Annotated in this window: 57 protein-coding genes, 1 tRNA gene and 1 pseudogene (2 of these 59 cut by a window edge); 37 read left to right on the plus strand and 22 right to left on the minus strand. The window is 55.7% G+C overall.

All coding sequences use genetic code 11. The annotated features are described in order from the left end of the window. Window positions 1–308, minus strand: partial view of a DUF262 domain-containing protein gene (locus Hbl1158_RS16445; RefSeq protein ID WP_234299885.1) — the 5' end (the start) only. Its footprint begins 1,459 nt before the window's first position; only the first 308 of its 1,767 coding nucleotides appear in the window; it begins with the start codon at window positions 306–308; its stop codon lies beyond the left edge, outside the window. A 90-nt stretch (window positions 309–398) separates the two neighbouring features. On the opposite strand from Hbl1158_RS16445, the gene Hbl1158_RS16450 reads away from it, so the two are divergent. Continuing rightward, entirely contained in the window at window positions 399–1,454 is a 1,056-nt protein-coding gene (locus Hbl1158_RS16450) for a GNAT family N-acetyltransferase (RefSeq protein ID WP_099254181.1), read from the plus strand. 21 nt (window positions 1,455–1,475) lie between these two features. On the opposite strand, the gene Hbl1158_RS16455 is transcribed toward Hbl1158_RS16450, so the two are convergent. Further along, entirely contained in the window at window positions 1,476–1,913 is a 438-nt protein-coding gene (locus Hbl1158_RS16455; protein WP_099254180.1) for a TIR domain-containing protein, read from the minus strand. A gap of 128 nt (window positions 1,914–2,041) precedes the next feature. Between Hbl1158_RS16455 and Hbl1158_RS16460 the strand changes: the two genes are divergently transcribed. From Hbl1158_RS16460 to Hbl1158_RS16475, 4 genes are all read left to right on the plus strand, one after another. Next, window positions 2,042–2,983, plus strand: a complete 942-nt coding sequence (locus tag Hbl1158_RS16460) for a TIR domain-containing protein (RefSeq protein WP_234299886.1) — start codon at window positions 2,042–2,044, stop codon at window positions 2,981–2,983. Then, window positions 2,976–3,746: a hypothetical protein gene (locus tag Hbl1158_RS16465; protein ID WP_234299887.1), complete on the plus strand. Its 771-nt coding sequence runs from the start codon at window positions 2,976–2,978 to the stop codon at window positions 3,744–3,746. Before Hbl1158_RS16460 ends, Hbl1158_RS16465 begins: the two co-directional genes overlap by 8 nt. Before the next feature lie 7 nt (window positions 3,747–3,753). Then, window positions 3,754–3,975, plus strand: a complete 222-nt coding sequence (locus tag Hbl1158_RS16470) for a hypothetical protein (protein WP_234299888.1) — start codon at window positions 3,754–3,756, stop codon at window positions 3,973–3,975. Between the two features lie 79 nt (window positions 3,976–4,054). Next, the gene (locus Hbl1158_RS16475; RefSeq protein WP_234299889.1) at window positions 4,055–7,861 is read left to right on the plus strand and encodes a helicase-related protein; all 3,807 of its coding nucleotides are present in this window, start codon (window positions 4,055–4,057) and stop codon (window positions 7,859–7,861) included. An 8-nt stretch (window positions 7,862–7,869) separates the two neighbouring features. On the opposite strand, the gene Hbl1158_RS16480 is transcribed toward Hbl1158_RS16475, so the two are convergent. Then, window positions 7,870–11,481, minus strand: coding sequence for a DNA methyltransferase (locus tag Hbl1158_RS16480; protein WP_234299890.1), 3,612 nt, complete (start codon window positions 11,479–11,481; stop codon window positions 7,870–7,872). 162 nt (window positions 11,482–11,643) lie between these two features. Between Hbl1158_RS16480 and Hbl1158_RS16485 the strand changes: the two genes are divergently transcribed. Next, window positions 11,644–13,992, plus strand: coding sequence for a hypothetical protein (locus Hbl1158_RS16485; RefSeq protein ID WP_234299891.1), 2,349 nt, complete (start codon window positions 11,644–11,646; stop codon window positions 13,990–13,992). A 49-nt stretch (window positions 13,993–14,041) separates the two neighbouring features. Here Hbl1158_RS16485 and Hbl1158_RS16490 read toward each other — a convergent pair whose 3' ends face one another. Then, window positions 14,042–14,719, minus strand: coding sequence for a site-specific integrase (locus tag Hbl1158_RS16490; protein WP_321169957.1), 678 nt, complete (start codon window positions 14,717–14,719; stop codon window positions 14,042–14,044). Between the two features lie 125 nt (window positions 14,720–14,844). Between Hbl1158_RS16490 and Hbl1158_RS16495 the strand changes: the two genes are divergently transcribed. The 3 genes from Hbl1158_RS16495 (at window position 14,845) to Hbl1158_RS16505 (ending at window position 16,328) form a co-directional block, all read left to right on the plus strand. Next, window positions 14,845–15,411: a hypothetical protein gene (locus tag Hbl1158_RS16495; protein WP_234299797.1), complete on the plus strand. Its 567-nt coding sequence runs from the start codon at window positions 14,845–14,847 to the stop codon at window positions 15,409–15,411. Window positions 15,412–15,468: 57 nt separating this feature from the next. Beyond that, window positions 15,469–15,903: a TRAM domain-containing protein gene (locus Hbl1158_RS16500; protein ID WP_234299798.1), complete on the plus strand. Its 435-nt coding sequence runs from the start codon at window positions 15,469–15,471 to the stop codon at window positions 15,901–15,903. 152 nt (window positions 15,904–16,055) lie between these two features. Further along, window positions 16,056–16,328 (plus strand): hypothetical protein, encoded by a 273-nt coding sequence (locus Hbl1158_RS16505; RefSeq protein ID WP_220581122.1) that lies wholly within the window; start codon window positions 16,056–16,058, stop codon window positions 16,326–16,328. 84 nt (window positions 16,329–16,412) lie between these two features. Here Hbl1158_RS16505 and Hbl1158_RS16510 read toward each other — a convergent pair whose 3' ends face one another. Continuing rightward, entirely contained in the window at window positions 16,413–17,108 is a 696-nt protein-coding gene (locus tag Hbl1158_RS16510) for a hypothetical protein (protein ID WP_234299799.1), read from the minus strand. Further along, window positions 17,105–17,779, minus strand: coding sequence for a helix-turn-helix domain-containing protein (locus Hbl1158_RS16515; protein WP_230890760.1), 675 nt, complete (start codon window positions 17,777–17,779; stop codon window positions 17,105–17,107). Before Hbl1158_RS16515 ends, Hbl1158_RS16510 begins: the two co-directional genes overlap by 4 nt. 493 nt (window positions 17,780–18,272) lie before the next feature. Between Hbl1158_RS16515 and Hbl1158_RS16520 the strand changes: the two genes are divergently transcribed. From Hbl1158_RS16520 to Hbl1158_RS16545, 6 genes are all read left to right on the plus strand, one after another. Then, window positions 18,273–19,145: a ParA family protein gene (locus tag Hbl1158_RS16520; RefSeq protein ID WP_004594451.1), complete on the plus strand. Its 873-nt coding sequence runs from the start codon at window positions 18,273–18,275 to the stop codon at window positions 19,143–19,145. Beyond that, window positions 19,138–19,623, plus strand: a complete 486-nt coding sequence (locus Hbl1158_RS16525; protein ID WP_004594450.1) for a hypothetical protein — start codon at window positions 19,138–19,140, stop codon at window positions 19,621–19,623. Before Hbl1158_RS16520 ends, Hbl1158_RS16525 begins: the two co-directional genes overlap by 8 nt. A 468-nt stretch (window positions 19,624–20,091) precedes the next feature. After that, on the plus strand, window positions 20,092–20,631 hold the full coding sequence (locus Hbl1158_RS16530; RefSeq protein ID WP_229126506.1) for a hypothetical protein: 540 nt from the start codon (window positions 20,092–20,094) through the stop codon (window positions 20,629–20,631). Window positions 20,632–20,731: 100 nt separating this feature from the next. Continuing rightward, window positions 20,732–21,427, plus strand: coding sequence for a nucleotidyltransferase domain-containing protein (locus Hbl1158_RS16535; RefSeq protein ID WP_234299800.1), 696 nt, complete (start codon window positions 20,732–20,734; stop codon window positions 21,425–21,427). Further along, a complete protein-coding gene (locus Hbl1158_RS16540) occupies window positions 21,420–21,929 on the plus strand; it encodes a DNA-binding protein (RefSeq protein ID WP_234299801.1) in 510 nt (169 codons plus the stop codon). The genes Hbl1158_RS16535 and Hbl1158_RS16540 overlap by 8 nt, the downstream gene beginning before the upstream one ends. Before the next feature lie 27 nt (window positions 21,930–21,956). After that, window positions 21,957–23,210, plus strand: coding sequence for a phage integrase SAM-like domain-containing protein (locus Hbl1158_RS16545; RefSeq protein WP_234299802.1), 1,254 nt, complete (start codon window positions 21,957–21,959; stop codon window positions 23,208–23,210). A 17-nt stretch (window positions 23,211–23,227) separates the two neighbouring features. Here the strand turns inward: Hbl1158_RS16545 and Hbl1158_RS16550 are convergent, their stop codons facing one another. Next, window positions 23,228–23,860, minus strand: a complete 633-nt coding sequence (locus tag Hbl1158_RS16550; protein WP_234299803.1) for a hypothetical protein — start codon at window positions 23,858–23,860, stop codon at window positions 23,228–23,230. 23 nt (window positions 23,861–23,883) lie between these two features. Further along, entirely contained in the window at window positions 23,884–24,255 is a 372-nt protein-coding gene (locus tag Hbl1158_RS16555; RefSeq protein WP_123115135.1) for an SHOCT domain-containing protein, read from the minus strand. Between the two features lie 181 nt (window positions 24,256–24,436). On the opposite strand from Hbl1158_RS16555, the gene Hbl1158_RS16560 reads away from it, so the two are divergent. The 8 genes from Hbl1158_RS16560 (at window position 24,437) to Hbl1158_RS16595 (ending at window position 30,443) form a co-directional block, all read left to right on the plus strand. Beyond that, window positions 24,437–25,831, plus strand: a complete 1,395-nt coding sequence (locus Hbl1158_RS16560; protein WP_234299804.1) for a permease — start codon at window positions 24,437–24,439, stop codon at window positions 25,829–25,831. A gap of 131 nt (window positions 25,832–25,962) precedes the next feature. Beyond that, complete coding sequence (locus tag Hbl1158_RS16565) at window positions 25,963–26,556, plus strand: MarR family transcriptional regulator (RefSeq protein ID WP_234299898.1); 594 nt, start codon at window positions 25,963–25,965, stop codon at window positions 26,554–26,556. 123 nt (window positions 26,557–26,679) lie between these two features. Then, the gene (locus Hbl1158_RS16570) at window positions 26,680–28,095 is read left to right on the plus strand and encodes a multicopper oxidase family protein (RefSeq protein WP_234299805.1); all 1,416 of its coding nucleotides are present in this window, start codon (window positions 26,680–26,682) and stop codon (window positions 28,093–28,095) included. A 229-nt stretch (window positions 28,096–28,324) separates the two neighbouring features. Then, complete coding sequence (locus Hbl1158_RS16575) at window positions 28,325–28,621, plus strand: hypothetical protein (RefSeq protein WP_157687654.1); 297 nt, start codon at window positions 28,325–28,327, stop codon at window positions 28,619–28,621. 58 nt (window positions 28,622–28,679) lie between these two features. Next, entirely contained in the window at window positions 28,680–29,036 is a 357-nt protein-coding gene (locus tag Hbl1158_RS16580; RefSeq protein ID WP_157687655.1) for an SHOCT domain-containing protein, read from the plus strand. Between the two features lie 95 nt (window positions 29,037–29,131). Then, window positions 29,132–29,548, plus strand: coding sequence for a DUF302 domain-containing protein (locus tag Hbl1158_RS16585; protein ID WP_157687656.1), 417 nt, complete (start codon window positions 29,132–29,134; stop codon window positions 29,546–29,548). Between the two features lie 6 nt (window positions 29,549–29,554). Further along, complete coding sequence (locus tag Hbl1158_RS16590; protein ID WP_092565384.1) at window positions 29,555–29,908, plus strand: SHOCT domain-containing protein; 354 nt, start codon at window positions 29,555–29,557, stop codon at window positions 29,906–29,908. A 139-nt stretch (window positions 29,909–30,047) separates the two neighbouring features. After that, entirely contained in the window at window positions 30,048–30,443 is a 396-nt protein-coding gene (locus Hbl1158_RS16595; RefSeq protein ID WP_157687657.1) for a hypothetical protein, read from the plus strand. Window positions 30,444–30,473: 30 nt separating this feature from the next. Here Hbl1158_RS16595 and Hbl1158_RS16600 read toward each other — a convergent pair. Beyond that, a pseudogene (locus tag Hbl1158_RS16600) lies at window positions 30,474–31,220 on the minus strand (permease); the annotation flags it as partial. Window positions 31,221–31,226: 6 nt separating this feature from the next. On the opposite strand from Hbl1158_RS16600, the gene Hbl1158_RS16605 reads away from it, so the two are divergent. After that, window positions 31,227–31,601 carry a hypothetical protein gene (locus tag Hbl1158_RS16605; protein WP_234299806.1) on the plus strand — a complete coding sequence of 125 codons (375 nt, stop codon included), beginning with the start codon at window positions 31,227–31,229 and terminating at the stop codon, window positions 31,599–31,601. A 57-nt stretch (window positions 31,602–31,658) separates the two neighbouring features. Here Hbl1158_RS16605 and Hbl1158_RS16610 read toward each other — a convergent pair whose 3' ends face one another. After that, entirely contained in the window at window positions 31,659–32,258 is a 600-nt protein-coding gene (locus Hbl1158_RS16610; RefSeq protein ID WP_157687661.1) for an AsnC family transcriptional regulator, read from the minus strand. Window positions 32,259–32,389: 131 nt separating this feature from the next. On the opposite strand from Hbl1158_RS16610, the gene Hbl1158_RS16615 reads away from it, so the two are divergent. Together Hbl1158_RS16615 and Hbl1158_RS16620 are read left to right on the plus strand one after the other, a co-directional pair. Further along, window positions 32,390–32,587, plus strand: a complete 198-nt coding sequence (locus Hbl1158_RS16615) for a heavy metal-associated domain-containing protein (protein ID WP_179908285.1) — start codon at window positions 32,390–32,392, stop codon at window positions 32,585–32,587. Between the two features lie 149 nt (window positions 32,588–32,736). Continuing rightward, the gene (locus Hbl1158_RS16620) at window positions 32,737–35,019 is read left to right on the plus strand and encodes a copper-translocating P-type ATPase (RefSeq protein WP_234299807.1); all 2,283 of its coding nucleotides are present in this window, start codon (window positions 32,737–32,739) and stop codon (window positions 35,017–35,019) included. Window positions 35,020–35,340: 321 nt separating this feature from the next. Here the strand turns inward: Hbl1158_RS16620 and Hbl1158_RS16625 are convergent, their stop codons facing one another. Continuing rightward, window positions 35,341–36,228: a hypothetical protein gene (locus Hbl1158_RS16625; RefSeq protein WP_234299808.1), complete on the minus strand. Its 888-nt coding sequence runs from the start codon at window positions 36,226–36,228 to the stop codon at window positions 35,341–35,343. Window positions 36,229–36,281: 53 nt separating this feature from the next. Continuing rightward, a complete protein-coding gene (locus Hbl1158_RS16630) occupies window positions 36,282–36,578 on the minus strand; it encodes a helix-turn-helix transcriptional regulator (RefSeq protein WP_234299809.1) in 297 nt (98 codons plus the stop codon). Window positions 36,579–36,940: 362 nt separating this feature from the next. Between Hbl1158_RS16630 and Hbl1158_RS16635 the strand changes: the two genes are divergently transcribed. Next, the gene (locus Hbl1158_RS16635) at window positions 36,941–39,313 is read left to right on the plus strand and encodes a cation-translocating P-type ATPase (RefSeq protein ID WP_234299810.1); all 2,373 of its coding nucleotides are present in this window, start codon (window positions 36,941–36,943) and stop codon (window positions 39,311–39,313) included. Between the two features lie 63 nt (window positions 39,314–39,376). Here the strand turns inward: Hbl1158_RS16635 and Hbl1158_RS16640 are convergent, their stop codons facing one another. The 3 genes from Hbl1158_RS16640 to Hbl1158_RS16650 all read right to left on the minus strand — a co-directional run bounded on the left by Hbl1158_RS16640 (window position 39,377) and on the right by Hbl1158_RS16650 (window position 41,489). Further along, on the minus strand, window positions 39,377–39,559 hold the full coding sequence (locus tag Hbl1158_RS16640; RefSeq protein WP_234299811.1) for a hypothetical protein: 183 nt from the start codon (window positions 39,557–39,559) through the stop codon (window positions 39,377–39,379). 55 nt (window positions 39,560–39,614) lie between these two features. Beyond that, entirely contained in the window at window positions 39,615–40,826 is a 1,212-nt protein-coding gene (locus Hbl1158_RS16645) for a hypothetical protein (protein WP_234299812.1), read from the minus strand. 588 nt (window positions 40,827–41,414) lie between these two features. Continuing rightward, a tRNA-Glu gene (locus tag Hbl1158_RS16650) sits at window positions 41,415–41,489 on the minus strand. A gap of 98 nt (window positions 41,490–41,587) precedes the next feature. Between Hbl1158_RS16650 and Hbl1158_RS16655 the strand changes: the two genes are divergently transcribed. Continuing rightward, on the plus strand, window positions 41,588–42,151 hold the full coding sequence (locus Hbl1158_RS16655) for a plastocyanin/azurin family copper-binding protein (protein ID WP_092635597.1): 564 nt from the start codon (window positions 41,588–41,590) through the stop codon (window positions 42,149–42,151). A gap of 103 nt (window positions 42,152–42,254) precedes the next feature. Beyond that, the gene (locus Hbl1158_RS16660; RefSeq protein ID WP_234299813.1) at window positions 42,255–43,007 is read left to right on the plus strand and encodes a hypothetical protein; all 753 of its coding nucleotides are present in this window, start codon (window positions 42,255–42,257) and stop codon (window positions 43,005–43,007) included. A 106-nt stretch (window positions 43,008–43,113) separates the two neighbouring features. Here Hbl1158_RS16660 and tnpA read toward each other — a convergent pair whose 3' ends face one another. After that, window positions 43,114–43,512 (minus strand): IS200/IS605 family transposase, encoded by a 399-nt coding sequence (gene tnpA, locus Hbl1158_RS16665; RefSeq protein WP_234299814.1) that lies wholly within the window; start codon window positions 43,510–43,512, stop codon window positions 43,114–43,116. A gap of 53 nt (window positions 43,513–43,565) precedes the next feature. Here tnpA and Hbl1158_RS16670 point away from each other — a divergent pair, with 53 nt between their 5' ends. The 3 genes from Hbl1158_RS16670 to Hbl1158_RS16680 all read left to right on the plus strand — a co-directional run bounded on the left by Hbl1158_RS16670 (window position 43,566) and on the right by Hbl1158_RS16680 (window position 45,285). After that, complete coding sequence (locus Hbl1158_RS16670) at window positions 43,566–43,721, plus strand: DUF2080 family transposase-associated protein (RefSeq protein WP_234299815.1); 156 nt, start codon at window positions 43,566–43,568, stop codon at window positions 43,719–43,721. Then, entirely contained in the window at window positions 43,718–45,013 is a 1,296-nt protein-coding gene (locus Hbl1158_RS16675; RefSeq protein WP_234299816.1) for a transposase, read from the plus strand. Before Hbl1158_RS16670 ends, Hbl1158_RS16675 begins: the two co-directional genes overlap by 4 nt. Window positions 45,014–45,099: 86 nt before the next feature. Then, window positions 45,100–45,285, plus strand: coding sequence for a hypothetical protein (locus Hbl1158_RS16680; protein ID WP_092635601.1), 186 nt, complete (start codon window positions 45,100–45,102; stop codon window positions 45,283–45,285). 220 nt (window positions 45,286–45,505) lie between these two features. On the opposite strand, the gene Hbl1158_RS16685 is transcribed toward Hbl1158_RS16680, so the two are convergent. From Hbl1158_RS16685 to Hbl1158_RS16710, 6 genes are all read right to left on the minus strand, one after another. Next, the gene (locus Hbl1158_RS16685; protein WP_234299817.1) at window positions 45,506–46,159 is read right to left on the minus strand and encodes a hypothetical protein; all 654 of its coding nucleotides are present in this window, start codon (window positions 46,157–46,159) and stop codon (window positions 45,506–45,508) included. A 680-nt stretch (window positions 46,160–46,839) separates the two neighbouring features. Further along, entirely contained in the window at window positions 46,840–47,994 is a 1,155-nt protein-coding gene (locus tag Hbl1158_RS16690; protein ID WP_234299818.1) for a multicopper oxidase domain-containing protein, read from the minus strand. A gap of 168 nt (window positions 47,995–48,162) precedes the next feature. Further along, window positions 48,163–48,711, minus strand: coding sequence for a type II CAAX endopeptidase family protein (locus Hbl1158_RS16695; RefSeq protein ID WP_234299819.1), 549 nt, complete (start codon window positions 48,709–48,711; stop codon window positions 48,163–48,165). A gap of 275 nt (window positions 48,712–48,986) precedes the next feature. Then, entirely contained in the window at window positions 48,987–49,430 is a 444-nt protein-coding gene (locus Hbl1158_RS16700) for a disulfide bond formation protein B (RefSeq protein ID WP_234299820.1), read from the minus strand. Continuing rightward, the gene (locus Hbl1158_RS16705) at window positions 49,411–50,289 is read right to left on the minus strand and encodes a thioredoxin domain-containing protein (RefSeq protein ID WP_234299821.1); all 879 of its coding nucleotides are present in this window, start codon (window positions 50,287–50,289) and stop codon (window positions 49,411–49,413) included. The genes Hbl1158_RS16700 and Hbl1158_RS16705 overlap by 20 nt, the downstream gene beginning before the upstream one ends. 215 nt (window positions 50,290–50,504) lie before the next feature. Next, window positions 50,505–51,062 carry a COX15/CtaA family protein gene (locus Hbl1158_RS16710; protein ID WP_234299822.1) on the minus strand — a complete coding sequence of 186 codons (558 nt, stop codon included), beginning with the start codon at window positions 51,060–51,062 and terminating at the stop codon, window positions 50,505–50,507. Between the two features lie 136 nt (window positions 51,063–51,198). Here Hbl1158_RS16710 and Hbl1158_RS16715 point away from each other — a divergent pair, with 136 nt between their 5' ends. From Hbl1158_RS16715 to Hbl1158_RS16735, 5 genes are all read left to right on the plus strand, one after another. Continuing rightward, window positions 51,199–52,161 carry a TFIIB-type zinc ribbon-containing protein gene (locus Hbl1158_RS16715; protein WP_234299899.1) on the plus strand — a complete coding sequence of 321 codons (963 nt, stop codon included), beginning with the start codon at window positions 51,199–51,201 and terminating at the stop codon, window positions 52,159–52,161. A 448-nt stretch (window positions 52,162–52,609) separates the two neighbouring features. After that, window positions 52,610–52,987 carry a helix-turn-helix domain-containing protein gene (locus tag Hbl1158_RS16720; protein ID WP_234299823.1) on the plus strand — a complete coding sequence of 126 codons (378 nt, stop codon included), beginning with the start codon at window positions 52,610–52,612 and terminating at the stop codon, window positions 52,985–52,987. Then, a complete protein-coding gene (locus Hbl1158_RS16725; protein ID WP_234299824.1) occupies window positions 52,984–53,262 on the plus strand; it encodes a hypothetical protein in 279 nt (92 codons plus the stop codon). The genes Hbl1158_RS16720 and Hbl1158_RS16725 overlap by 4 nt, the downstream gene beginning before the upstream one ends. Window positions 53,263–53,518: 256 nt before the next feature. Then, window positions 53,519–54,868: an aryl-sulfate sulfotransferase gene (locus Hbl1158_RS16730; protein WP_321169958.1), complete on the plus strand. Its 1,350-nt coding sequence runs from the start codon at window positions 53,519–53,521 to the stop codon at window positions 54,866–54,868. Window positions 54,869–54,928: 60 nt separating this feature from the next. Next, on the plus strand, window positions 54,929–56,121 hold the 5' portion of the coding sequence (locus Hbl1158_RS16735; RefSeq protein ID WP_234299825.1) for an arylsulfotransferase family protein. 145 nt of this gene lie beyond the right edge of the window; only the first 1,193 of its 1,338 coding nucleotides appear in the window; it begins with the start codon at window positions 54,929–54,931; its stop codon lies off the right edge, out of view.

Genomic DNA, 56,121 nt, shown 5'->3' on the forward strand with positions numbered 1-56,121 from the left:
AGTTTCACCGGTGACGGGAGTGGGTCTTCAGAATTGTGCGGGGGGTTTCGATGGGTCGGTGTTGTGAGTGACTGGGGAAAATTTGGTTCGTCGACGTAGTGGGTGACGAAGCGATATTTGGGCTGAGCCTGTGCTTCCTCAGCCGAGAGGTTCCACTGAAGGAGCGCACCGATCGGATAGTCCCGTAACAGGGAATCAAACAGATCCACGATGTCACTCGTTTCCCAGACGAACTCCCGCTGAATCGCGGGTAAGAGATAAGAATAATTTATGTTTTCCACGACCTCAGCGATCCGCTTGGTTTCCATATTCCGTCTTGTGGTATGCTGGTTTTATATATCTACATAGTGGTGGTCGCCTATCATTTATAACGAAACAGAGCAATTTCTGATACGGAAATGAGCTTGAATATCCCACTTCCTGCGGGTCTCGGGGACTATGCTTGGCTCGAAACTCTTGTTCAACGTGAAGAAATTGATCAAACGATTCCTCTCTATATCGAAGCTGATGACGGGATTGAGGTCGTCGCTGTTTCCCTTCTCTGTGAAGATGATCTTCGGATGATCTACCGGGCACCTAATGGCTGGCAATTGCTCACAGAATATGAGTTGTCCGAGGACCCGATTATTCACGTAGACGACCTCCTTGATGCTGTCGTTGCATTTGTGGGAACAGACGCGAGAGTTGTTCAAAAACTCGCTCAGGAACTCGGTGAGAAGTTAGAGGAGCATTGGAAGATGGGATTTGTTCCGTATAGTCAATCTGGGAAGGGGGACAAATTTGAGGAACTTAGACAGGACTGCAATTGCTCAGGGATTGACGACCCGTCAATTGAGCGTGTTCCGGGAATGTCCGAAATCGAGGAATCAGCAGAATTTCGCTGCCATAACTGTATGAGCTTATATGGTATCGAGTATCAGGGTCGTAGAATCGATCTTGATGAGGTGTTCAGTGCTGAGTGGCTCTTCACGAATTCGACTCCGGATGACATCGTGGAGATCGGTGCCGAAGATTCATTTCTCGTGTATTCTGATGGTCGACCAATAGACAAAACAGAACGAGTCATCGGCGCGATGACTAGCTATGGTGGTGACACGAGTTCTTCTTTTGCCCGATATATCCCTGAGAACCACCAGGGATTGCTCTATATTCGAGATGACGACGCGGCTGGGTACGTCACTTGGGAAGAGCTGGATGGAATACAGGTTCTTCGACAGCTGTATGTCCGGGATCATTACCGGCGCCGGGGGATTGCTGAGGAATTGATTCAGACTTGGTGCCAGGAGTACTGCGAGGATGGTGTCTACTACATCGACGAACCGAACGACAAGAGCCGATCTCTGTTTTCAAAACTGGGTCATATTGACGGTGACGGTGAGTACGAAGCGATCGAACTATACCCGATTCGCGGAGTTGGAAATAGTCTCGACGGTAGCCAGACTCTCCCTCAATAGTTCATCCACGCTCTCATCAACTCAATCAGCCAGATCTCGAATTCCCTCTACCACACTCTTTCCTTGCCAACCCACGATCTGATCTGCGTGGTCTTCAACGAAATTGGGCATCTGCTCGTTTCCGCGCGGTGTAACACCCAGAATAGGCTTGCTCTCGATTTCAGCTAAAATAGTTTCTTTCTTGATCCATTTGCTGTGTGCTACGTACATTCCCCCGAGTATTATTACGACCGTAGCTGGCTTGATCTGGTCTTCCCGGAGCGCCTGTTCCAGCTCCTCTTCGGTGTCAGCATCGATCTCATCCACCTTCGGTACTGAGTAGTTCCGGAAACTGAAATTCGGGTAGTCGCGAAGTAGTTCTACCATCCGATTGTACTCGTCGCTGTACTCCCAAGAGTGCGAGATGAACAGTCGGTATTCGCTCCGACGGTTGCTTGAAGATCTGCTGTTGAAGCTCATAACTATATGCGAATTGTTGACGGCTTACCCGTTTAGTACTATGGTCCTCTCTGATGCGGAATCCAAATCTGCCGATATTCCAGGGGGGAAGAACTTATACTATTTAAAAACGGATTGTTCATACGGTTATGAGCCAAGACACCTCCTCCCCATTGAAAACCACCTGGGAGGCTGCGTTTGATGATATTCGTGGCAGTCCAAACCCCGAATCAGCTGTTCGATTCGTTCTGAAGTCAGCTGTTAACGATCTACCTACCGGATTCTATCGCGATGATGGAGACCGCCTACTGCCGACCTACAAAGGGAACGATCTCGGAAAGGAGTTCACCGTTCGAGAACTCGGCCCCGTTTATACAGTAACGCAATCTGGGGATAACAGTCTCCCTGAGTTCAGTTCCTCTCAATCGTCGCTCTTCGAGCCGAATGACCAACAGTCGGGCCTTGTCCCGACCGACAATTCCCTGAGCCGCAGTTCTACCGACACTCAGAACCAGCAGGGTCTCTCGTCTGGACAAAAAATCGCTGGCGGTGCTTTGCTCCTATATGCTGCCTACAAAGGGCTGGAAGCCTTGGCCTCTGCAGGCTCGTCGACTCAAGAGTCCTCTTCCTCCTCAGGCGGAAATACTGGGCAATCACTCCCTCGCTTAGCACGCGCTGCAACTCGACTTGAGGACAAGCAGTACAACGTTTTTGTCTCCCACTCGTGGGAGTACGACGAACACTACGAGCGTATCGTTGATTTCCTTGATGAGGTTCCGTCGCTCAAGTGGCAGAATCATAGTGTCCCTTCAACTGACCCCCTGCCCGTGGATACCGACTCTGCCCTTCGCTCTGAACTCCGGAACCAGATGAAAACGGCGTCGGTTGTCGTCGTAAGTAGTGGAATGTACGGTGCTCACAGCACTTGGATCCCGGAGGAGCTGGAACTCGCCGATGAACTGGACAAGCCGGTGATCGCAATCATTCCAGAGGGGCAATCGAAGGTCCCCGAGAAAATCCAAGAAGTCGCAGATACTCAGGTAGGATGGCGAAAGGCCTCGCTAGTCGACGCACTCGCTGAATATGCCTGATTCAACCGACGAAGCGGCGGTTGATCTCTCAGAGGATGGCGCCGATACTGACGATGGAGACACGCCCGAAACAGAACCTGAACACTCTGAAGAGGTCACTGGAGGGGACCCTGCTGAGCCATCTGAGGAGGAAGATGTTACAACTGGACCGCTGGCTAATCTAAGTGAGGACGAGAAGAATCGACTGATGGAGCAGTACATACATTACGGGGAGGTTGCGATCGAGACAGCCAATCAGCGAGTCCAGATGAACCGCTTTTTCGGTCTGATTTTAACCTCGATACTGGCCGGTCTCTTTGCTCTCGCCCGCGGCAACCTCACGACCACTAACGCTGCGATCGTTCTCTTCACATCAGGATTCGGCAGTCTGATTTGCTACTTCTGGTATCAGAGTCTTCAATCATACCGCCGGCTGAACAAAGCTCGATACGCCATCCTGAATGAGATCGAGTCGGTCCTGCCTGTTCGTATGTATCTCGATGAATGGCGATATTTGAAGCGAGAGAAGCCTGACCCGGAAATCGTTGATCCCCGTCCAGCTGAAGATGCTGACCACCGCTCACATACGATTGTGGAACAGTGGTTTGTTCGCCTATTGGCTGCTGGATACATATCTGTCGGAGGGTATGCCGGAGGATTCATTTTTACTCCCCAAGTGAAGAGGTTCATCCCATCACTGCCGGATCCATCGGTAGTTGGTTTTGGTGTTGGTGGCGTCCTCTTGCTCGGCTTAGCTATCCTCTTTAGGATTCAAACCCGCTGAGAATACTATGAGACGCTTCGAAACCGGTGATTCGGTCCGAATCGATATCCCGGACGAGACAGATCCAGATCACGAGCGCCTCCATGGACGTCGAGGAACAGTCGTTGAGATCATCTCAGACGATGCGGGGGCTGTGACTGATGATCAACGAGAGGGCTATCTTTTTCGGGTTAAAATCGCTAATGGTGACACCGTTGACGTCCGCTGGCGGGATCTTCGGCCAGTTTGATTGGCTATTGTCTGGTGCTATTTCTGTAGGGAGGTCACTAAACACTAAGTTCGCGTACTGAATACATCTCGGCATTACGATGCTCTCACTTCCTCCGCTTGTCGATAACGCCAACAGAACACTAGAAGACGCTTACAAGCGGATCATTCCTCAGATCGAGGAAGGCCGTATCGCAACTGGCTACTTTTATCTCTCAGGATTTGACCTCTACCGGGAAGACCTTGAAAACCTGGCTGACCCCGATGAGCTCGGCCACGCTCCGCTTCGGATTTTGATGGGCCGTCAGACGAATAGGGGAACTGCTGACGAAATCGGTGAGGGACAGAATCTCAAAGAGGAACTCAAAAGAGAGGTGAGAGAAAGCATCTCGGAGCTGAATAACGCTCAGATCGGCCGACTGGACCGGCTACGAGACTTTATCGCCGAAGGCGAGGTGAGCGTCCGTGTGCGAAATCCTGAAAATGGTTACTTCCACGCAAAGGGTGCATCATTTCGAGCGCCACTCGAAGATGACGAAGATTGGGGACACGACGGGGATGAAGACACCCGCCCATGTGCTACAGTTGTCGGCTCCTCGAACTTCACCAAGAGCGGCCACCAGAACAACATCGAGCTGAACCTCACGAGTCAGGATCGACACAAGGCCGAAGCGTTCGAGGAGTGGTACGACAACCAGTGGGCCAACGCCGAGGAGTTCAGTGAGGAGATCATCCGAATCATCGAGAACAGCGAGGAGTACCAGGACTGGAAGAAACAGCAGGAGGACGAGTCCGACCAGGAGACGTCATCCGAGGAGCTGGGCACGTATCTCCAACCGTTCGAACTCTACAAGCTGCTCGCCTACGACGAACTGAGTGGGAACGTCAACATCCGTGACAGCCCACTGTACTACTTCCAGAAGCTCGGGTACGAGAGTGCAAAGGAGAAGCTCTCCCAGTTCAACGGGTGCATAGTCTCCGACTCGGTCGGCCTGGGAAAATCATTTATTGGCGGTGAACTCCTCCACGACTACCGCCAACGTGGCGACCACTGTCTCCTCATTGTCCCGGCCAACCTGACTGATCAGTGGGAAGACCTACTCCAGAACGACACTGACGAAGACGGCAATCCGTACTTCGGGTTAGAGGTAGACGGCACGCACCTTGACGTGATGAGTATCAGCAAGTTCCAGAATCTCTCCTACGACGAGGTGCAGGACCTCAAAGACGAGTTCGACGTCCTGCTTATCGACGAGGCTCATCGGTTCCGGAATTACGGGAAGTGGCGACCGAATCCGGACCACGATGATGACTACAAGGGGACGCGACGACACGCGAATCTCAGGCAACTCCGCGGAAAGACGATGATTATGCTGACCGCGACCCCGATCAATAACAGCGCTACCGACCTAAAGAACCTCATCAGCTTGTTCACCAGCCCGGAGGAACTTCGGAACAAGGCGTCACTCGACTTTGATGCGTTCGACGAATATATCGAACTCTCGGAGACGCGAAAACGCATTGCATCCGGGAAAGAGGAGGTCGACGACGACGAACAGCAAGAAATCACCGAGCAGCTACAGCGACACTCCTCTGAGATTTCGAATATCTTGAACGAAGTGATGGTTCTCCGGACGCGTAAGCACGTCAAAGATCAGATTCAGGACAGCGAAGACTTCGAGATGAGCTTCAAGCCGCCGAAACTCAACAAGCAACAGTACTCCCTGCCGGCGGCCTACCAGCCAATATATCGGATGCTTCCCGACGTGATGGACGCCCTCCACCTTCCCCACATCACAGTCAAAAACCCGAAAGCGGGGAGCACGCTGAAAGCTCTCTACAAGCTGAACCTCCTCAAACGGCTCGAGTCCTCAACGTACGCGTTCGTCCAGTCGATCGAGACGCTGCATCAGAGCGAACGCCAGCTTCTCGGTCTTCTTGGTGAACTCCCCGAAGACGAAGACATCGATATGCTCCGAACTGTTCGGGAGGGGGATGACTCTGAACTCGGTGACTTTGTCGAAGGAGCCGACGCTGCTGAAGATCTCGAACAAACACTCGAAGAATTCGGCTTCGATACCACCGCTATTCAATCGGAAGAAGGAGCTGATACCGAGGGAGATGAACTCGCAGACGCCACCATCGGCGAGGTGAAGACGTACATCAGGGAGGACCTCACCCTTCTATCGTATTTCCTCTCGCAGTTCATCGGTGATGTCGCCCGTGATGCGGGTGATGTGAGTGATTATGCGGTTTCCACGCGGCAATGGCTCGCTGACCACGACGCTGGTGTCCTCCCAGATATTCCTGAAGAAGAGATGAATCCGATTCTCTACCCGAATAGTGATCTGAGCGAAGTCGACCCCGCCACACGCGACTTTTACGAGGCCGTCTTTTCACTCCGCGAGTTCCGCGATCCGAAGATCGACCGACTTGCAGATGTCCTCACTAATCACGATCAGAAGGTGCTCATCTTCACGCAGTATCGGGCAACTGCAGACTATGTCTATCGAACCCTCTGTGACAACGAGGATTCACCACTCACAGAGGCGAACAGTGCCGTCGTCAAGGGCGGTGACGAGAATAAGCAGGACATCATTCAACGCTTTGCACCCGAAGCGTCAGGCTACCAGCAAACGCTCGCCGAGTCGGGGGACTCAGAGCTACAGTACGTAGTGGCCACTGACACGCTGAGTGAAGGGGTTAATCTTCAGGACGTTCATGTGGTGGTCAATTACGACCTGCCGTGGAACCCGATGCGGATTGTCCAGCGTGTCGGGCGAGTCGACCGGATCGGGAGTACCGCCGAGAAACACGTCCACAACTTCTACCCGGACGGCGACATCGAGGCGGCGATTAAGCTCCTGAAACGCCTACAGGCAAAGATCAACGATATTGCGCTCATCGTCGGAAAGGAGAACAACATCCTCGATCCGAACGAAGACCAGATTCTTGAAAAGACAGGTGTAGACACGGAGAAGACTATCGGGGAATTACAGGTGGACGAGATTGAGGACTCTCTCCAGAAGTCCCGTGAAATTGACGACGTGAATGAACTTGACGACACGAGCAAGAATCCGCTCCTCCGCAATGCTGGGAGTAATGAACACGCTGCGTTCGAGCGGTACCTTCTGAAGCGAGAACTGAACGAGGATTATGACCTGACTGCGGAAGACTTCGAGTACGCTGAGGACTTCTTTAATGACCCGCCCGAAGAACGAGAATTCCTCTACACGAATGTAACTGACCACGATGCCGGTCCTCGTCCGGGCGTGTTCGCCCTTGCCCACCTCTGGTTTGACGATGATGACCACGAGTCCCCGCTTGGTCGCGTCCGTCGTGCTTTCTACTACAAGCCCTTCGCCGACGAGGTCAATGAGCGGCCCGTGAGCACGCTCAATATTGACCCTTCAGTTGACGGCGAACCGATTACCGGGCATCCAGATACGGTGTTATCGAATCGTGGTGAAATTCAAGCAGTGCTTGACGAGCGTCTTGAGGTGATTCGAGAGGGCCAAGTTGAGGGTGCTTTCAAACAGGGAGAGGCCTTCTCGAAGGAACAAGAGACGATCCTCGATTTCATCAGTCACTACGTTCAGCCGAATCACGGCGATGAGCCGGCTCCTGTTGAAGAGTTCGAAACGATAGGAGAATGGGCTACCGACATTGAAGCGCGGCTGCAGGAGGTAAAGCTGGCGAACACGGATGAAGACCGAATTCTACGGGAAATCTTTCGCCAGAACGAGCAGTACGACTCTTTCCCAGAGTGGCCGACCGGGGAGTTCCTCAGTCAGCTTGAGAAGTTCTTGGAAGAGAACGTCGAAGCCTCTACTGAATACCAGACGAAACTAATGGGAGAGAGTGATGTACAAGCGAAGCTCGTATGCTGGGGCGTTGTCGGACAGTGATTCGGGAGCTACGGTAGGGGCCCCTTCTGATCCAGTAAATCATATTTCTCCAAGACCAGATCGAAGTACATCTCGTCCATCAGCTTCGGACTCTCAACGCGATGGAAGTCGTCGAGGACAAACTTCACGTCACGACGTTCCAGGCCATACGCGTGGAATGCGGCCGCGTCGATTTCAGCCTGTAATTCTCTGCGTTCCTGGTTTTCTACCGCTGCCTCGATTCCGCCGAGTCGCTCACGCATTTCTTTGAATTCTTTCCCGTAACAGTTCAATCGGGCAGCTCGTTCAGCGATATAATGGAACCAATCATCTCCGTCGGTGAGCCGTGGTAGCTGGGATTCCAGCAGCTCGCGCTTGACGATGTGCGTCTCGACTTTAGTTCGCATCAGGAAATCGAACGCAATGCTGTTCAGGAGTCCCGTTGCCACGAAGAGTTCTTGATCCGTAAATCGCCGGACGTAGGGTGACCGAAGTGGGGACTCTGTGAGGTGTTCCTCTTCCGGTTCAATAGCGAACGGCTTGAACGTGTTAATGGTGTGGAGACAGATGACGTCCTTCGGAAGTACCGTAGCTATTATCGTCCGCTCGTCCCGGGATCGAGAAACGTCTCGAATACCGATTCGGTATTCAGTGCAATCGAGCAGGACATCTTCTTCCTCAAGTCCGTGACTACGGTGTTCTTCGAGTAGTTCATCTACGAATTGAACTTGAGACTTCCTCGTCTCTGAACCTCCAAAGGCGTCGTAGATTGCCCGTTTGAGATTACCCCTGTTGAATTTCTTCTCTCGAACACGGTACTGAGCACTATTCGGTGGATCGTACATCCCCCGACTCCAGTACTGCGGTCCATCTAACGCATCTGTGTGGGTATTATCGTACTGAAACTGATGGATATTTTTGCCGCCATAGACGGGATAGTCGGCCTCCTCCGGCGATGTCAGGAGCCTATCCTTATCAGTCGATTCAACGAACTCCTTAGTGAGCATATCAACTGTCCAAGCCTCCTCTAAATCTTCACCCAAGGAAGGCTGCTCAACTACCTTCTCCAAGACGCTTACTTCGATCTGCGAGGTGATGGATGGGAAGATTCCCCCTTCTGGAGAATAACTGACGAGTACGTCGCGCGGAATGTTGACTGCCTCATCTTCGATCCTGTAGACTATATCCATGTCACGTTGGTTGAATATCCCCCGAAGGGCTGATGTCTTCCCCCCATATTCGAACGTCAGAATCGCGAACCGGTATCTATCGTCGATGGCCTCAAAGATTCCCTTGTTCTCGAACCCGATGAGATTCTCCACGTCCGTATGGTCCAGCAGATGCATTCGGAGGTCTTTCCCCATTACTCCCCCGAAGATAGTACCGGGGAGGAGCAGACTCACCTTCACGCCGTCTCTGGAGAGTCTGAAGACCCGCTCAAGAAATAGAGCTGAAAGTTCGTTCTTTGTCGGCATCGTTCGACCCCCCACCACCGGAGATTGGAGCTTATAGACATCTCCCTGCGTGAAGAAGTCTGCCTGAGTTTCCATCGACTCCTTGTAGTCCTCCCATTCCCACGCAACTTCTGAGTTTGAGAGGAGGTCTTCCATCACACCGTCCTTTTCCTCCGACGGATAGGTACGGAACTGCTCATCGTAGCGGATGAAGAAGTCGTCGCGATTCGCGTAGAGCATGTCCCACGGTGGATTCCCGATGAACACGTCGAATCCACCTTTCTCGAAGACGTCGGCGAACTCCAACGGCCAGTGGAATGGGGACCACTCCCGAATCCCCTCGATCGTTATGTCGTCAAAGCCAGCGTCTTGGAATTCTCGCCGTAGGATTTCGTCAAATTTGTCCCGATGTTCCTCAATTCTATCTTCTGCTTCTTTCCGCCATTCTTGAGCTTCAACACTGGTCTCCGCTTTCTTGTGCTTCTTGATGGCCTCTTTCACGTCCTCAAAGCGAGTTTTCACCTCCCAAGAATCGAGATCGCTGTCTCCGTCTTCGTTACTCTCGATGTCGGTATCGAGTTGGCCGATTAGGCTGTTCCCTTGCCGTACGTTGAAATCGATATTGGGGAGCGGCTCCACCTCACTCGGTTCATCCTCGATATCAGCGACCATCGACAACCAGAGTCTGAGCTTGCAAATCTCAACAGCACCTTCGTCGATATCGACTCCGTACAAATTGTTGAGGATGGCCGTTCGCTTTGCGTACAGTGATGAGGAGCCTTTCCCTGACTCGATTTCCTCTATCTCTTCTCGCGTTCTGGATTCTAGCTCCCAGCCTTGCCCTTCAGCTTCGAGCCGCTGGAAATACTCAATGCATTGCATGTATAGGTCCATCAGCACCTCCTGTGCGGCGAGCAGGAAGGCGCCACTTCCTACGGCGGGATCGAGAATGTGCGCTTCCTTCAGAATGTCGTGGTAGAGAGTCTCCACATGGCTGGTCTGGACATTTTCCGTTGGAACTTGCTGAGTTATGGTTCCGCCATCGGCAACAGCTTCTGCGCTACTATCTGCCTCGGGCACGGGGAATCCGAACACATTGTCAATCTCGTCGTAGTCTGCGTCCACAGCCTCGTTAAGTTGATCGAGCAGATACGGATGGATCGTTCGGCGGGCCATGAACCCCGTGATCTCTTCCGGTGTGTAGTACGCCCCCATCTCCTTCTGATTGACCGTTTGTTCGAAGATATGGCCCAAGATCGCCGGGGAGAGGTTCTTGGGATCGACGATGTCGAGTCGTTCGTCGACGTTCCAATTCCAGTCGGAGAGGAAGTCGAGGATATCATCGAAGAGCCCGTTCGTTTCCTCGGCAGAGCCACCTAATTTCGCGTCCTCAAACTCCTCTTCGACAGGATTCCTTGCGAACAAGCCACCGTTCAGGTACGGAAGACTACCGAAGTCAGGGTTCTGTTTGTCTTCTGCGAGGTATTCGAAGAAGAGCGGTTCGTAGAACTCTTCGTAGTGGTCACCACCCTCGTCAACGACTTCATTCGGCTGTTCGTGAAGGTAATTCGGGTTCCGATCAAGAAGGCGTTTTTCCTGGATGAAGTATAGGAAGATCATCCGGTCAAGAATGACCTGCACATATCGTTGCTTCGCATCACCACGATCGTCAGGGATGCCTGTAACCTCTTGAATGAGATCTGTCCGGAGTTCCTCGAACTGTTCATAGAACTCCTTGACGACCTGTTGCGTATCGTAGAGCGTATCGTATATCGCAGCAGAGGAACCGTACTCGATCGAGTTCAGCTTCTGGAGAATAGTGTTCTTCTCTCCGCTGTCCCGCGTGAACTGCTCCTTCGAGAACGAAATCTTTTGATGCTTAATTCGACCGTGCTGCTGCCCCTCCCAGCTTCGGACTCGCGTAATGAAGGTGAAGGTCTCGAAATCGTTGGTGGCAACAAGGTTGGTATGCCGTGAGCGATTTTCCGGTTTGAAGTCCGTGGCAGTCTCACCGGGGCCAGCATTGACAACGACGATGAATTCGTCATCATCAAGCTGGACTACGAGTTCGTTATCGCCCCCAAGTTTCGGGCGTGGTTTGAGCCCGCGTTTTTCAAAGGAGTTCGCTATATCGTGTAAAGAGTCCCAGCCCGCGATATCGGATGCGGTGATCTGCTGGAGAGTCATACCACCTGAAAGTTGCTTTACTCATATGAAAATGATGGATATGAGGGTGGCTTTCGACTGAACTGGTCAATACACTTGTTGAATAGAGTGTAAGAAGCAGCTCGTATTTCACCGGCAATCGTAGATATAGTCGAAAACAGCCAATAGCGAGACGATCAGTTGATGCAATGCATTGAGTATTTCCAGCGGCTCGAAGCTGAGGGGCAAGGCTGGGAGTTGGAGAGTCGTAGCCGTGAAGAATTGGAGAGAATAGAAGAGGGACATGGAGGGGTCTCACTTTTCGCAAAGCGTTCTATCATCCTTCACAATCTCTATGGAGTCGATATCGAGGACGGGGCAGTCGAAATCTGTAAACTACGCCTGTGGCTGTCGATGGTCGCTGATATCGAGGACGAACCGAGCGAGGTGGAGCCGCTCCCCAATATCGATTTTAACATCCGTCAGGGTAACTCGCTGATCGGGTTCACTGAGCTCCAAGAAGTCGCACGGGAAGATGCTGGCGACGCGTCACTCTCGAATTGGGGTGTCGGAACTGCAGTCAAAGATCTCTATGAGGATGTCATCCGGGAACAGGATCGCCATCGAGCTGCGGATTCTGCCCGTGAAGCGCAGAATGCCCGTAAAATGGCTGAACGAAAAATCGACACCCACAGCGAGGAGCTTAATGAGAAGATCCGCGATCAGTTCAACGAACTTGTCGACGAGGATATTTCTCTTGAGGAATTAGAGGAGTTCTCACCGTTTCATTGGGTGCTCGAGTTCGCGACAGTCTATCGGGAAGGTGGCTTTGATGTCATCATTGGGAACCCACCGTGGGATGAGCTGAAGCCATACCGGACGGACTTCTTCCCAAAGTACGATACTGAGTTTCGTAGCCGCCTACCAGGTGAAAAGGACAAGAAGGTAGAGGAACTCTTAAAGAACCCTGAAATCGCTGCCGAATGGGAGAAGTTCCAGCGTGACAAGGAACGGCAAGCGACCTATATCAACCAGAGTGGAGAATACGAGTACCAGACACCAAGCGTAGAAGGACAACAGGTTGCACGGACGAACGACCTGTCCCTACTGTTCTTTGAGCGAGTCTATGATATCGTCAGAGACGGTGGTTATGTTTCACAGTTGCTTCCTGGTCCGTTCTTCAATGCCGCCGCTGGAAAGGATTTGCGAGTACATGCATTGGAAGAGTCTGAGATTCAGAGTATCATCGGATTTGAAAATCGCGGTATCTTCTCCGATATAGACACTAGGTATAACTTCGGTATCGTTACGCTCCGAACAGAGGGAAGCACTGATACTGTCCACGGAATCTTTCATCAGACTTCCGTTGATGTTCTTCGGTCAATTGACGATGTAGCTCTAGAAATTCCAGCGCGAATCCTCAAAGAGTATTCTCCTGGCGCTCGAATTTTCCCCAACATCGAGGACCAGCAGGAGGTTTCAGTGCTGGATAAAATTCTCCAGACACCACCATTGGCGACTGAAATTGAAGGTGCTTGGCGAACGGTCTTGTACAAGGAACTGGATCGAGGACGAGATCGGGATAGATTCATCGAAGACGAATCCAAAGGGGATTATCCGGTCTATCAGGGAAAGAACATTCACCAATTCTGTTATGAGTCGACTTACGTCGACGATCTCAAACCCATCTCTTTGTGGAGTGTCGATGAGGATAACGAGGAGCTGAGCGCGAAGCGTCGCGTTCGAGAGAAGAACTTCCGTGCCCGGGACGATGCGATCAGCCTGAAGAAGGCTATCTACAACAAGTTCGCTGATGACCCTGAGTTCCGCCATCTCCCGGCAAGTTCGCAGAAGCGGTTCGTCAATCGGTTGCTAACAGAAGAATTCGACCGCCCCGAACTTTCTTTGGAGGACATCCGTCTCCATAGTTCTGAGTACCGGCTTGTGCTCCGTGAAGTCGCTCGTGCAACCGACGAACGGACGCTCATTGCGGCTGTAATCCCACCGGGTGGAGTCGTCGTCCATACGCTGTACACGGTTCGGCCATTCGAAGCAAACCCTACCAAGGACGACCTTTCGGAATTCCCGATGCACAGTGCTTACGACCGTGTTTTCTCTGATAAGGAGCTTTTCGTCGCACTTGGGCTGATCAACAGTATCCCGTTCGATTTCTTGATGCGGACAAAGGTCGATTCCCACGCCTCGAAGTACAAGTTTGAGGAGTCACAGGCTCCTCGTCTCACTGACGGCGACGACTGGTTCCACTACATCGCTGATCGAGCGGCGAAGCTCAACTGTTATGGTGAGGAGTTTGCTGAGATGCGTGAGCGACTCGGCGGGATTGAGCCGGCGACGGATATGGAGACCCGGCGTGAACTACAAGCCGAAGTCGACGCGGCCGTGTTCCACGCATATGGGCTGGATGAGGAGGAAATGCAGTTCGTCCTTGATGACTTCCATCGGGTGTCGAATCCTCGAATTATGACGGAAGCGTACTTCGAGAAGGTCGCTGAGAAATACACTTATCTTGGAGATGTAGGCCCGATGGAGTAATCCCTGAAATAGCGCTACGCCTGGTTCCTGAATATCTGTGGGTTCAGATTTACTGATGAATACTGTCCAGCGCTCGTCGGGTCATAGCTCCATCGACATTTAGATATTGACGTGCGGTCGTGATGTCCTCCCACCCGAACATTGCTCGGAGTGCGGGAAGATCCAAGCCTCTTCCTGCATGGTACGACGCTGCTGTGGCACGTAACCCATGTAATGAGGTTGCGTCGTTAGACAATTCTGGGGACAATTTCAGGGCCGTTTCTAGACGTCGCTGTAAGGTCGAGAACGAATACGGCCAGCCACTATGTTCGTCGAGTAACAATTCAACCCCGACTCGAACCCGATACGAAAAGTGGTACGGAACTGTTCGAGATGCGGCTTCTGTTTTCGGGAGCCAATAACGCTCAGCAAAGCTCTGAAAATCCGTATTGGGATTGTGATCTAGCCGTTGTTTTACCGCCTGCCGGCAGTATCCACAGATGCCACCATCCCGTCCCTTCGTACAGTTTTCCTGTGTGGGAATCTGGATCATCTGCCGCTCTAGGTCAACCCACGATTTCGACAAGTGCGTTGTTTCTCCTGGTCTAAGTCCAAGACGGCCTCCAAGGAGAATGGCCGCTCGTGTTTCGAGTCTCTGTTGTGTATCATCTATTCGCCCAGCACCTTCTAACAGTAGTTCGAACTCGCGTTCGCTAAGGGCCCTCTCTCGTGTTGCTACCATATCCATCGCTGTCTGTCGATACAAAGATAATCCGCTTCTTCTTCGAGTGGCAAGGTGAATCGGTTCACAGCCGCCAGAATTGCCGTCTGATATGACAGGAAGTACTTATGGGTGCCCTCCGGACGAAGCGTATGGGACTCTTTGAGACCTTATTTAGCTCATCCACTGGGGACACTGACCCTCAGGCACAGCAACCGAGTCAGCACGAAATCTTCCCCGAGGACAAGTACAATGTCGCATACGCTGTAGCCGCTCGGCGTGAAGAAATTCGGGCGTTAGAACACCTTCTAGAAGCGGATCAGACCTCACCTACCGCCTTGGAGGCTGAGCCTTTCCTTCAGGATATAATCGAAGAGATGGAGCGGGATCGGGAATACTCCCTCCGCCTTCGCACCTCTGGGGAGGAGCTCGTCGACGATATCCGTGAACTCATAGAGCATTGGGACAATCAGGTAGATGAGCAGATAGGGACGATTTGGTGGCCTATCGGAGCAGATACGAGGTTCAGGTTGTACCTCCATTATCTGGAACTCCGTGCTGACGCGGAGGATGACCAATTTTCGTTCCCGGAGTCTGCTGGACAGGTTCACACTCTCGTCCAGCGTGGTCTCAGTGCAATAGAAGATGATGACGACTCGAAGCTCGCTGTAGTCCACAAGCGAGACATTCCTTGGGAAGAACCAGTTGAGGACAGCTGATCCAGTTCTCTCCTTCTCAAAGAGACCGATTAATTGTATCCAGTATCAAACCCAGTTATGGTAGAAATCTCAGACTCCCTGTGTTCGCTGTTCACTGCGAAAATTAAGGAGGAGGATGGAACTTTCGTCATCGAGATTCCTCCGAGTGAGATCAAGCACGGGGCGCTGACCGGTGATGAAACGTATCGCATCGCTCTCCTTGATTCCTCCTCCGAAGCTGAATCAACATCCCCACAGGCCCCACGGAATCCCGCCTCTCAGGGGAGCACGAGCCATGATTCATCTGGTCCTCCTGTTGATGAGGGAGAAGTGCGCGACGTGACAATCGAAACCGTCGGTGATCAAGGAGACGGTATTGCGAAAGTCGAACGGGGGTACGTCGTGATCGTCCCCGGCGCTCAGCCCGGTGACGAGCCAACAGTCGAAATCGAACAAGTTCAGGAGAACGTCGCGTTTGCGAGCATTGTCGATAGCGATCCGCGAGCACTCTAACCTGTTGTCCCTTCTGTGGATCGGTCTTCTTCTCGGTAAACCATCGGTGTGAGAAGGCTCCGTTCGCGTTTGTCTGATGGAGGTGGTTCTGAAAGTCACGTTTTCTTCACGCGCTCGCGATGGCACAACCCTCCAAAGCCGAAATACAATCTATGACAAAGGAACCGATTGAGGTACTCGACGACCTGGCCAACCAGGTCGCCGATGAGTTCGAGGCGTATAGACAGCCGGACGAATTCAAGGATGTCTCGCTCGTGATTGAGAACAGCGACGAGGAGCGTCCGACGCTAATCGTCCACGTCGATAGGGAGGATGCGGAGGCTCTTGCCGACCGCATTGATGAGTTCCTCCGCGAGCACGGTGCTCGTACTGAACGGGAACGACACTCAGCTACGGATGTCCGTGTGTTAGCGACGGTCGACTGACAACCACCCCTCCAATTTTTGACCGACTGCAAGCACCGCTGAAGGGCCTTATCTTCACTTCTGGTCAAGGGAGTCCCGACCGATTCAGCTCAGGTGGTCAATCTGTGCAGACAGATACTCTTGGAGAGCGGTGACCGTTTCTTCTGAGACAGCTGAGGCCCCGAAGTCACTCCGAAATCCATGCTTGAGTTCGTCGCTCTCCAAGATATCCAGTCCACGCTCAAGTTGCTCCCGTAGGGCATTGTCGTCCCCTCGCCGCAGATGGGGCGTGACAGCGTTGAGGTCGATCTCTTCAGCCACTGCCAGGACGTCTCGGAGGTCCGTTTCTCGGCCACTGTGGAGCTTTGCCGCCACGAGGACGGCCCCATCGATGACTCTGGCCGTCGTCGTCACTGTGCCCCCGCTCACCTCCTGTTGGTGGCTGTGGTCGTACAGGTAGTCGAACGACCACTGTGCCTCCGTCTGGCGACACCCGAGTCCGTTTACCAGGAGATCGAAGCCGATCGGCTGCTGCGGCGTGAGCCGCTTCTCGTACTCGATTACTTCGGTGTCGTAGAACCATTTCTTGGCGTGACTGTCCGTTTCCTCGAATTTCTGCTGTTCGAGGAACTCGACGAAGTCAGCCTTGGAGTCCGGCGCGACGACGATATCGAGGTCCGTGGAGAAGCGAGCATTGAACGCTGAGACAGCGTAGCCGCCAACAAGAACGTACTCGTGACCCTGTTGGGTGAGCTCCTCGAGCAGTTCGATGAGCGCGTCACTTCGGTTGTTGAAGCTCATGACTGTGCCCGTTCGGTCTCTCGATACGTGACGCCGAGGTCGAGATCCTCGTACATCCGGTCGAGCATCGCCAGCCCCGACTGGAACTGGGCGTAGTTCTCGCGCATGTACTCGATTGTCTCTGCTCTCGGGATCACCGGGTATCCTTCGACGTGCTCGATATCGAGTGACGCGCGTGGCTCGAGGACGATCTGCAGCGGTCCGTCCAACTCGTCTCGGGGCTGTCGTTCGAATGCGGTCGGGAGGTCGAACCACTCGAAAAATGTCTCCCAGGCGTCGACGTCCTGCTCACGAACAGCCAGGAACAGTGGATAGTCGTCGGGCTCGCGACCGACCTGGTAGCCGCCCTGAGTCCACACGTAGACGGCGTCGATCCGCGTGAACGCGAACGGCCAGTCACTGAACTGTGGGATGACGTACGTTTCCTCGATGGAGGGTGGACTGACGCCGGCGCTGGCAGCGACGAGATCGAGCGCTGCGTCGCGTACGCGCTCGTCGACTACAGTGAGGCCGTCGTCATAGGAAACGTAGCCTGCCTCTTCCAGCCGATTGACGGCCTGTCTCACTGTCTCGTAGGGCGTGTGGAGGTGTTGGGCGACACGGCGGATGGAGTCACCACTCTCGATGGTGAGGATGACCTGCGCCGCGGTGTCGTCGAGAACCTCATACATCTGGTGGTTACCAATAATCCGGTAACAGTTAAAAGCCTTACTAGAGTACGGGGTAGAATTGCTCTGTCTGAGTTCTATCACTCAGGACTTTCAATTGAATAACCGAAAAATGTAGATCTCATAGCCAATCTGCATAATGTGGATAATGTAGATAATGCAAATTGGACTTCTTCAATTGGTTCGTGTGGGTGGCAAAGATTGCGATAAATACGTATGAAATGCTTATAATCTAAATTATGTAGATTGCGTAGGGTCGACGGTGATTATGCCAATTAAGATTGTGCCAACAATCTACGTAATGTACGAAATGTAGATTGTGTAGATGGCGTACGCAATCTGTCTGACACAGAATTAAGATGGACGAGCTTCATTGACCGCGTATGACCAGTGCGAAACTTACATTATCGACAAAACTCGCGCAACCTTCAACATCTACCCAATGTACATTACCTACAAAATGTACAAAATCCGCTTCTTATGGGGGTGCTGAGCTATGAGTGCTGACGAGTTTGAAGGGCTCCCCGGAGCAGCTGTCTCGTTGCTCAAGGGAGGGGTAGGGAAATCCACGATCGCGCTCAACATCGCTGATCGACTCGCTGCTCGTGGCCATGAGACGGTACTATTGGATCTGGATAAGGACGGGCACATGACGACCCAGTTGGGATACGACGATGCGTACGACCGAGATGCGAACCTCGGTGACGCCCTTATCGATGGTGAGGACCCCGAAGACCTGCTTATCGAGACGGACTTCGGCGTTCACCTACTCCCGTCGAGTAACGAACTCGAGAACGTCGAGACGAGGCTGAAGGACGAACGGTTCGCAGACGTGAAGCTTCGACGGAACGTTGTCGATCCGCTCATACAAAACGGATACGACTACGTGATAATTGATGCCGCAGGCGGCCGTGGGAAACTCTCCGATAACGCCCTCATCGCTGTCCAGCGCGTCATAATCCCGCTAATCCCGCGTGCTGGCTCGATCAACGGCCTCAATAAGATGATTGAACGCCAGATCTCCCCAATCCGGCAGAATATCGGGTTGGATATCCTCGCAGTCACTCCGAATATGATTCGCGAAACAATGGGACAACGCAACGAGCATCGGACTCTCGTTGAAAATCTCAACCGGGAGTTCGGTTCATTCGTCCCCGAGTACGCTCGTGTGGACCCGGAGATCTTCGATGCCCTCGATGATTCGGGACGCACCATCGATAGTATTCCGAAGCCAGGGATTCGCGAACGGACCGCAATTTCCCGCGCGTTCAAGCAAGGAATGCCGGTCTCGGAGTTCGACGAAGATTGTGACCAGATCCCGAATTTCGACCACTTAGCGGACCTCGTGGAGGAACACAGCCATGCCTAATGAGGACGACCGTTTCGGGGACGTCGCTGAACAGCTCAAACAAACGGAGGAAGGAGCCGAATCGGATGACGACGAACGTACTGACACCCAGGATGAACCGCAACCGGATGAAGAGATAATTCCTGAGGACACAGAGTCGGAGACTGAGTCCATTCCTGAGCAGGATGAGGAGGATGTGGACGAATCCACCGGTGGACCGGCCTTCTCCTTTGATGAGACCGATATGCACGGCTTCTATGTCCGGGAGGACACGTGGAATGGCGTCACCCGGATGCGATCATCGGTAACTGCTGCGTGCTCTATGTTTGATGTTCCCGAATTTGAGGGAAGAGAGTTTCAAGATGCGTGTCTCCGGGTAATTGCGGACCACGGTGATGAGGTCGCCCTCCAGATCCTCCGGGAGCGTGGTATCGAAGCCGATGAGGAACGTGTTCAGGAAGTTGTGGAGATGCTGAGCGAGCAAGCTACGAACGACTAACATTAGATTTGGGCGATTTCCCTCATCATTCAGATTTCGTGCGCATTGTACATTATGCAGATTGTGTAGCAAGCCATCTGCTTGCAGTCTCGCGATTATTCTCGGAACCGGGTCCGAACGGCGGTCGCGGTTTTGGTATAGCGGTATATGATTTATATCGTTGGCCAACTCCGAATTTCGGGAGATAGAACTCCTCTATCATCGGAAAAATGGTTATGAGACTTCTGTCACTGGTGGTCCTGATTACGCCGGTAATCACGACCACTTTGAAGTACCCCGCCGCCGTCGGTGAAGCACGAATGCTGCAATCGGCTCAGAAAGACGCTTCCCCCGGGGTAGAGCCGCCAAGAACAGGGTTCGAGATTTCTCTGACTCTTTTCAGCCGAGTCCGCGGAGATGGCGAGGGCAGTCCTCGTGATAGACTAAATGCCTGTGACCTATTTTATGACACAGCACGAACGGGGTTGTATGACTGGAGGTGAATCGATTTCCGAGGGTCCGATGGAACGCCAACCCACGGGTGAAGACCGGGTGCGGATGGTCGCCCGACAGGTTTCAGAGCCGCGGACAGCAAACTGGATCGCCTCCGAAGCAGACTGGTCACACGGGCCGACCAAACGCGTCCTCGAACATCTCGTCGACGACGACATCCTCCACCGTGACGACACCGGGGGCCACACGACATACTTCCCCGATTATCGCCGTCAAGCGCTCACGGAGGCCATACGCCTTCGGGACAGCGACTACACCGTCGAAGACCTCACCGAACGGCTCACCGAGATGAACGCTCAGATCCGAGGATGGAAGGTCGAGTTCGATGTCGAGTCACCGAACCAACTTCGCGAGACGATCGCTGACCAGGTACTCGACGTCACCGAAGAGGATCGTCGCCGAGAGATAGCGCGTGAGTGGGAACAGCTCCAACGGCGAATCGAAATTGTGGGTTTTGCTATCCGAGAGTGGGACTTTCTAGCCCCAGCGACCGAACGCGGTGAGACCCGGAGGTGACGGACCTCGTTCTCCGCACGTCCGTTGCTGGCAGATGAATATTTAGGCTGATTCCGACTCACGTATAATGTTTTTATAGTAGTGGTCCGTGATACGGCACATGAACCGCGAGACGGATAGTACGAATTCGTCTGGAGCAGCTATTTCTCTTTCAATACCCCCTTCAGATCCGACTTTATTCAAACACAAGGCGACGAGCGACGTCCTTCTCTTTTTAACAAACCACCGATTCAGTGACTTCTCACTGCGAGAACTCGCGACACAGATCGGTCACTCACACCAGTCTGTCCGACGGGCAGTAAACGTTCTCAGCGCGAACGACTTGGTCGTCGAATCGGCCGAAAGCAATCAGCGACTCGTCCAGATCAACAGACAGCGCCTGTCGATTCCAGACGATCCGATCCTCCGGATCCCCCAACCAGAGTATCATCAACCCGTCAAAGCTGCGGTTACGGAGCTTCGTGAGAACATCAACGACGTCGTCGGCATCATCCTCTATGGGAGTGTGGCTCGAGGCGAGGCTGACCGACGGAGCGATATCGATCTCTGGGTGCTAACCCGGTCTGGGCGGGCCGAAAGCCAACGAGAAGCGAACACCATTGCCCGTGACCTCGAAGACACGGAGTTCGATGGTGACCGATACGCCTACGATATCGATGTCGAGGCCGTCCAGGCGATCCCGGCGTACACCGAAGACATCCGAGAGATCGTCGTTTCAGGGATTCCGGTCTACAAGACGAATGACTTCGAAACCGTCGAGAACCTCCTCTTGGAGGAAGGTGCCACTGATGAGTAACGGCTCGGACCCGACCGCTGTGCTCACAGCACTCGACCGTGCACAGGATGCCTTCGAGATGGTCGGACGCGGGCGAACAGCGTTCGAGGACGGGATTAGTGCCGACGAAGACTGGAAGACACAGTTGACGAAAGCGTGCCGCCTCCTCGAGGTCGTTGACACTCTCCAGTCACAGGATGGGTACTACACGGCCGTCATCGAGGTCTGTTTCGGCGCGATCGAACGGTCGATCGAGGCGTACGCGCTCGCGATGACGAACGATACGCTTCAGGACTTTCAGGACCACCAGTTCAGCTACGAGCGTGCCCACCAATTCGGGCTGTTTGAGCGGGAGACTGCAGAGGCGATGAAGGACCTCTACAGCGAGAACCGGACAGAGAGTTATTACGGCGGCGGGCGTCCAACCGAAGAGCAGGCGGAAGCAATGGCTGACCTCGCCGGCGCTGTCCATCAGTTCGCAGTGAGCCAGATCCGGGAAGGCGGCGTCTGTCTGTGTGACTGACAACGTTCAATAGTTCAGGAGAGCACTATGGACCGGAATACACCGACGGAACAGACGCCATTGACCTCACTCTCCGAGTCGTTCGAGCGCTACCTCCAGGACAAGGGGAAAGGCCGCGGCGGCGACGGCGGGAACTATCGACGGAACGCAGCCCGCGAGCTCAAGCGGTTCGCCGAGTGGGCAGCCGGTGACCGCGGTGACGACGACTGGACCGGGATCGTCCCCGAGGACGTCGACCGCGACCCCACCTTCGAGGACCTCGACGAACGCGTGTTCCGGGAATATGCCCGGCATCTCGCCGGCGATCGAGGACTCAAACAGAACACGGTACAAACCTATTATCGCTATATCTCTGCGTGGTGCGGGTGGTGTGTCAACGAGGGATATCTCGAAGCGCATTACGCCCAGCGGGCGAGTGCGATGGCGCCGCTGCCAGAGGACGACGGCCGCAAGCCCGGCGACCAGCAGGCCTGGACGTCCGAACAGCGCCACGCCCTCACCCGCCACGTTGACGAACGGGCCCGCGACGCCGTCGAGGCGTACACGACCCTTCTAGAGGATACTGACCCCCTCGACAAGCAGCGAGGACGCTACGCGGCGCTGAAGGCAGCTCGTGACCGGGCTCTGGTGTTCGTCCTCGCATACACCGCCGTCCGCGTCGGCGAACTCCTCCGGGACCCGAATGATCCGCGCCGCCGCGGTGTTCGCTGGGAGGACCTCTCCCTCGACGACGGGAGTATGGACGTCTACCGGAAGAAACAGCAGTGGGACGCCGCCAGTCTTCCCGATCCGGTGATCTCGCCACTCCGGAGCTACCGCCAGCTGATGGACCCACCCACGGATCGATGGCCGGTGTTTCCGACGTTCGATCAACGGACGCTCGCGGAGCTCGTCCGGGAAGAGTTAGCCGACCGAGGGGAACGCCCAGAGGTAATTGCTGAGGGGCGTGATGAGTACGCTCGCGACCTCCTGCTGGCGCTCGATGAGGACATTCGGCCGCCGTCCATTACGACGGACGGCGCACGGTCGATTCTCCAACGGCTCTCGGAGACTGCAGAGATCGATATCGACCACCCGAAACACGATTATCTTGCTCCGCACGGTGGTCGGCGTGGGATGGGTGAGGTTCTCGTTCGAGCATTCGGATATACTGTCGCCGCCCGGTATCTCGATAATTCGGAGGAGATGGTTCGGGAGCGATACTCGCATATCGAGGCCGGCGAACTGGGAGACGTGGCGACAGAAGCACTCGATGAAATCGAACCACGACCTCAGGGCTGAACGACCGCAGTCAGCCATCAGTTCTTGCTCGTCGAGACCCCCTCGTAAAGGGCTGGGAGGCCGAGGGGGAGGGCCAGGATGCCGAACCCGATTAGTGCATACTTGGTTCCGCGTGTTCGCTGTAGTATCAGAATCGTGGCGACGGCGCCGAGAAGAGCAATTAGGAACGCTGCGTTACTCCAAATGGTGTCGTAGGTCGAACAGTACAGCCAGCAAACGAACGTGTAGGCCGGGGCGTTCCAGGTCGGAGGATGGAGCTTCGGCCAGAAGAACCGGCAGTACGTGGTCCAGCCCAGCATCGCCAGGGTCGGCAACCCGACGAGCCATACCGCTGCCCCACGATTCCCGTCGCCGTATCGCCGGTATCCGGCGAGGAAGAGTGCGGGGAAGCAGAAAACCCACAGCCAGATGCCGATAGTGTAGGTCACCGGCCAGTGCTCGATCCGGGGCTGGGCAATCGGTAATCGTAGAGACTCGGGCAGCGTCGCCCACGGGAACGAGGGGTCGGGGACTGGATTCGTGAGAAACGCGGCCAGACAGAGGACAGTCCCGACGAGTAGTCCGTACAGACCCAGCGTCGTGTATCGGTCAAGCCACGCTGGAAGCTTCGGACGCGTCGACTGTTGACGGCGGTCGGAGAATCCGATCATCGGTCAAGTTTGCCGGACGGGAGCTAGGTATCTCGTTCGAGTGCTTCGCGTCGCTGTTCGTATTCCTCGTCGGTCAGATCACCGCGGGCGTAGGCGAGCCGGAGCTCCTCGAGGGCTTGGTTTGAGCTACTCTCACTTCCCGTAATCGCGCGGTAGATGAGGTAGCCACCGCCGACGAGGGCGGCGAGGAACAGTAACTGCATCACGATGCCGACGATGAACATCCAGCCAGGCATCGTCCCGTCGCCCCACATATGACCGCCCCACGTACCACCCATCATCGGACCGAACCCCATCATTCCGAAGCCCATGAAGAACAACGGGACGATGAATACGGCGCCGATGATAACGAGAAGGAGCGTGACAAGTCGCGTGTCATCTGAATTTGTCGGCATATTGTGATCCCTCCGTGAGTTTGGGTCTCAAGTAGTACTACGTCCTAACTATTCAATGCGGTTGTGCCTTCGACCTGCGTATTCCACCCACCGCTAATCTTTTGAATTCATACATGCCGCGGCTCTAACCCGAACTATCTGAAGGAAAACTGCAAAAGATGATCCACACGATGATACATCTATGCAGGTGACGATGGTTGAGGGAATCTTCGAAGCCCTCCGAATCGGTGTCGGGTTCCTCTGGACGGCGGCGTGGGCGATCATTATGGGCCTCACGATCACGAGTCTCGTCCAGGTCTACGTCTCCAAGGAGCGAATGGCACAGGTGCTGGGCGACGGTGATCTGAGCGGGCTCACCAAGGCGACTGCGTTCGGCGCGGCGAGCAGCGGCTGCAGTTTCGGCGCTGTCGCTATCGGGAAGGGACTGTTCAAGAAGGGAGCACACGCGGTCAACTTTCTCGCGTTCATGTTCGCGTCGACGAATCTCATCGTCGAGCTCGGATTGATGATTCTGATTCTGCTTGGTTGGGAGTTCCTAGTCGCAGAGTTACTCGGTGGACTCATTCTCATCGCTGTGATGGCAGTAATCGTCCACTTCACGCTCCCTGAGAATCTCTTCGACGAGGTCCGGGAGACGCTCAACGAGCGCGACCGTGAGACGGGTGTCACCGAAGACCCGACCTGCGGGATGGAAGGCAAAGACGAGTATACGCTCACGACCGACGGCGGTGAGACGCTCAAATTCTGCTCGGAGGGCTGTATGGAGACCTACCGCCAGGAGACGTCGAGTCGCGGCGGGTGGCGTGACGAGTTGTTGTCGTGGGGTGGCTGGTACAAAGTCGGGAATCAGTACCGCAAGGAGTGGTCGATGATCTGGAAGGACATCGTCGCTGGCTTCCTTATTTCTGGGTTCGTCATCGTCTTCGTCCCGCAGTGGGTGTGGAACACGCTGTTCATTCAGGGCGACGGCCTGCTCGTGACCGCCGAGAACGCAATTATGGGTGTCACCATAGCCGTCCTCAGTTTCGTTGGCAGTATGGGTAACGTCCCGTTCGCCGTCGCGCTGTGGGGCGGTGGCGTCAGCTTCGCCGGGATCATCGCGTTCGTCTACGCCGACCTCATCACGATTCCCGTGCTGAACGTCTACCGGAAGTACTACGGCTGGAAGATCATGCTGTACATCCTCGGCGTCTTTTTCGTGACGATGGCGTTCACCGGCTTCCTCATGGAGCTGCTGTTCGACGCGCTGGGAATCGTTCCGGATCTGGCGGGCGGCGAGACGGCGACCGAGCAGACGTACTTCAAACTCAACTACACGTTCTATCTCAACCTCATCGCGTTCGCGCTCTCCGGGTTCCTGCTGTATGTTTATCGTCGCGGTCTCGGTGCGCCCGGCCAGTACCGCGACCCCGTCTGTGGGATGCGGACTGACGATAGCGAGCCATCGGCGACGCACGACGGCGAGACGTACTACTTCTGCTCGCAGACCTGTAAGGAGACGTTCGAAAAGGACCCAGATGAATTCGCCCATCAACACCCAGAGGCGGGAGCGTCTCAGGATCATGACCACCATTGAACATCGATTGGGGATATCGAATTTGTGGGGCCGCCACCCCCGTGATTGCGTTGGCCAATCAAAACTGGTACAGCAATGTCTCACGAACTCTCACATATGAGCAAGTGTCCCGGAGGATCGAGGTGGAGAAAATGAATCGACGGCGAGCCGATGCCGTAGCCGGTGCCTTGGTCGCTGCCGTCCTCATAGTCGGTGGTGTGCTCACCTGGCAAGCGTACCAGCAACAGCAGGCCTTCGAGCAGATGGGCTCGATGATGGGTACGTCGATGGGTGCGGTTCACGGAACGAACCCACTCTTGTACGTTCTCGGAACGCTTCTTGTTTCGGCTGTCGTTGGTGGGGGCTATCTCGTGGTTCGGGACGAGTTCACTACCACAGAGGTAGCCGATCGCTCACAGACTGGCATGGCGAATCAAACCGATTCTGAGAGTATCGAATCGCAGGATTGGCCCGTTCAATCAGAGGGAAAAATCAATCCGGAGTCCCAGCCACAGGCTCGCGTATTGGACCTCTTGCCGGATGATGAACGCCGAATTCTTGAACCGGTCCTCTCGTCGCCCGGTATCACACAGATCGAACTCCGGGATCGCTCGAACTTCTCGAAAAGCAAGGTCAGTCAGACGGTGAGTGCCCTCGAGAAGCGCGGCTTACTGTACCGCGAGCGACAAGGGCGAACGTATCGCATCTATCCGAGCGACGACTTACAACAGAAACAGGCGAACTAGCGGGGGATTCTCGGGAATCCATGATCGTTCACCGTATCGCCCGGCCTAAACTCGGAACGAGGATGGCCGTATGAACGTCTCTCATCGCGAGGCCTTTACTCGCTGACCGCGAAAACAAAGGCAATGACCTCCTCGGGACTTTCTCGCCGTAAACTCCTCCAATTATCGGGGATCTCGACTCTCGGAGCGCTTGCGGGGTGTGCCAGTCCGCTACCAGGCACCGACGATGGTGGGGGTCGTGCGGTGACCCCTCGTCCAACTGTCACAGCTGATCCAGATACATCGGTCAGCCTCACTGCGACGTCTGGGACCATTCGACCAGCTTCGGATACGTCGACGACTACGTGGCTATACGATGGACAGTATCCGGGCCCAGAGTTGCGCGTGCAGGAGGGTGACGTGCTCAGCGTAGAACTGGCTAATGACCTGCAGGAGGAGACGACGATTCACTGGCACGGGATTCCTGTTGCGAATCCGGTCGACGGCGTCCCGAACGTGACGCAAGAGCCGGTTGCATCCGGTGATACATTCACATACAAGTTCCGTGCTGAACCCGCTGGGACGTATTTTTACCACAGCCACGTCGGACTCCAACTCGATCGTGGATTACTCGGCCCTCTGATCGTTGAAGAACGTGACCCACACGTCGAGTACGACCGCGAGTACGTCGTCGTGCTCGACGATTACCTCTCTGGAGAACCTCGTCTTCCGTCGGACGGTGGGATGGGTGGCGGTGGAATGGGTGGAATGATGGGAGACGTTCGACCGCCATACGAGGGGCTTTTGATCAACGGTCAACTGCCCGAGAATCCCCCGACGTTCGACGTAACGGAGGGCGATCGGATTCGCTTTCGGTTCGTGAATGCCGGCAGTGCGACAGTCTTCGGTGTGCGAATCGCTGGACACGAGATGTCGGTGACCCACGCCGATGGCCAGCCCGTCGAACCGGTTGAGGCCGACTCGTTCGTTTTTGGTGCTGGTGAACGGTACGATGTCGTCGTGGAAGCGACGAACCCGGGGCGATGGTTCGTTCAGGCGAACGCACTCGACGGGAACGAACCACCGGCCAGAGCTGTCGTTGAGTATGAATCCACTGACGGTTCGAGCACTCCACAGCCTCCATCATCTTCGAGTAACAGATTGGAATACGGCGACCTGCAAGCACTCTCCTCGCTCGACGGTGTGAGTGGAGATCCCGACCGGACGTTCGATCTGACGCTCTCTCGCGGTAGAAACCAGTCCTACACGTGGACGATAGACGGACAAGCCTATCCGGATGCCGACCCGCTTCAGATTCGGCCTGGGGAACACGTCCGAATTCGGATGACCAATCAGAGCCCGGTCATCCATCCGATGCACCTTCACGGCCACTTCTTCCAGGTCGGCAACGCGATCAAAGACACGGTTATGGTCCCTGGACATCGAGGACAGGTGACACTGGACTTCCACGCGGATAACCCCGGTCGGTGGTTGTTCCACTGTCACAATCTGTACCACCTCGATGCGGGGATGGCGCGTGTTGTGGAATACGTCGAATGAGTGGGTTGAGACTCGATTTCTGGTTGATCAATCTGTGGCCCGTGTGGTCTTAGTTCCGTTCCGAACGAGGCGTTGAGTGCCATCCCGGCGAATTCGAGCCGGATGAACGCTCTTGTTTCTGAAACACGATTAAAACGCTGTATACACGTTCTCGAACGTTCTCCTGCGTGAGTTCACGCCCATCGTCATAACTCCCGAGCGGTCCTACGAGTAACCGAGGAGAAAGACAATGACCAACTTCAAACTCGGCGGCTGGCTGCTCGTGGCGCTCGCTCTCGTCGGACTCGTGGTCGCCTCCCCCGTGGTCAGCGCACACGGTACCGACACGACAGCTGACGACGCGCCCACGGACAACGCTACCGCTGATGACTGGGCTGCTTGGATGGAGGCGCAGATGACCGAGCACATGGGCCCTGGTAGCGTCGAGTGGATGGAGACGCACATGGGTGTGACCGTCGACGAGATGGGCCAAGACATGGCTGACAACGACTACAACGGCGGGATGTACGGGCAGGGCCACTGCTGACGGCCTCTGACCGTTTCGATTGCTTCAAACGACAACCACGGTTCACCAACTCAGGATAATGACGCAACTTACCACTCATCTCGGACGCACTGCTCGCCGCCTCGCGATCCTCGCCATCCCGCTGCTGGTCGCGGCGACTGGAACGGCTTCCGCCCACGGCGGCGGGAGCTATGGCGGCGGGATGATGGGCGGAAGCGGCTGGGGCCTCTTCGGCGGAGCGATGGGGCTCTGGGGACTCCTCTGGATGGGACTCCTCATCGCCGTTCCGCTCTACCTCGTCTATGCGCTCCTCAACCGAGGATCCGGTGGGAACGATGAGCAGTCGTTGTCGGTTCTACGCAAGCGGTACGCCCGTGGCGAGATCGACGACGATGAATTCGAACGGCGGCGAAAACAGCTCGAACGTACCGGATGATCGGAACGGCTGCTGTTCCAGCCGAAACACTGCCCTCCCCAACAATTGCTGTTGGGCACCCAACGGTTAACCCCGCGGACGGGGTATGATATTCCATGGAATACACAATACAGACCACAGTCGCTGGCGAATTCGACGACGTCGTTGATGCAACGAACGCTGCACTCACGGACGAGGGATTCGGTGTCCTCTGTGATATCGACATTCAGGCGACACTCAAGGAGAAGCTTGGCGAAGAGTTCCGTCAGTATCGCATCCTCGGTGCGTGTAACCCTCCGCTAGCATACGAAGGGTTAACCGAGGAAATCGAGCTTGGTGCGCTCTTGCCCTGTAACGTCATCGTCTATGAGACTGATGACGGCGACATCGTGGTGAGTGCGGTCGATCCGGAGCAGTTGGTCGGGATTGCTGATAACGACGCGCTTGATCCCATCGCAACTGAGGTCACCGAGCGATTTGATCGTGTACTGGCAGCTGTTAGAGACGAGTTCGACCCCGCGTCGGAGGCCTGATCGTCGATGGCTTCATCGAATCAACTGGACACAACGACGATACTGCTACTGATCCTCGGAGCGTTCATCCTCCTTCCGTTGCTCATGATGGGGATGGGCTTCGGCGGGATGATGGGATACGGGGGAATGATGGGCCAGTACGGTAGTACCGGCGGCTGGTGGCCCGTTATCGGAATGCTTGTTCCACTCGTCTTCCTCGTTGCGCTTCTTGGCGGGGGCTATCTCCTCTTCAGACGGGTAAGCAAAACACAAACCTCTGACAATCCCGCGATGGAAGAATTACGTCTGGCGTACGCCCGTGGCGATCTCACGGACGAAGAGTTCGAATCCCGCCGAAACAAACTCGAACAATCAGAGTGACCGTCCGCTAAGGTACACACGCAGTTACTCCTTTTTGCATCTCGTTCCCGGCTCGAAGCTGGTACTGTTCGGACTTCCCTCGTTCTCGCCAGATAGGACCGCAGCGGGAATTATGTCCGTACCGGTCCTACCATATCGTATGATTCGAACACTCGTGGGTGTCCTTGGCGCTCTCTCAGCGCTGTTCCCGGACGAAATCGTCGAGCTCTTCGAGAAACTCGCGATTGCGAATCCAAGCGAGGGAACGGTGAGAGGGTGGGTACGTCCAGCAGTCCGGTCGGAGGGCGTTCTGATAGCTGCGATTTCCCTCTTTAACGGGCGGGCATACACGTGGCTAATGAATCTTACCGGCCTGTTCGGCGCGATCGTCCTCCTGTTTCCCGATCTGTATCGGAGATTTGCCACCGCGTTCCTGTACGAGCGTCCGGAGTCGATCGAATGGAACGAGCGATTCAAATCGGCCGTTCGAGCTATCGGCGCACTATACGTCTTTTTCGCAGCGAAGACGTACAGAGAGCGCCACAACGATACCTGAGCCTACCCGCTATCGACAGCTGGCCAAGCGTCAGTTCATCATCGTCGCGTGGTCTTCACTACTGGGTTCCCCGCCACTCACCGAGTCCTGTTTGTGGAGCCAGTAGAGGAACAGGAAGAACACCGTCGCGAGGACGTTCAACACGAGCTTGTAGTTGAGTTCGATGGATACCTCGGCAACCTCGGCGGCAGCCCGCGAGGGGATGAGGCCAACGCTCAGGAAGAGGAAGTGAATCACGAACCCGACGATAACTGCAGCGACGAAGATCATCAGAGACAGCACCGCCGCGAACGTCGTTCCGTAGTACTCGTCGTAGGCTTTCATGATCGGGGGGACGATGAGGTCAGCGAAGATGTACGAGAGCACCGATCCGAATGGCAGCCCCCGTGTCCAGAGAACGGTGCCGAACGGGACATTCCCGACCGAACAGACGAAGGTGACGACACCAATAATCGCCCCCAGTGCAGCCGTCCAGAGGACGTACACCGGCAAGCCGAACGTGGCTCCGGAAAAGACGCTCGTCCAGACTGATTCGGGGATGAACCCGGCAATGAGGCCGGCGAAGATGAACCCGATAGCGATTTCATCCCACAACATCGCCCATTCTTTCCACTGTTTGTCCGCGAGCGACTTCCACCCCGACCATGAGGTCGCCTTCTCCGGGATAGAGGTGTTCGCCGCTTCCGGGTCGAAGGAGTCCTTGCAGGACTGTGAACAGAAGTAGTACGTCTGGCCATCGTGTTCGATGGAGTAGTCCGTCTCCTCGGGATCGACGTCGTCACGATGGCGTCGGTTGTCGTCGCCGTGTTCGCGTTTACGCCCGAATCGACCGTTCCGTTCGTCGCCGCGACGCTGCTGGTCGGGCTCACGTACGGTATCCTCGGCGTTGTTGTCGGCATCGTGTTGGGTCGATTGGGCGGGGTGTACGTGATGCTGTTTTCGCCGATGGTCGACGTCCTCCTGTTCCAGAATCCGCTCGCGACCGACGCGCCTGAGTGGACGAAACTACTGCCGAGCCACTACGCGACGAACGCGCTCTTCGACGCGGCATTCACGTCGAGCATCGACGTGTGGGATTTCGGCGGTGCCGTCGCATATACCGTCGCCCTCCTCGTAATCGGCGTGCTGGTCTTCTATCAGGCGACGGACGTCGAGTGACTTCTCCAACGACCAAAGTCGAGGGAGAAGTCATGAAGCGCGGCGCGTAATCCCGAATCAGTCAGCCTCTTCTCGGAGTTGCTCGTACTTCTCCTCAAACCGAGCCTCACACGATGGACAACAGAACTGGTACAGCTCTCCATCGATGCGGGTGGCTGTTCCTTCACTGTCAACTGTATTTCCACACTGAGCGCAGGAGAGCGCGAACTCCGTTTCCCCCAATTCTGGTGCCCAGTTAGCGCCTGCGAGAAGCGTTACCTCAAAGTCGTCGACTGCTCCGGTGTCGATGGTATCCGCAAGCCAGCTTGCGATGTCTGTATCTGGAACTCTGGCGTACAGGACTAGGTCCGCTTCGGCGGTGGTAAATACGTGTTCGATGGCGCCTTCGTCGATGAGATCGTCTTTGATCGATGCAGCGCTATGGCTGGCTGATTCGACATCGAGCGTAATCAGGACCGGAATTCCGCCGCGGAGCTGTGAGCGATCGACGTCAAGCGTGAACCGATTAATAATTCCCATCTCTTGTAGCCGTTCGACTCGGTCCGACACAGCTGGCGCTGAGAGGTCTACAACATCTGCGATCTCACTATACGGTCGACGAGCGTCCAACATCAGTAGCTGAATAATCTCGAGGTCAGTTTCGTCCAAGTCGCGCATAGTAGCACGCCGTTGGCGAGTAACTAAAGAATCACGACCATCTCTGTTTTGATTCTAAAGTCAAACCGAACCTCATACCAGCCTATCGAAGGAGAAATCCGCTAAAGGGAGGAGGACATACATTCATACGTATGACGACGACCATCAGCGTTGAGGGGATGACCTGTGGCCACTGTGAACAGACAGTAGAAGAAACGCTTCAAGAGATACCTGGTGTGACCGACGCGACCGCAGACCGGGAAGCTGAACAGGCGAAGGTGGATGGTGACGCCGACGCCTCGGTCCTCGTTGAGGCTGTCGAAGACGCCGGTTACACTGCCCACGCCTAAGTAGTGTATCTCTGGGGATAGCACATCACGCTCCTGGGTGAACGGTCCACCGTTCTCTTCGGAGTTTGCCCACCTTGACCCTGTTGTACGGTTTCAGGGACCGAACTTTCAGGAAGCCGGCGGAACCACCTCAATAGAGAACATGACCTATGGACGACCACAAAGATACAGCTGAGAATTCCCAGGGCGGAGAGGACCAGCAGGACACCACCAGTCACCAGCACGAACACGGCGACCTCGATGAAGCGGTCGCGGAATCTGACGAGGAAGGGGTAGAACAGGAGCTACTGGAGGACGAGGCTCACCACACTGCGGCAGGTGAGATGGCGTCCCACGAGCAGCACGAGCACGCCGGCCACGAGGGCGACGGCCACGGCCACGATTCCCACGAGGGACACGGCGAGGGCCATGGCGGGATGCACGAAGGCCACGAGCAGATGTTCCGGCGGCGCTTCTTCGTCTCGACGCTCCTGTCGATTCCCGTCCTCCTGTACAGCGAAATGCTACAGGAGTGGCTCGGGTTCTCCGTCCCGGCATTCCCGGGGAGCGAATGGATCAACCCCGTCTTCGCGGTCATCGTCTTCGCGTATGGTGGGGTCCCGTTCCTCAAGATGGCAGTGCCGGAGCTGAAAGATCGGTCGCCGGGGATGATGACGTTGATCTCGATGGCCATCTCGGTCGCGTTCGTCTACAGTCTCGCGAGCGTAGTATTCCCGACGCAGTCGGCGTTCTTCTGGGAGCTCGTGACGTTGATCGACATCATGCTGCTGGGGCACTGGATCGAGATGCGGTCGGTGCGCCGTGCCTCGAGCGCGGTCGACGAGCTGGCGAAGCTGATGCCCGACACCGCAGAGCGAATTACTGATGATGGAGACACCGAGGAAGTCCCCGTCAGTGAGCTCTCGGAAGGCGACCTCGTGCTCGTCCGGCCGGGCGCGAGTGTCCCTGCTGACGGCACCGTCGAGGAGGGCGATTCGGACGTCAACGAGTCGATGATCACGGGCGAGTCCAAGCCCGTCTCGAAGGAGCCCGGTGACGAGGTCATCGGCGGCACCATCAACGGCGATGGTAGTCTCCGCGTCCGTGTTGGCGCGACGGGTGAGGAGACGACACTCGCGGGCATCATGCGTCTCGTCGAGGAAGCCCAGCAGAGCAAGTCCAAGACGCAGGTACTGGCCGACCGGGCGGCCGGCTGGCTGTTCTACGTCGCGCTCGGGGCGGCAGTCGTGACGGGGATTGCGTGGACCGTCGCGGTCTCGTTCGACGTGACCGTCATCGAACGCGTCGTCACGGTACTCGTCATCGCCTGCCCACACGCTCTCGGGCTCGCCATCCCGCTGGTCGTCGCCATCAACACGTCGCTCGCCGCTCAGAACGGGATGCTCGTTCGCGACCGCATCGCGATGGAGGATGCGCGGAACCTTGACGCGATCATCTTCGACAAGACAGGGACGCTCACCGAGGGCGAACACGGCGTCGTGGATATGGCGACCGTCAACGGCGTCGACGAGGACGACGCGCTCGGGCTGGCGGCAGCCGTCGAGAGCGACTCCGAGCACATGATCGCGCGAGCGATTCGCGAGGCCGCCGACGAGCGAGACCTAACTACTCCCGACGCGACCGCCTTCGAGGCGATCAAAGGCCGAGGGGTTCGCGCGAACGTCGACGGAAACGAGGTGTACGTCGGTGGGCCGAACCTGTTGACCCAGCTCGATAGCGAGATCCCCGACCATCTCCAGCGCTTCGCTGACGAGGCCGGACAGAACGCCCAGACAGTGGTGTATCTCGTTCGTGACGGAGAGCTAATTGCCGCCTTCGCGATGGCCGACGTGATCCGCGAGGAGAGTTTCCGCGTCGTCGACGCGCTCCACGATCTGGGTATCGAGGTGGCGATGCTGACGGGGGACTCCCAGGACGTCGCCAACGCCGTCGCCGACGAACTGGGCATCGGCACGGTGTTCGCGGAGGTCCTCCCCGAAGACAAAGACGAGAAAGTCCAGGAGCTCCAGGACCAGGGGAAGCTGGTGGGGATGGTCGGCGACGGCGTGAACGATGCGCCGGCGCTGACGCGGGCCGACGTCGGCATCGCGATCGGGAGCGGCACCGACGTCGCAGTCCAGTCGGCCGACGTCATCCTCGTCCAGAACAACCCCATGGACGTCGTTCGGCTGGTGAAGCTCAGTAAGGCGAGCTATCGGAAGATGCAGGAGAACATCGTCTGGGCCGCCGGGTACAACGTGTTCGCGATTCCGCTCGCAGCAGGCGTCTTGGCACCGATCGGGATTCTGCTCTCCCCCGCTGTGGGTGCGCTCCTGATGTCGCTGAGTACGGTGATCGTCGCGATCAACGCCCAGCTGCTCCGCCGCGTGGACCTGTCCATCCCCGAGCTTCCAGGCGGGACACCAGCGACTGACGCACAACCTGCAGACTGAAACGCGCCCGATCGCTTCGGAGCTTCTTTCAATTGAGTTCGGTTGGTGGTCAGCAACTGGCGGCACTGTGTAATTTCGGTGAGTATCGCTATGCGGTCACTGATTCCACAGTTTTCCCGAGGAGTACGAAGTTCGGTATACACAGACGCTTCCTCTGATGGGCCACATAGCTACGCCAGCACTAGGTTTATACCGCTTGACGGACTTCTTCCCGATATGAGCCTCGAAGAGACGGTTGACTACCTCGCCGAGGAACTCGACCTCGAGCGAAGTGAACACGTCCGTGAGGTCGGTCAGTCGGTCGCCGAGCTTCGCGACTGATCAGAACATTTCTCTGAAGTCCCGTTCGATGAGTCCGTCCTCCAGATACGTGATGAACTCTTGTTTCGTTGGTCCTTGACAGTCGAGCAGATCGTCCCGCTCTGCACGTTTGAGGACTGCCTGTGCGAAGTCCGTACAGTGGGATTCATGCTGCTCAGCGTACTTCGAAAGGGCATCTCGCCAATGCATATCCAGCTCGAACTCGGCTAATCGAATTTGGATCCCGTCTTTCCGTTCGACGAGGTTGACGTCTAGGTCTTCGAGCTGCTTGAAACGGAGGTTGTTCCGGCGGACCGTGATGAGCCGTTTGGAATCCACGATGTAGGGATCGACCCACTCTCGCCAGGTATCGTCGTCGACGTGCGTTCGTGGCATCGAAAAATTCGAATCTACACTCTCAATACAGAATTGTAGCATCGCGATGCCAGTTCGATGATTCGCATTCGGGAGGGAATGTCGGAGAATCAAATTCGACATCACTTCGCCGGCGACTTCAGGAACTGATGCTCCCCAGGATACGTGATCAAGTGCCTGTTGTATCTTCTGCGGTTCGAACTCCTTGTAAAGCCGAAACTCATCCTCATCTCGAACATCGACAGCAGCTTCGAGCAATTCCACTAACCGGAAGGCGACAACTTGCCCAGGACGAGGGAGGTCACGAATACGGTCGCTCAGCCATTCCTGATCGAAGTCAATATCTTGGGCTGATTCGATCTCTGATTCGCCTTCGTAGAGGACATAGACCGGTGTCTCGAAGGGGTATCCGATGAGTTTCGTCGACTCATCGGATTGCTCTCGCTGAGACCGGATTTCTGCTACCGATGCCGAACTATATTTGAGTGAGAAATTCTCGGCCTGTGGGTGATGATAGAAGACGAGCCGAGCCATTTCAATGTGTATTCGTGCGAAGTGGGTAAAGCAGTCCCGCTTGTATGTTGATTCTACGACTGGGTGGGTGCGTTCACGTCTTCTAAATACTGGCTTTCCCACTCACGTCGCGCCTCGATCTCCCGCACTCCGCGTTGTGTGACCGTGTACACGTTCGTCCGTTTGTCGAGTTCACCTTTCTCCAGGAGGCCTTTGCCGACGAGGTCGTCGAGGTTTGGATAGAGCCGTCCATGGTTGATCTCTTGTTCGTAGTAGTCGTCAAGTTCGGCCTTTACTGCGAGCCCGTGTGGTTCCTCGAGCCCGGCGATCACGTACAAGATGTCCCGCTGGAACCCAGTTAGATCGTGCATCCGTGTGCTCCCTATTTTTGAGGGGTGGCATATGTTCTCTCTGGTACTCAGAGGCGGTGATTCGGACCAAGGGTATCAACTAATATACTCGTCACCGAACAGCGTTTAATATCGAGGCATCTGTATCACCGGTAATGTCCCTTCGGCTGAGGTCGCCGTTGAGGTTCCGTGGCTGTGATCGGCCGACTATCAGATGGTGGTAATCAATTGTGTCTCCATCTCAATCGCTATCTTCCACATGCGCGCTTTGTGGGGGGACTGTCCCCGATGATCGAGACGTAGCTGAAGACGACATCGTCTTCTGCTGTGATGGATGTCGAAACGTCCATCGAGTGCTCGGTAGCGATGGAGATCACAGTCGGATGGCTCCGACGGACGATATTATACACAAGCCTGAGTCTGGAACGCACGAGCGAGAGGCAGCCATGCATCGATCAGGAGCTGAGGACCGTGTCTTCCTCCAAGTCGACGGGATGCACTGTGCGACGTGTGAGGGATTCCTCGAATCGGTCGCCAAGGATTGCGAAGGTGTCGTCGATGCGGCAGCAAGCTACGTTACCGAGACGGTCTGTATCACATACGACCCTGACCGCATCTCGATGGACACTCTCTGTGATACCCTGAGTACACTCGGCTATTCGGCAACCCTCCGTGCTGGAGGGAGTGATGACGCACCGACTGTAATCGGACAGTCACGGCGGTCTGACGAGCCGAATGAACGAGGCATTGACGAGGTGCTGGGATTCCGTTACGCTGCTGGCGTCATTTTCGGGACGTTCATGCTCCTCCCGTATGCGGTCCTCCTCTATCCGGCGCAGCTCTCGTCGTTCTTTGGTGAGGGGACACTCGATATGTACGCGAGTGCGTCCGGGATCGGCGGTGGAGATGGCCTGTTGATCCTGCCGCTCTTTCTCGTTCTGACGGGTGTCGTCCTCGTGTTCACCGGCCTGCCGCTGTTACAGGGTGCGTATGTCAGTCTGAAGATGCGACAGCCGAACACGGACCTGCTTGTCGCACTCACCGTTGTGAGTGCCTACGTGTACAGTACAATCGCCTTTCTCCTCGGTCGGCTCGACGTCTTCTACGACCTCACGATTGTGGTTGCCGCGAGTGTGGTGGCCGCCATCTTCTATGAATCACTGAGCAAGCAGCGAGCGATGGATCGCCTGACGAATCTTACTATCTCTCACGTCACCGAAGCCAGGCGGTACGGCGCCAATGGGACGACGACGGTCGATGTTCATGACCTGAAAGCCGGGGAGCGGGTCCTCGTCCGTGAGGGCGAACGAATCCCGGTCGATGGAGTTCTCGCTGAGGGTGAGTGTACGGTCGACGAAGCGATCGTGACAGGCGAGTCGCTCCCGGTATCGAAGCAAGCGGGAGACGAGGTCGTCGGCGGGGCAGTCGTCACAAATGGTGCTGCTGTTCTCACAGTGAGCGATAGGACAACCAGTAGTATCGATCGCCTCATCACCTCTGTCTGGAATCTCCAGAGTGGGGATCACGGCGTCCAGCGGCAGGCCGATCGGCTCGCGTCAGTCATCATCCCGGTCGTCGTCGGTGGGGCGGTACTCGCCGGAGTGGGGTCGCTTCTGGTGGGGACGGGGATTCCCGTCGCCGTCCTGACGGCGCTGGTGGTTCTCTTGGTTGGGTGTCCGTGGGCACTTGGCCTGGCAACCCCGCTCTCGGTGGCAACCAGTATCGAACAAGCGGTAGAGCGGGGCATCGTCATCTTCGACGAGACAGTCTTCGAGCGCCTTCGGAACGTTGACGTCGTCGTCTTTGACAAAACGGGGACTCTCACGACCGGTCAGATGGATGTCCTCGAGGCGGATGCACCGTCGGATCTGCTTGAAATCGTCGCGGCCCTCGAACAGCGAGCATCCCACCCAGCGGCCGACGCAATCGTGAATACGTTTGCACACGGGAATCAGGAGGACGATCGCTCGAGAGCTGATGGGGGTGTTACCGATGGAAGTGAGCACGAGCACGCAGAGCACATCACCGAGTTCACGAGCCACACGACTGGCGTCGAGGGAGTCGTCGAGGACACGCGCGTTCTCGTCGGAAACCTCGATCTCTTCGCGGAACTCGGGTGGTCGGTGAGCGAGCAGATCGAGACGCGTGCCGCAGAGGCACGAACGGCCGGTCACCTTCCGGTCGTCGTCGGTCGTGACGGCCATGCAGAGGGCGTCATCGTCGTGGGCGATGAACCCCGCCCGAGCTGGGATGACACACTCACGCAACTGAGTGACCGTGACATCGAGATCGTCGTTCTGACCGGTGATGGCGAGGCTGCTACTGACTTTCTCGACAGCCATCCTGCCGTCGATCACGTGTTCGCGGGGGTCCCGCCGGCAGGCAAGACCGCGACGATCCGGCGGTTACAGTCTCGTGGGCAGGTTACGATGGTCGGTGATGGGACGAACGATGCCCCGGCCCTAGCGACAGCAGATCTGGGAATCTCCCTCGGTGGGGGGACAGCACTCGCGTCCGATGCCGCGGATATTTCTATCGTCGATGATGACCTCGCGGCGGTGGAGACGACGTTCGACCTCGCAGATGCAGCTCGTCGGCGTGTCAGACAGAACAACGGGCTGGCGCTGCTCTACAATGGAGTCACGATGCCCCTCGCAGCGACGGGGTTGCTGAATCCGGTGTTCGCGATGGGTGCGGTCGTGGCGACCGGCGGTCTCCTCGCGGCGAACTCGTTCCGAGACCTGCTTCACGAGTAGCGGATCAAATCCCGCGAAGCGGCAAATACCTGCTGTAACCGGGTGAAGACGGGTCCTATCGCTTCATTCGAGAAATTCGAAGGCACCGAGGCCCGCGTACCCGACCGCAAAGCCCGCGACGATGATGCCTCCAGAGAGGACTTGGTAGAACGGGGTCGATGGGAGGAAGCCGGTTCCGAGTGTGCCGACGACGATTAATACTGCTGCCAGTCCCAAAAACACGTACTGTCGACGTTTCCTCTTCATATCTTGAGATATTCGTCCACCCCGGGTGCTGTGTTCTCACGGTAGATACCTCACCTCAGTCGGCGGGGATGATGGCGGCCGATTGATCGGGCTGTCGGGCTGCTTGGACCGAGTAGATCAGGCTCCCGGTGAAGAGGACGAAGCTTCCTACGATGAATACTGCACTGAGCGGCGAGGCCGAATCGACGAACACCCAGTAGAGGGGGGCGGCAATCGATGGTCCGGCAGCAAGTACCGCGATCTTCGCGACGAGTGGCCCACAGCACCCACAGGTACACGTCCCGACGATTGCAGCACTCCCGGCGGTTCCTTCGGTCATGCCGGCTCGTTCCTCGACACGCCAGTGACGGGCAATGAGAGCGGCGTTCAACCCGATGAGTGCGCTTAGCATTCCGACAACGATGACCTGACCGGGTGACACGGCCAGGAAGAACGGGATATGTATGAACGGGAGATGCGGAATCGCGATTTCGAGCGTCGGCCACGATACTAGCTGATAGATTGCGGGCAGAACGACGACTGTCACTTCCTCAGGGAAGCCCTCCTCGGGGAACAACGAGAGGTACCCCGTTATCGAGACGAAAAAGAGAGCTAATACGACACCGACGCCGATTCCGAAGCGACGCGCAACCGGATCACGCATGACTGCGCGAATGACACTCCCTGCGTCCTTCCAGACGACATACCCGACCAGGAGTGGCGTGCCGAGGACGATGGCGTACCCGAGTGGATGCGTATCGCTTGCCAGTCCTGGAAGGAGGTAAGGGTACGAAATCCACAATCCCATGAGGATGCCGAGGAACGTGTACCGTGGTCGCGATGGCCAGCGGAGCCACCCAACGACGAAGCTCGCGACCATGATTCCCAAGCCACTCAGCAGGGCCAGTGGCTGATACCACGCCCGGGGGAACGGCATCGAACTCGCAGTATATGTCGGATCTGGGGAGAGCCCTTCGAAGAGTACGGCTCCAAGCGCAGTAATAGCGATACCGGCGAACACGCCGTACAGAGCGGTTGTCGCTGTGATCCGATCTGTCCGTTTGAGAAGGATGAATCCACCGAGAATAACGGCACCAACGAAAGCAATAATTATACCGTGTCCTTGCGAGAGTCCACCGCTTCCGGCTGTACCGTGGGCGGACGCGACGGGAACCTGAGTGAGCGTACCAATCGCGGCGAGAAGTATAGAGAGTGGCCGAAAAGACCCGATTCGAGAGGTCTGTCCACGGGAGGGGTCCCCACGTGGTTGACGCTCTTCTGGTGACATTATTCTGTCTTGGACAGGGAGCCACTTCTACCTGACTGATTCACCTCTCATATTCTGGATTTGACTGTCGTTGGCTTATGCTGGGTGTGGAATTTTCCTCCTCCGAAAGTATGACCGGCGCGGTGAATTCACTCGCCGTCCAGAAACACGAGCAACTGTATGTGCTTGAGGAACCAGACCGGAAGAACGGCCCCAACTCCTGCAGCGAGTAGGAGACTATTCGCTGCTGTCCACACGATTTGCCCGAGGACGGTGCTAATAATCAAGATGCCGTTGTATGCGATCGCATTCACCGCTAAATCGCCTCTCGACTCAGGCCGGGGCCACTTGATGAGACTGGGCTTGATTGCTGACGTCCGACCGGAAGCTACGGCGACAAGAAGTCCGAGTAAGCCGGATACAAACCATCCGAGAACAGCCGGTGGCCAGCTGTATACAACCGTTGCGGTGGCAAGAACAATCAGACACGGACTGGTGATTGTACCGATCTCTACGGAGGTATAGCGGGTTAAAATGTGTTCCTCGGTTCCTTGTTGTGCGGTAGCCATCTGTGAGGATTATGAGTAGAGCAGTGGAACGAATGGGGAATGCTCCGTCGAGGATTTGAACCTCGGTCCTCGGCGTGAGATGCCGAGATGATTGGCCGAGCTACACCAACGGAGCATCTCTAACTCGGGGCCTCAGTACTTCAAATACGGCCGGTGTCCTACTCAGTGGGAATCCGCCGTTTCCCCTTATCTTGGGGTCTTTGATACTGTGGTATGGAGCGTCGACAGATTCTCAAGACGGCTGGAATTCTCGCTACAGGTGGCGTAACTGGTCTCGCCGGATGCAGTAGTTCGGGGAACGGAGACGGTGGCGGTGAGCCGACCACGACTGAAACGCAGGAGACAGCTGGTGGGTCAGGAGACTCGAATACCGTCATGATGGTCACCGAAGGGAGCGAGTATTATTTCGATCCCATCGGCCTGTTCATCGAATCTGGGGAAACTGTGACATTCGAAATCCAGAGCGGGAGCCACTCGGCAACCGCCTACAAAGAGGGAACGAGTTCAGCCTCGGTAAATCGGATTCCCGAAAGCGCAGAAACGTTCAATAGCGAAACGCTGAGTGAACAGGGCGCAACGTACGAGCACACGTTCGAGACCACAGGGACGTACGATTACTTCTGTATCCCGCACAAGACCCTAGGGATGGTCGGCCGGATCGTCGTCGGCGAACCCGGCGGTCCCGCCGAGGGGAGTATGCCGCCGGACGGAGACGTTCCCGAAAGCCAGACCATCGTCGATCAAGGCAGCGTCTCGTACAGCTCGTTCTCCGGATAGGCGGCCGCGTATACTGCGAGCTGTGCGCTCTGGATTCGCTTGAACACCATATGAACGACATTGACTCTGCTTCGGACCTACAGTATGGAGACATACGCTATCGATGACGCTCGCACAAGGCCCGTGGCCGACATACACGGATGCTGCTCTCGATAGTGTTCGACAAGAACGACGCGAGGTCGAACGCGAGTGTCAAGCCTTCAAACGCTTTCGCCAGCGTATTCAGACCGTCGAAACACAGACTCTACGGTTCGAACGGTCAGTTGTTGGAGTGAATCAGAACCTTACACCCGAAGAGAAATCGGTCCGTGATACCATCGAGCTGTGGTATCATGATACTGTGATGGCGGTCGACCACTACGGCGACGTGTACGGTGATTCGTTCGAGGCGAGCCTCAGCGCCGAATTCGGGGTCGATGTACTGGTTCTGATCTCGGAAGCGACTACGTTCTCACCGCTCATCAAACAACGACTCCTCGAGGCTGCACAGCAGTGTATTGACAACCGTCGGGTCTTTCTAGAAACTCTCGAAGACGAATTCAATACGCTCAAAGACGCGCAATCTACAGTTCAAGAGATTCGAGAGGCGATAGCAGAATTTGATTCGACGGAATTACAGGGGATCTCAGATACTGAACTGACCGACAGATACGAGACGCTTCACACATTGAATGATGAATGTAAGAGTTGGATCCAGCAACGGCAGGAGGAAATCCACGCTCATCGAATCGATCGGTCGGCAGACGTGGATGCCTACACTGACCTCTGTTCGTATCTCTATGAAGATCTGGAGGTTGATTATCCGGTATTGGCGACGTTTGTCGATATCTTGGAGATTATTTCCCAATATGAGTAGTTCCCTCTTTCACCTCTTACCCAGTCGTCAGTGCCGGTTTCCAGCAAATCTACAGAGAAAGCAAGACGAGTGCCTCGGGGCTTGACCCCGAGGGTGAAGCCGACACTTAGACGTGTTCTGTTCGTTCAATGTACCGTTCAATCGTCTCAGTTGAGACGGTTCCCGCAGTCCCGATGTAGTACGAACGTTCCCAGAACCCACTGCCCCACAGATACTTCTCCAAGAACGACTCGTGCTGTTCCCACATCTTCCGGGCCGTGACGCTCTTGACCGTCCGAACAATCTCGCTCGGTGCGTGCTTCGGGTGAGCGGAAAGAAACAGATGTACGTGGTCGGGCGAGATGTGTAACGACAGTATCTCGTAGCCGTACTCGTCGCATACGTCGCTGAAACTCGCTTCCAACGAGTTCTCAATTGGTTCGAGTATCGAGTGACGATACTTCGGACACCACACGAAGTGGTAGTTGACGTTGTACACCGTGTGATTTGACCGCTTCTCGCCCATATCGAACACACTACATCAACACAGTTAAGTATATCCAAAGGATATACACAGGTATGGGGAATCGATTTGAAATCGACGGCGAGGAAGTTCTGGACGGCGAGGTCAAACCGTTCGGGAACAGCGCCCACGTCACCGTCCCCAAGCGTTGGCGTGGCGCGGACGTGAAAGTCGTCCGAATCTCAGAACCCACCGGACAAGACGGAGAATGAACAACTCGCAGGGCCTCGTCAAGACGCTGGATTTCCATCTCAACATCCAGAGTGACAACGAGGGCCTGTTGTACGACGCCACGCTCGAAGCCCGCCGAGTGTACAATGAAACCACCCGGCTCGCCAAAGGGGGCGTAGACTGGGACTCGATTTCCACGCGCCTCGAAGACGATGCCGACCTCGTAAAGAACACGACCCAACGCATCGTTGCCAAGGCACTCGGGGCGATGGAGAACTACTACGAGTACGACGACTTCGGCAAACCCAGCCACACAAAGGACGGCACGTACCCGCTTCGGGCGAACTTCTCGGAGGGTTACAATCTTTCGCTCACCGATGAAGGCGATGTGGCGTTCCGAATCAGCGCGAAGCCGTACAACCACGTCAAGGGCGTCCTTGATGGAAGTGATGCCCACCTCGACCTCCTCAAGACCGCGCTCAAAAGCGACGAGTGGAAGGTCACAACGTCCGAGACGCTGTGGTGTGACGGTGAACCGGAACTCCACGTCAATATCCGCAATACCGAGCAGACCGTTCGAGACAAGCAAGACTCACGGACGGTCGTCGGCGTGGACGTGAACGAGGACAACGTGGCCCTCACCGCACTCTCAGAGGATGGCGTCGAAGACACGCTGGTCATCGACTTCCCCGAAATCAAGTTCGAGCGCCATCGCTACTTCACGATGCGGAAGCGCGTCCAGAACGCGGGGAAGGACAGCATACACGACACGCTGGAAGGGCGTGAGGAACGGTTCGTCCGTGACCGACTCCACAAAGTGTCTCGGCACATCGTGGAGTGGACTCAGCAGTTCGAGAGGCCGTGCATCGTCTTTGAAGACCTCAAAGAGATGCGCGACAGTATCGACTACGGCACACGGATGAACCGACGCTTGCACCACCTCCCGTTCCGCGCTCTGCAATACTACACGTCGTACAAGGCGTCGTTCGAGGGCATTCCGACCAGATGGATTAATCCCGAGTACACGAGCCAGCGGTGTCCGATGTGTGGGCACACGGAGCGTGCGAATCGGAACAAGAAGCGGTTCAAGTGTAAGGACTGTTCCCATCAAGACCACAGCGACCGAGGCGCAAGCGTCAACATTTCCGTGAAAGGCATCAAGAAGCATCAAGATTGGAATGTGCCTGCTCTCAACAGCCTTCCACAAGTTCGGAAGGTGCGACGGCAGGCATCGGGGGCCGTGGACGCCCCGACCGCAACCCGCTCGTCCGTTCGAGACGACCGTGACCCATCTCGGGGTGTGGCGTCGAGGACGGCGGGAGTGTCAGACTAAACTGCGGGAAGACAGAGGCCTCGGGGCTTGACCCCGAGGTGGTTCACTTTGTTAACGGTTTTGTCTATCCGGTCACAACAGTACATATGGAATTCGACTTCGTGCGCTCGGTGGCTCCTCTCGTCGTAATTGTCGCCGTCGCAGCGATTGCGCTCACGACCGTGATGACCTCCTCGACAGTCTTTATGATGGTTCTGCCCTCGATGATCGTCTTCTCGGTCATCGCGTTCTTCTTCGGGATGAAACACGGCGAGTTCCGCGCCAGTCCGTAACAGGCCGATCCAGTAGCCGAAATCCGGCGGGTGGGGGTCCACGTTAGCTCCCAGCGGTGTCGATTTCGGTTGATTTCGATGACCGATTCGCAGTCCTCAGTAGGTCATAGATGCGTTCGTAGACCCTGTTTCGGCCCGTTGAACATGTTCAATAAGAGCGACCAAACTAACTACACCGAAGTTCAGTATGTGGGCGATAGAGTCTAAAGTTAAGAATGGATTACCTCTCGGTGATTCGAACCTGCTGTTCGCGGTCTTCTCCCGACCACAGCATACGATAGCTCATATCTGGTTCATCATCAGTTTCGTCGTTTCCGGGATCTCTCACTTCGAATGGGTCAGTCAAAGACCACTCAACGGTTTCTCCAGCGGAAATGGGGTGTGAAATAGCCGCAACTGGAGCGTAGGCGATTCCACCACCAGTTCGGTTGAGGCCGGCGACGAACCGTGTTTGCAGGTCGCTGTCGTTTGTGACGGTGAACGTGATTTCAGGCTCGGTGCCAATGGAGACCGTCTCGGGGACCGACCACTCGACAGTCAGCGATGGCTCCGGAGCAGCAAGTCTGGCCTGCAGCGTGGAGTCTGGCTGCCAAGCTCCCCCCGGCCAGAGAAGACTAGTGTCGGTCGTCTCCCCGCTTTCAGGTAATTCAAAGAGAACCCAGCCATTCCCGGTCTCGGCATCGTATCGACGTTTTTTGTTTCCGTATAACCGGTACAAGTCTCGAGCACCTTGGGCTTGTGACGGGCCGAATTCTTTGCCATCGAACCGGAAGACAAGGTCGGACCGGGCGGGTGGCTCGCCGGCGGTCACCGACAACTCCAGAAAGAAAAACTGCCCACGGTCGTTGACACCGAGTGAGTCTGCGGTTGCCAACTGGACAATCGCGGGTTGAAGCGCATCTAGTTCTACGGAAAGATCTAAGCCATCGGGCGTTCCCGTCGGAGTCTGCGTGGATGTCGCAGTAGGGGTGTCAGACCTCACACTGCCGTTTGAAGTTAGCCTTTCAGAACCACCTGTACAGCCAGCTAATCCGCCAACTGTCGCACCACACAGAGCGAGTAGTTGTCGGCGTCTCATGTATGCGTGATACAAGCATCTCGGTAAGTGTTTTCTGGAGGCTATAAAGAAATTTTAGCCATCTGTAAAATTCTATTCCACGCCTACGAACTCCTTTCATATTGATGCCTCACTATACGAAATCAGTCTGGGATACCGTCTCCTGAACTGAATCAGCCGGTAACATGGCAGATAAAATCCCTCGGGACTGTTCGATAGGATATCTAATCGCAGAAGTGAGTACTACATTGAGATGTCTACTTTTACATCAAGGTGCATATTTCCGGTGGTTATCAAGTTATTTGACGGTCAGTACGCACATTCTCTAACGATTTATTCTTAATTTGACTAAAAACCTTCCAGAAACCGTCCTACGACACGCTCAGTCCGCGCGACGGCTGTTTCAGCCGGGCAGTGTCGAACCAACAGGAGTCCACCAGAGCCGATAAGTCCTATCGTTCAGTTAGATCCAGTCCTGGTCGTCGTGTAGAGCATCTCTACGTGGAGTAGCCGGCGTACTCCATGAGCTGGTTGAAGATGTCCGTATCCATGACGGACCGATAGACCACGCCGGTGAGCATCCCGCCGGGATAGAACGTGCCGTTCATCACGTGATTGACCTTATGACAGTGCATCAGGTAGATGCCGGGGTCCGCATCGGCAGTAAATTCGATTGTGTGTCGTTCAGCAGGGGCAACGTTCGTGACGTCCATGTCGTGTCGGGCAGCCTCCGGAATCGTCCCGCCGTCCTTTTCGACGCGCTGGAAGCGGTGGTTATGGATGTGCATCGGGTGCGACATGTACCCACCGTTGACGAGGTGGATACGAACTGAGTCGCCTTCGTCGACGATGATCGGCGACCCTTCTTCGGGGTGCAGCGTCCGGGGAGCGCTCTTCCCATTGACGGTAAACACGTCCGGGTTTCGACTTGCCGAATTGTAGGTGAAGTCCGCCTCACCGGCCCACTTCCGTGGAACTCGCGAGTCCCAGTCCTTGATCGTCATGAAGTATTCGCGGTCCGCCGGTTCGTAGCCTTCGGGATCGACTCGGTAGACCCCGTACATGCCCATGTCGATATGCCGGTGGGTCTGGAAGTGACAATGGTAGAAATGCGTCCCAGGGACGTTAGCGGGGATCTCGTAGGTGTGTGTCTCCCCTGGCGGGACCTGAATGCCGGTCGTCGTCGGAACGCCATCGTTCTCCCACGTCTTGCGAACTCCGTGGAAGTGAATCGTATGGGGACGTCGACCATCGGTGTTGTCGAGTCTCACCTCCATCGCGTTACCCTCGGTCGTTCTGAGAATTGGGCCAGGGACGCTGGGGTCGTTGTCGTCGGCCTGGAACGCCCAGACGCGGGGGAATTCGACGGGCCCACCCATTGTATCGAGCGGGTGGACCGCGTGTCGGGCCTGCTGAGTCCGCATCGTCACTTCGCCGCCCTGCTCGTCGACGTTGACGACTGTTGGAGGGCTGGTGTAGGGGAGATCAGGCGAGTCAGTTTGTGCCTGCGTGGGGGTACCGCTCGTTGCTGCTGGCTCGTTGGCTCCGCCCGCAGAACAGCCTGCTAACGAAGCGATACCGGTCGCGCCAGTTGCCGCGAGAAACTCACGCCGGGACAGTCCGGTTCCGGGTGCGCCGAAACGTGTAGTCATGATACACTCGGTATTTTGGTTGGCCTAAACATAGGGCGACTGCGGTGTCCCAATTCACGGGACAGCGCGTGGATATGTTCGGCAAAAGGTGAATGAAGATGGCGGCTTTTCACCTATACTTGTTCGCCGTTAGGAGTCCGAGATTGGGGCTAGAAAGCGATCAGATTTTTAGAGTCCGCCCGTGGACGACAGATAGACTCCTGCGAACTGCACCGCGTTATACGTCCCGTGAATCACAGCCGGCACTGTGAGGTTGTCCGTGTACTCGTACGCTGCTCCCAGTACTAAGGCCAGGACGAATGCGATACCGATGTACACCAGTTTGCCTTCCCCTGACAACGAGAAGAGATGGATCGATGCGAACAGAGCGCTTGCGAGGACGATTGCACGGGCCGGATGGAGACTTTCACGGAGGGTGCCCTGGACGAGGCCCCGGAACAACAGCTCTTCTCCCGGGCCGACCAACAGGAATTGGAGGGGGATCAGAAGAAGGAAGACACTCGGATTTTGTCGCCCGACCTCGACGATCTGATTCTGAGCCGAGTTCAGACCGAGGGCCGTGATTACTGAGGACGCCACAAAGAGCAACCCCAGGATCGCTATACTCCCCCCGACAATCACCGCCCCATCACGCTTGTCAGGCAGACGAACTGGAACGAATCCGAATCCGAGATCACGGCCTTTGAGATAGAGGATGGCGATGCCCCCAAACGTCACTCCTTGGAGGAAGAACGTACTCAAAACCAGCCTGAGGGCTGGACGCGACGCAAGGTCGACTCCAAACAGCCCAACGCCCGTAGCGACGGCAAGGAATACGATAGCCCCCGCGACGTATGATCCATACGTGAGACCAATAGCAGAGGCGACAGATCGGAAGCGAGATGTCGACGACATAAATCAGACGTGATTGTAGGGCTCCACCCTACAAGCTGGCTTCGATAGGTCGATTCCGGTACTATTCATTCCAAGACATCCCGCGGTAATGATTTTGTTCATGGCTGACGTTCAGGTTCGACGAGGTTGGATCCAGCGAGGACTGTAATCGTCACGAGCACGAACGCGATGAGTGAGAGATTCGGAATCGTGAGTCCGAGTACCGGTGCCTGCCACTGGACGACTGCACAGGGACCAGCAAAGGTGCATGATGTCATGGTTATCTGGAGATAAGAGTGATATGCAGCGATCATCCCGCCGGGCACGGACAGTGGCACGACAGTCCGCCAGATGGTGTTGTGGTTCTCGATGGCAGCAACGCCGACAACGACAACGTGTGGGTACATGAGGATCCGTTGGTACCAGCAGAGGGTACACGGAACGAGGCCGAGTCCGAGGCTGAACCAGAGGCTCCCGACGGTTGCGACTGCCGCGACGATCGCCCCGCTCGCGAGCCAGAACCGACCGTTGGCAGTGGCCGGCTCAGTTCGATCCGATTGCATCCTCGATGAGCTGTCTCGTTCGATCTCCGTTTCCGAGTGGGTTGATTGTCGTTCCATCGATGAGGAGCGCCGGCGTGGAAGAGATCCCGTTATTTTCCGCAGCGCTGTCCGTCGCCCGAAGTGCGTCAGTATACTGGTTTTCCTGAATCGCCGTCCGGACCGGGTCTGTCTCTGAGACTCCTGCCGACCGAGCAAATTGTACCATCTTATCTGCAGTTGCCCATTGCTCACGTTCGGGCGGCTGATTCTGGAACACGTATTCGTGAAATGCCCAGTAGGAGGCCGGTTCGGCGTTCCAGACGGCTAACCCGGCTTGCCCAGCTGCCGGCGCATCTGGGCCAAGAAACGGTTCGCCACCAAAATAGGCGAGATCGCGAAATTCGAGTGCGATATCACCCGGCTCGACGTAGTCCGCCACCAACTGCGAGAGCATTCCCGTACTGAACTGGGCGCAGTATGGGCACTTCCAGCTCCCGAAGTAGGTGACTGTAACCTCGGCGTCAGCAGACCCCATTGTTGCGTACCGGAATTCGCTCGGCGATTCGGGAATTGGTGCGGACGTGATGACACCCGTTTCACTGTTTGCATTTGTGCCCCCACCGGATTTGGCGCTCGGATCGTCAGAGAGAACGGATCCGCCAACGACGAGCGCGGCAGCGGCGCTCCCACCGCCGGCGAGGAGGAGCTGTCGACGAGTGAGTCCCCCGACGGCAGTACCGACCCCACCCTCAGAGAGACGCTCTGTGAATGTGAGAGAGTCGACGGCCGCGTCCGCTCGCTTGGAGTCAACGCGTGAGAGGTCGTCGGGATGTGCAGCGAGCCAATGACGATACAATTGCTTGTGGGGTTCTTTTTCCAATTGCGTACCACAGTAGTGGCACGCGCTGTGGGCGTTCCATGTGTGATCGCGGGTGGCTCCAGCTGTTTCGAACTGGTCGGCACAGATTGGGCACGTGTGTGATGTCATTTTAGTCGCTACTTAGAGTAGGCTGTATCAGAGATGTAGTATCTCGTTTTCGGTAGCCGGGTTGAGTGGTTGTCATTGGTGGGGTCATTCAACGGGGGAGTGATCGGTCAGTCACGAAGATACGCGACGAGAACGGTCGTCAGGAGACAGAGCAGAATGAGGATCGCCACACCGAGGTGGGTCGTCACGATAATCGGATGTAGATTTTTCGTGACCGTGAGACCTCCAAGAATGACTTGGAGCGGAAGGAGGACGAGAGCGACCGTGGCCGACCATTTGACAATAGCATCATTGCGGTGTGTCACCCAAGCTCCGATCGCTGTGCCCAAAATTAGGAACCCAGCTGTCATCGCGAGCCCCCGATGAGCCCATTCAGCGAATATCTGTAATGCAGAGTACGGCGAATTGGCGATGATACTGGGTTGGAGGAAGGGTACCCAGGTTCCATAACAGGTCGGCCAGTCGGGGCAGGAGAGCCCGGCACCGATCGCACTCGTGTAGGCACCGAGTAGCATCACGATGTACGTTAGACCCAGCGTCAGGCCGGCAATGTGTTCGTACTCTACTGGAACCCCTAAAATAATCTTTCTCAGGTCGTTTGATGTTGTTGGATTTTGAGCCATGTCTGGGTTGGGTAGGAGATCCTCGGGTACGGTGTGTCTCATCAAAGCCAAGGTCGCAAAGGTATAGTTCGGATTCCCATCGAATGGGATTCCGGCATCTATTCATTGAGAACCCAATCCACAGCATTGATAAGAAGACCCACAAGTTGCCGGGAGACCACTTGGACGTATGAATCCCATGATAAATAAAAAACAAACCTACGAACGGTCGTCAGATGGCCATGAGCGGGACTTGGTGTCTGTTGATGATAATACGTGTCCCGAGTGTCAAGGCCAAATCACCCAGGATGGCGACCAGGGCGAAGTAACGTGTGAAAGCTGTGGATTAGTTTTCGAGGAAAGCCGGGTCGATCACGGCCCCGAATGGCGCGCGTTCACGTCGGACGAACGCGATGAAAAGAGTCGCGTTGGTGCACCGACGACGAAGTTGATGCACGATAAGGGGTTGAGTACGACCATCGGCTGGCAGGACAAGGACGCTTACGGACAGGCGGTTTCCGGTCGTAAACGTGCTCAGTTACAGCGTCTTCGGACGTGGGACGAGCGGTTCCGCACAAAAGATTCTCGCGATCGGAATCTCAAGCAAGCGCTCGGTGAGATCAGCCGCATGGCGTCTGCACTCGGGCTCCCCGAACCGGTCCAGGAAACCGCTGGTGTCCTCTATAGGCGTGCAATAGAGGAGGACTTGCTCCCCGGCCGCTCAATCGAGGGTATGTCGACAGCTTCGTTGTATGCGGCTACTCGACAGCATGGAATGCCTCGAACATTGACTGAATTTGGAGATGTAAGTCGCGTCGAAAAGCTCCGATTCCAGCGGGCATATCGATATCTTTCCCGTGAACTTGGGTTGAAGATCGAACCTGAAAATCCCACTCGGTATCTCCCACAGTTTGCGTCATCGCTTGACGTGAGTGACGAAGCAGAACGACGCTCTCGGGAACTGCTCGAGGTGGCAACAAATAACGCCGTCCACAGTGGCAAAAGTCCAGCGGGGTTGGCAGCTGCCGCTCTGTATGCTGCGAGTCATCTCACGAACGAGCAACTCACACAAGAGACGGTGAGTGAGGTTGCTAGTGTCAGTCAAGTAACGATCCGAAATCGGTACCAAGAGCTTCTCGAGGTGTACAAGGAGAATGACTGACCAGGCAGATAGTTCGGATGACAAATCGGTACCGAATGACCTGCAGCCCGGATCTACTACGGGAGGGTTCCCGATTCAGACCGAAATCGACGTATTGGAAACACTGGCAGATCGGTCGCCATGCCACGTAATGGAGATTGCTACTGCCGTAGATGGACATCCCATTACTGTTGACCAGGCATGTACTCATCTCCATAATGCCGAATGCATCCGTCCACTCGGGAGGGGCCTCTACGAAATCACCGCAGAGGGAGAACGACGACTCGAAACTCAGCACCGGCCATAACATTCCACTACCAGTGTCACCATGTCAATTCTCGTTCCGCGGCTCTTTCGACAGCTCCTCCGTGTCGAGTTTGGATTGCGATCTGTTCCTGATTCGTTCCATCGCGAGAACTCTCGAAGGTCAATCGGACACCATATCCCGACGAATACGTACAATCGAATAATGGGAGATAATCCAGTATTGTCCGAGGACACGCCAGCCTTACAGGATGTTCTCGATGCGCTGGATGATCCCGAGTGCCGGGCTATTCTCCGTGAAACCGTTGAACCCATGACTGCCAACGAACTCATCGAAGCCTGTGACATTCCCAAGTCGACCGTGTATCGGAAACTAGAGCTGCTCAGCTCCGCTTCTCTCGTGCGAGAGCGGGATTCGATCAATCCGGGTGGTGGACGTGTCACCCACTACGAACGGTCGTTCGACGACGTAACGATCTCTATGGATGAGACAGGTGAGTTCTCGGTAAGCGTCGACCGGCCACCACAGTCGGCTGATGAACGGCTTGCAGACATCTGGTCGATGATGGGTGACGAGGTATGAACGAATTCATAACTGCCATCGCTGTGGTCAAGTCCATTATTTTGGTGCTTGGCACCGGAATCACATACATCGCGCTCAAAGCTTATCGTCGGACAGGTGAGGATTCGTTACGGATTCTGGGTGTCGGGTTCGGTATCATCTCCGTCGGAGCACTGCTGACCGGTGTGGCCAATCAGTTTTTTTCGGTCTCACTGGCTCTAGGGGTGTTGGTCAACAGCGTATTCGTCGCTATCGGTCTCGCTGTCATCATGTACTCCCTTCGGATTCAGAAATGATCACCACGTTCATACGGAAGTACGAACCGGAGACCTCTGATATCAGGCGAAAAGGTACAGATGATGCATCAATTAGTCTGAATTTCTACCAGAGGCAAAACAATCCTAACGGGATTAATAGTGTCACCGCAATAATCGACTATCGAAGCGTGATTGAAACCGTACCTAACATCCCGCTCATCGACCCTATCCAGATACCATGAAAATGCCATCTGAACGGTCATATCGTTTGTGGGCGATTCGTGGAGTGATACTAGTGGTCGTCATCGGTCTTCTGGCTCCGACGGCAGTCTCCGCGTTCACCTACGAGCCGACTACACTCCAACCCGGGACGATCGAAAGGCCGGCAAATGGAACGACGGTTATCTCGGTACAGGGTTTCAAGATCGCAGGGCAGGAAAGCGGTAAGAAACCAGCTCGTCTCGTTGGAGTCGGTCCAAAGGGGAACGTTGAGTGGGTGTACAATGGAAGCGAGAACGGCATAGTATGGTTTTATGACGTCGATCCGCTGGAGAATGGGTCGATCCTCATCACTGGAACGAAGCCTGGAGAAACAGTGGTCACCATCTGGGATCCTCAAACGCAGCGAGCCGAGTGGTCGCGGACGTTCGACTGGGAGGACACTCATGATATTGACCTCGTCAACGGCGATCAGTTGCTCGTCGCCAACATGCGAAACTACAACGAATCGACGGGCAAAAACAACGACAGACTACTCCTCTACGACCTCTCGAAAGACGATGTCGTCTGGGAGTGGAAATTCCGTAAGAACGGCTACAACAGAACCGGTGGCGGGAAGTACACCGACGACTGGACGCACGTCAACGACGTTGATAAGATCGGCCAGGGTCGATATCTCGCTTCACCCAGAAATTATGACCAGGTGATCGCGGTCAATCGATCCACGAAGAACGTCACGATGCGGCTCGGTTCGGATGAGAACTGGGATACGATGTACGAACAGCACAATCCACAGTATCTCGAAAGTAAGAACGGAACGGAGACACTGCTGGTCGCCGACAGCGAGAACGATCGCATCGTAGAATACGCGAAGAACAATGGAAACTGGACCCGAACATGGCTGCTCAGAGGGAATTTCAACTGGCCTCGGGACGCCGACCGGCTCCCGAACGGCAATACGCTGGTCACGGACACGCTCAATCACCGTGTCATGGAGGTGACCCCGAATGGCGAGGTCATCTGGGAGTTCTACGCTCCGTGGGGAACGTACGAGGCCGAGCGCATGCAGCTTGGAGATGAGCCCGGTGGCCCGACCATCCGAGATCAAAACTCGACTGGGACAGCCACACTCACCGGGAGCGTTGCGCTGACACCCGGCACGGGCGACCGCTCTACGTTTGCAGAATGGGTAACCAACACGTTCGCCGGTACGCCGATTGATTCCGAGGTGGCGTGGCTTGCCGATCGGTGGGCACATATCACACCGTGGATTCGTCCCGTCTGGATGGGATCATGGGATTTCGCCCGGACAGTTCTTGCCGGAGGAGTGGTCCTCGGGTGGCTCACCGTCGACGCCATATACCATCGAACTCAGATTATTCATCGACTGAGAACTGTCGGCACTCGAGTTAGATCGCGAATATGAACTCTGCTATGACACGATCAATCAAAACGACCATTCAGCCGAATCAAGAGTCATCCACCGATGCCTAAGAACTCGATCGTCCCTGAAGCCGGGAATCAGCTCCCATCTACCTCTCGTGGTTCTCTCTTGATCCTCGCCGGAATCCTACTCTTAGTAGGGACGCTTACCGTAAGCGCCGTGCTCGCGCCATCGATCGGACAAACAGACGCATCCGATCACCAGTCCCTCACACTTGTCGGATCACAGGGGGGTGGCCCAGGGTGGCACGAGTACGGCAGCGTCTATCTTCTCAACGGTACGACCGTCACGTGGAGTGAGTCGAGCGCAGACAGCTACTTCGACGTGACGAAAACCGAGAATGGAACCGTCCTAGCCGGGTTTATGGATAGTGGGTACGTTTCGTGTGGTCCATACGAATCGCCATGCACGCGTACTGGATTCCGGGTTATCGACCCACAGCCTGGCCCTCGCGTGCTTTCTGAGTATAGTTTTCCCGTGAGGACGAGCAAAAACAGTGAAGTCCACGACGTCGAACAGCTCGAATCGGGAGAATACCTGCTCACCGACATGGAGTACGAGCGAATTTTCACAGTCAAGGATGGTGAAGTCACGTGGCAGTGGAACGCAAGTTCGTTTTACGATGCCCCACCAGACCCGACGACGACTGACTGGCTCCACATCAATGATGTCGATGTCATCGATGAGGGTCGGTATCTCGTCTCAGTCCGCAACGCCAACCAACTCGTGGTTGTTGAGCGTGGTGAAGGGGTTGTTGAGGTCATTAATAAGGACACGACCGATTCGAACGACGCGAACTGCCGCAAGTCCGGACAGCTCACAGATTATGACGGAGATGGACAGATACGATGCGGTGATCCCACAGTTCTCGACCATCAGCACAACCCCCAGTGGCTCGGGGAGGACGCTGTCCTTGTTGCCGATAGCGAGAATGATCGCGTGGTTGAACTCCACCAGACTGCGAACGGCAGTTGGACACCAGCGTGGACACTCGAACGTGCTGGTGGTGTCGCGTTCAACTGGCCCCGCGACGCCGATCGACTCCCGAATGGGAATACGTTGATAACGGATACGCTGAATCGACGTATTGTCGAAGTGAACGAATCGGGGGAAGTTGTCTGGAGTGTCCAAACGGAGCGAATTCCGTACGAAGCAGATCGACTCCCAGTTGGTGAGTCCGTGGGAGCACCTCAGTATGCTACAGATTCGGGGTCAAACAACACTCCCTCTGATGA

Source organism: Halobaculum sp. CBA1158 (assembly GCF_021431925.1).
GTDB lineage: Archaea > Halobacteriota > Halobacteria > Halobacteriales > Haloferacaceae > Halobaculum.

What these genes read in the sequence shown, in the direction of transcription:
- Hbl1158_RS16580 (WP_157687655.1), top strand. Translation starts at nt 28,680, where the DNA reads ATGACGCAACTTACCACTCATCTCGGACGCACTGCTCGCCGCCTCGCG.
- Hbl1158_RS16720 (WP_234299823.1), top strand. Translation starts at nt 52,610, where the DNA reads ATGGGAGATAATCCAGTATTGTCCGAGGACACGCCAGCCTTACAGGAT.
- Hbl1158_RS16615 (WP_179908285.1), top strand. Translation starts at nt 32,390, where the DNA reads ATGACGACGACCATCAGCGTTGAGGGGATGACCTGTGGCCACTGTGAA.
- Hbl1158_RS16630 (WP_234299809.1), bottom strand. Translation starts at nt 36,578, where the DNA reads ATGCACGATCTAACTGGGTTCCAGCGGGACATCTTGTACGTGATCGCC.
- Hbl1158_RS16495 (WP_234299797.1), top strand. Translation starts at nt 14,845, where the DNA reads ATGGGACTCTTTGAGACCTTATTTAGCTCATCCACTGGGGACACTGAC.
- Hbl1158_RS16700 (WP_234299820.1), bottom strand. Translation starts at nt 49,430, where the DNA reads ATGCAATCGGATCGAACTGAGCCGGCCACTGCCAACGGTCGGTTCTGG.
- Hbl1158_RS16460 (WP_234299886.1), top strand. Translation starts at nt 2,042, where the DNA reads ATGAGCCAAGACACCTCCTCCCCATTGAAAACCACCTGGGAGGCTGCG.
- Hbl1158_RS16510 (WP_234299799.1), bottom strand. Translation starts at nt 17,108, where the DNA reads ATGAGCTTCAACAACCGAAGTGACGCGCTCATCGAACTGCTCGAGGAG.
- Hbl1158_RS16585 (WP_157687656.1), top strand. Translation starts at nt 29,132, where the DNA reads ATGGAATACACAATACAGACCACAGTCGCTGGCGAATTCGACGACGTC.
- Hbl1158_RS16595 (WP_157687657.1), top strand. Translation starts at nt 30,048, where the DNA reads ATGATTCGAACACTCGTGGGTGTCCTTGGCGCTCTCTCAGCGCTGTTC.
- Hbl1158_RS16490 (WP_321169957.1), bottom strand. Translation starts at nt 14,719, where the DNA reads ATGGATATGGTAGCAACACGAGAGAGGGCCCTTAGCGAACGCGAGTTC.
- Hbl1158_RS16710 (WP_234299822.1), bottom strand. Translation starts at nt 51,062, where the DNA reads ATGAGACACACCGTACCCGAGGATCTCCTACCCAACCCAGACATGGCT.
- Hbl1158_RS16515 (WP_230890760.1), bottom strand. Translation starts at nt 17,779, where the DNA reads ATGTATGAGGTTCTCGACGACACCGCGGCGCAGGTCATCCTCACCATC.
- Hbl1158_RS16480 (WP_234299890.1), bottom strand. Translation starts at nt 11,481, where the DNA reads ATGACTCTCCAGCAGATCACCGCATCCGATATCGCGGGCTGGGACTCT.
- Hbl1158_RS16610 (WP_157687661.1), bottom strand. Translation starts at nt 32,258, where the DNA reads ATGCGCGACTTGGACGAAACTGACCTCGAGATTATTCAGCTACTGATG.
- Hbl1158_RS16605 (WP_234299806.1), top strand. Translation starts at nt 31,227, where the DNA reads ATGGCGTCGGTTGTCGTCGCCGTGTTCGCGTTTACGCCCGAATCGACC.
- Hbl1158_RS16660 (WP_234299813.1), top strand. Translation starts at nt 42,255, where the DNA reads ATGACGCTCGCACAAGGCCCGTGGCCGACATACACGGATGCTGCTCTC.
- Hbl1158_RS16715 (WP_234299899.1), top strand. Translation starts at nt 51,199, where the DNA reads ATGATAAATAAAAAACAAACCTACGAACGGTCGTCAGATGGCCATGAG.
- Hbl1158_RS16525 (WP_004594450.1), top strand. Translation starts at nt 19,138, where the DNA reads ATGCCTAATGAGGACGACCGTTTCGGGGACGTCGCTGAACAGCTCAAA.
- Hbl1158_RS16470 (WP_234299888.1), top strand. Translation starts at nt 3,754, where the DNA reads ATGAGACGCTTCGAAACCGGTGATTCGGTCCGAATCGATATCCCGGAC.
- Hbl1158_RS16680 (WP_092635601.1), top strand. Translation starts at nt 45,100, where the DNA reads ATGGAATTCGACTTCGTGCGCTCGGTGGCTCCTCTCGTCGTAATTGTC.
- tnpA (WP_234299814.1), bottom strand. Translation starts at nt 43,512, where the DNA reads ATGGGCGAGAAGCGGTCAAATCACACGGTGTACAACGTCAACTACCAC.
- Hbl1158_RS16465 (WP_234299887.1), top strand. Translation starts at nt 2,976, where the DNA reads ATGCCTGATTCAACCGACGAAGCGGCGGTTGATCTCTCAGAGGATGGC.
- Hbl1158_RS16635 (WP_234299810.1), top strand. Translation starts at nt 36,941, where the DNA reads ATGGCTCCGACGGACGATATTATACACAAGCCTGAGTCTGGAACGCAC.
- Hbl1158_RS16485 (WP_234299891.1), top strand. Translation starts at nt 11,644, where the DNA reads ATGCAATGCATTGAGTATTTCCAGCGGCTCGAAGCTGAGGGGCAAGGC.
- Hbl1158_RS16550 (WP_234299803.1), bottom strand. Translation starts at nt 23,860, where the DNA reads ATGATCGGATTCTCCGACCGCCGTCAACAGTCGACGCGTCCGAAGCTT.
- Hbl1158_RS16655 (WP_092635597.1), top strand. Translation starts at nt 41,588, where the DNA reads ATGGAGCGTCGACAGATTCTCAAGACGGCTGGAATTCTCGCTACAGGT.
- Hbl1158_RS16640 (WP_234299811.1), bottom strand. Translation starts at nt 39,559, where the DNA reads ATGAAGAGGAAACGTCGACAGTACGTGTTTTTGGGACTGGCAGCAGTA.
- Hbl1158_RS16530 (WP_229126506.1), top strand. Translation starts at nt 20,092, where the DNA reads ATGACTGGAGGTGAATCGATTTCCGAGGGTCCGATGGAACGCCAACCC.
- Hbl1158_RS16570 (WP_234299805.1), top strand. Translation starts at nt 26,680, where the DNA reads ATGACCTCCTCGGGACTTTCTCGCCGTAAACTCCTCCAATTATCGGGG.
- Hbl1158_RS16625 (WP_234299808.1), bottom strand. Translation starts at nt 36,228, where the DNA reads ATGGCTCGGCTCGTCTTCTATCATCACCCACAGGCCGAGAATTTCTCA.
- Hbl1158_RS16675 (WP_234299816.1), top strand. Translation starts at nt 43,718, where the DNA reads ATGAACAACTCGCAGGGCCTCGTCAAGACGCTGGATTTCCATCTCAAC.
- Hbl1158_RS16575 (WP_157687654.1), top strand. Translation starts at nt 28,325, where the DNA reads ATGACCAACTTCAAACTCGGCGGCTGGCTGCTCGTGGCGCTCGCTCTC.
- Hbl1158_RS16645 (WP_234299812.1), bottom strand. Translation starts at nt 40,826, where the DNA reads ATGTCACCAGAAGAGCGTCAACCACGTGGGGACCCCTCCCGTGGACAG.
- Hbl1158_RS16455 (WP_099254180.1), bottom strand. Translation starts at nt 1,913, where the DNA reads ATGAGCTTCAACAGCAGATCTTCAAGCAACCGTCGGAGCGAATACCGA.
- Hbl1158_RS16540 (WP_234299801.1), top strand. Translation starts at nt 21,420, where the DNA reads ATGAGTAACGGCTCGGACCCGACCGCTGTGCTCACAGCACTCGACCGT.
- Hbl1158_RS16670 (WP_234299815.1), top strand. Translation starts at nt 43,566, where the DNA reads ATGGGGAATCGATTTGAAATCGACGGCGAGGAAGTTCTGGACGGCGAG.
- Hbl1158_RS16475 (WP_234299889.1), top strand. Translation starts at nt 4,055, where the DNA reads ATGCTCTCACTTCCTCCGCTTGTCGATAACGCCAACAGAACACTAGAA.
- Hbl1158_RS16565 (WP_234299898.1), top strand. Translation starts at nt 25,963, where the DNA reads ATGAATCGACGGCGAGCCGATGCCGTAGCCGGTGCCTTGGTCGCTGCC.
- Hbl1158_RS16690 (WP_234299818.1), bottom strand. Translation starts at nt 47,994, where the DNA reads ATGACTACACGTTTCGGCGCACCCGGAACCGGACTGTCCCGGCGTGAG.
- Hbl1158_RS16520 (WP_004594451.1), top strand. Translation starts at nt 18,273, where the DNA reads ATGAGTGCTGACGAGTTTGAAGGGCTCCCCGGAGCAGCTGTCTCGTTG.
- Hbl1158_RS16535 (WP_234299800.1), top strand. Translation starts at nt 20,732, where the DNA reads ATGAACCGCGAGACGGATAGTACGAATTCGTCTGGAGCAGCTATTTCT.
- Hbl1158_RS16560 (WP_234299804.1), top strand. Translation starts at nt 24,437, where the DNA reads ATGCAGGTGACGATGGTTGAGGGAATCTTCGAAGCCCTCCGAATCGGT.
- Hbl1158_RS16620 (WP_234299807.1), top strand. Translation starts at nt 32,737, where the DNA reads ATGGACGACCACAAAGATACAGCTGAGAATTCCCAGGGCGGAGAGGAC.
- Hbl1158_RS16505 (WP_220581122.1), top strand. Translation starts at nt 16,056, where the DNA reads ATGACAAAGGAACCGATTGAGGTACTCGACGACCTGGCCAACCAGGTC.
- Hbl1158_RS16725 (WP_234299824.1), top strand. Translation starts at nt 52,984, where the DNA reads ATGAACGAATTCATAACTGCCATCGCTGTGGTCAAGTCCATTATTTTG.
- Hbl1158_RS16555 (WP_123115135.1), bottom strand. Translation starts at nt 24,255, where the DNA reads ATGCCGACAAATTCAGATGACACGCGACTTGTCACGCTCCTTCTCGTT.
- Hbl1158_RS16500 (WP_234299798.1), top strand. Translation starts at nt 15,469, where the DNA reads ATGGTAGAAATCTCAGACTCCCTGTGTTCGCTGTTCACTGCGAAAATT.
- Hbl1158_RS16590 (WP_092565384.1), top strand. Translation starts at nt 29,555, where the DNA reads ATGGCTTCATCGAATCAACTGGACACAACGACGATACTGCTACTGATC.
- Hbl1158_RS16545 (WP_234299802.1), top strand. Translation starts at nt 21,957, where the DNA reads ATGGACCGGAATACACCGACGGAACAGACGCCATTGACCTCACTCTCC.
- Hbl1158_RS16450 (WP_099254181.1), top strand. Translation starts at nt 399, where the DNA reads ATGAGCTTGAATATCCCACTTCCTGCGGGTCTCGGGGACTATGCTTGG.